Below are 57,671 nucleotides of genomic sequence, written 5' to 3'. Positions count from 1 at the left end.
TCCAGCGCTCGGCGTCCTGGGCATCTTCGTTCGGCTCGAGCCGGAACACCGGCATTGAAACCTCCATGTGCTGGAACGTCAGGAGCGGCCCTCGATGACAACGTTGGAAAGCGCATCCGGCGGGGTCACCCGCTCATCCCCCCGCGCGAACTGCCGCGCCCTCGATCCACCGCAGGTCGAGAGGGGCGCAGCAATGGACCCGAGAACCTGCTTGCGGCGGGCTGCACACTGCCCGGCGGACCATATGGGGAGAGGCATTCTGCGCATTCGATCGATCTCATTCTCAGGGCGCCATCGTGGCTCGGATAACCGAGATCCGACGGATCCGTTCCCGTTTGTCCCCGCAGCAGCCCCGGCGCCGGAACGAGAGCGACACGCCAGAGTCGTCAAAGCCCTGGTAACCTATCACCACCGCGTAAGGTTCTACCCAGGTCGACACGCAGCGGCTCCTCGTCGAACCTCGGGCTCGTGTCGAGGGCGGCGATCCGTTTACCCTCGAAGGCGAGCAGCACTCGGGGACGGCGCCCTTAGCCGAAGCCTCCGCTTCCGCTCGCATTCCGGTCCAGCGTAGCATCCGCCCGCCCGGCTCGGTCGCCTTGAAGCGCAGCATCCGGGCCCAGGCGAATTCTCCGTCCTTCGCGGTGTCGCGGAGTTCCGTTATGGTAGAGTGCGGGGCTCCTACCGCCTCCATCAGCGCCAAGCCGAACGCACCCCGCGCCGGAGGATTCGCGGCGAGATCGTTGAGATTGGAGTATGATTTCTCCCGGGTCGGGATGGCGTTGGATCTTATACTAACGCTGTGACTGCCGAGGTTATCCGACATCACGGCATCGCCCGTGCGAACTGGCGGAACCAGCACCTGTTGAAAAGAATTTGCGAGGAAGCTCCAGTCCGAAGGCCGCTATCGCCGCCCATGAAACTGAACCGGCAAATGGCACTATCTCCAAGGGCGGGATCGTCAGCGCGGCGAGCGTGCAGGAAGCCGCTAAATCTCGGCCGGCGCCGCCTTCGGTCAGCCAAGGTCAGACGCGGTTTCACCACCTTGTCCACCGCTCGCGCCACAGGACGTACATAGCTCATCGTCTTGTCGAGCATTTCCGAGGCGATGCTCCTGCGGCGGACGATCGCGGGTAGCCAGAACCGCTTCTTGCCGACGAGCAGCTGGCCCACAAGCAGGACCACCATCACCGCAAGTACCGTGGGTAAACCCGGGACACCTCCGAGCGGCGTGAACGCGATCAGAGCGAGGACGATCAGGAACGGCCCCAGCGACCGTTGTCCGACGGCATCCAGTGGTCTCCTACCGAGACGGAATTGCCCTTGCCAGCTGCCTCGCCGACTTCGGCCAGCACATCCTCGATGTTCTTGGTGTCTGCTTCATTCGCCATGTGCGGCTCCCGGACGTTTGGCTGGAGAGCAAGCGAGGCGTTTTCGGGGGCAGGCAGATGCATCGAAGGAGGAGGAAGGATAACTGCGGCAGGGCGGTTCCCATGTCTCCGGCTCGCTCACTCCGGCAAGCGCTATTCCGATCGGGCGGCCCCCTCCACCGCTTCGATCGCGAGCCTGAAGCTGCGCAACAGGTCGTCCCTGTCTGCGGGCTCCTGGAGAGTCCGCTCGCCGGCCGCGCAAATCAGCCGAGCATGACGGGCCAAGGCCGCTCGCTGCTCGTCCAGGCGAGTGTGGTCGGCGATCCGGGCGATGGCTTCGAGCATATGGATCAACACGGCAGGCTTCTCAGAAGCGGCCTGTCTGATCTGATGGAATGCGGCATCGAGGATACCGGTATAGGTGGTGGTGCGTCTCCAGAGACGGACCCTGCCCGCTCGGTCGCGGACCGTCTCCGCCGGCAGGCGGCATGCCATCACCCTAGACAGGCAGCCCCGGAGACGGTCGACCACAGCGACGGCCGTATAGGGGTCGTTTATGCCGGGAGAGAGCGCACGAAGCGCCACTTCGACGAGGTGGCGGATGGCAAATTCCAGATCCTGTGTCGGCGTGCGTTCCGCACCGACCACCAGAAATCGCTCGATGTCCTTGCGCGCCCGGACCGGATCGGCCGGCTTCGGATACACGAGGATGGGCCGGTCGCCCTGGACGAGGAAATCTCCCGCACGAACTCCAGTCGCACGATGGAATCGTGTCGTTCAGCCCACTCTAGAAAGCCGTCATGATCAATTGCCTGCACATATCCCTCCCACGGCAGGGAGAGGCGCAGCGCCATCGCCTCGAAGTCGCCGGGCAGGTCTGTGGGGCCGTGTTCGGGACCGTCTCCTCCGTTGAGTCGGTCAAACTCCTCGATGGTGCCGTCGATGTCGTCGCGGACGCGTCTTATGACCTCGTCGGCGACCATCAGACGGGCGACGCCTTGGATGAACACCAGGAGCGCCAAGACCGAGAACAGCGCCATTCCGGTTCCGACGGTCACGGACGCGTGCGGCACGTCCGGGATCGGCGCCTTGCCATGAACGGAACGCAAGACGATCAGGCAGTAGACGATCGTCAGCGCGAAGACTCGGAGCACCAACTGCGTACGCAGATCCGCCCTGAAATTCCGGATCAGTCGTGACCCGTAGACATTGGCGGCGAGGGTAAGTGCGACGACGGTGACGGAGAAGGCCATGCTGGCCATCGTAGTGATGGCCGTCAGCAACGTAGAGAGCAGGTTGCGCGCGTCCTCCCCGTCGCCGCCGTTGATCCACCAGGCATGGACGCCGTTCTCGGCCCGATCGCCAGCGTCGATGTGCAGCATCGCCACCGACAGCGCCGCCCCCGCCACAATCATGATCGCCGGGATCAACCACAGGCTCGTGCGGAGCGCATCCCAGAGCGTGCGTATCCGGTTCGACAATGCGCCATTCCCACCAGAGAAACGGATGCTGCAGATCAAGCGCGCGAGGCGGCTATCGTTCCGCCTCGACATGCCGTCAGGGAAGCGGGCGGCCCCGTCATCGGGTCGAAGCGCGGCTCTAACCATCGCCTACGCGAACATCACCGGATCCGGTTCGAGCGCGATCAGGCACTGTGCGGCATGGTCATCCGCGCGACAGGCGTCGTCGGCTTCGCCATCGCTGGGCCCTGTCCATGGCGGGGCGTGATGTCAGGCGGGATGTCGACATCTGAAATAGAACGGCCGGCGAACCGGCGGCACTTCCGGTTGTTATGAGCCTAGCGAAACGCGGCAGGTGCAAAACCGTCCCGACACCGGCCGCGGTGCATGACGCGGCGCTGATCGCGGCAGCGTGCCGCCAAAGCACCATCTTCGGCACTGAGTGAAATTGAAGGAGGATCCTCATGAGCAAGAGCGACATGCCGTCCGTGCCCCCGGCCAATCGCAGTACGGGGGGCCCGGGAAACCCCGCGACCCGCAACGTCGATGACCACAAATCGGAGACGGTCCCCCGGAACACCCGCGAACAGGGTCGCCAGGGCGATATTCACCAGAACACGCATCACCAGGGCTACCAGCAGGACCGGTGACGCCGGCGGCCCGGGCCGCGGAGGAGCGAATGAGAGACGACCCTGCCGGCAAGCGTGCCAATGAGGGCTCGGGCGAACCCAATGTCACACAGCTGCGCTCGCACATCGACGCGGGGCGGTCCGGGGACAAGGTTTCCGCGCCGGACCCTGCGGCCGCTCCGCTCGACACCGACGCCGAAGCTGGCGATGTTGCGCCGACGCCCGGAGAGGTCGGTGCCGAGCAACGGCGGCACCGGGAGGGTTCGGCGCAGACCTCGCCCTCGCACCGTTATCCGGCGCGTCCTTCCCGTCCCACCTGATCGCCGTCCTGCTGCTGTTCGTGGTCCTGGGGTTGGCAGCGGGGGTATGGCAGGTCGGGGGTGACGCAATCGGCGGGGCCGGCGCCGGGCAGTCCTTTCGGGCTGCACACGGGCAACCTCGCCTCACCCTCGGTCGGCGGATGCCCTTCCCTGGCCGCTCCCGTAAGCGAGAGACGCTTATTGTGCATCTGGAACATTTCGTTCCGGACGTCACGGCTCGCGCTGACCCGATGCAGGCTCCAGATCGGACGACGTTAGGCGCGCATGCCTCTGCACCAGAACGGGCGGCCTACCCATGGGCGCCACGCCGCAGAAGGGCGCGCTTGAGGCCGAACACGACGAGGCAGGCCACCAGCACGGCGGCGGCGTCGACGCCCCATCGCGCGAGGCCCCGCAGGGCCAGCGCGAATTCTCCCGCGGCAATGCCCGCCCCAAAGATCGCCATGCCCGGAATGAGGGCGAGCGCAATCATGACCCCGGTCGCGAATACGGTCTGGTGGGAATTCACAACGATCGATCCGGCGAGGCCGGCTGCAACCGCCACGATGACCGACGTAAGGTTGAAACTCGTCCAGTATTGAACCCAGGTGCCATCGAACATAGCGTTCAAGTCGAGGGCGGGGTCGGCCCATGCTGCCGCTGCCGCCCCGGCCGAACCGCCGACGGCGACGGCGAAATATCCCGCCAGAACGCCCGCGGCGCCCCGCCTCGCGGTGTCCGGAAGCCCGCTCGCCAAGCCGAGGCAAACCCGTACCAGCGGTTCGAAACCCGGAGCGATCAGCATTGCACCCGCCACAATGTGCAGCGTGTCTACGAAGAGGCCGGCCCCCGCGACCATCCCCGCCAGGAACATGAGAGCCAGGAAGTTGTGCGAAGGATTGGCATCCCGCCGCAGCAGCGTGTCCATCTCTTCCCAGCTCGCTTCGCTGGTGTCGCCGTCGAGCTTGCTTCGCCGGACGCCCGAAACCAATCCCACCGGCTCGTCGATCGCGATGGCGCCATCCTCGGCGAGCCCCATATCGGCAACGATCCGCACCACCGAACAAGACGCATCGTTCGTGCCGCGGACCGTGACGAGATCACCCGGCGGCATTCGAGATGCTTCAAGGTGAAGCAGGATACCGACCACTCCCTCGACCTCCCGCAGGCGATCCAGAAGCACCTCGCGGCGGCCCGACGGAACGGTGATATGGATCGTGCGCGGCATCGCAGCCCCTCGACCTAGCCTGAAAGCTCTAACAATCGCGCCGTCTGCGCCCGACGGGCGCCTGACACGCGCGTTCGCCGACAGGGTCCGCCCGCGGAGCCATCGGAACGCCGCGACATTGCCGGCCTCTCCCGACAAGAGACGCCCCCGGAGGTGAAGCGACTGCGCTCTACCAGCCCCCGAAACCGGGATGGCCAACACCAGCCCCCAGCAATCGCTATCGTCTCACGTCCCGAACCGAGCCAACGCAGAAAGGGTTCCGTCGGATGCGCCAATCCGCGCCGGACGACACAGTCGCTGCCGTAATTGCCGTGCGAATGGCGAGCGATGGAGGGCCAAAGGAGCAGCACGATGCAGCCGACCTTCCCGCAGCGGCGGAAGGCCTCGCTCGCTCAAAGGCGTTCGGAAGACGCCAGATCGGCTTCCATCTGGGCGGTCAAGGCCTGATAGAGCGCCGGCGATGTGCTGAACACGCCGCTTTCCAGATTCAGCTTCGCGCTGAACAGATCCAGATTGAAGCTGCTGATCGATGACCAGTCGTCGTCGACGAGCGCGACTTTGGCGTGAAGCATGCCGCGCATGTAGCCACGCATCTCCACGCCCCGGCGCTGGAGCGCATGAGCGAAGCGCCGTCCCACGACATCGAGGACCCTGTGATCGCTCCGCGCGGGCATCAGGATCTGCACCTTCACGCCGCGCTCGGCAGCCGCGGTCATCGCGCGCCAGAGACGGCCGTCGGGGATGAGGTAAGGCGTCGTCAGCGAGACCGAGCGCTCGGCCCGCGCGATCTTCTCCGGCAACATCTTGCTGAGACCGCGCTGCGACCCTGCCGAGGGTCCGCTGACAGCAAACGACCAGCCCCTCCCGGGCGACGCGCCCTCGTCGAGAGCCGGCAGGGCTTCGGCCGCTTGATGAGTCGCATGCCGCCAAGCCCCGTTGAACGCCGACGCTATCGCCGGTGGGAGCGGTCCGCCGACCAGGATCATCGTGTCGCGCCAGTTCGACATCCGGTCTTCGTAACAGGATCCGCCCACCATGACGTGGGAGCCATCGCATATCAGGGTCTTCCGGTGCATCCGGTGCGCCCTCGCCACCGGCCTGCAGAGAATCTCGGAGACGCCGTTGAACATCGCGATGCCGCCCCCGCTGCGGGTGAGCGCGCGCCCGCCGTCGCTCCGAGGCAGGCCGCGACTTCCGAGCCCGTCGGCAAGGAGCCTGACCGCGACCCCCTCGCGCGCCTTGCGGGCGAGCAGATCGAGGAGCTGACGGCCCACCCCCCGCGTTCCGAAAATGTACTGCTCCAGATCGATGCTGTGCTTCGCCGCGTCGCATTGCTCAAAGACGGCTCGCCAAATGGCTTCGTTGTCCTGGAACAGCGCCCACGAGGGCTCCGCACATTGCCACTGCGACCGATCCGCTCCGGTGTCTGCACTCTGGGACATCCGGAGCGAACGCGCCAACGGCGGCAAAGTTCAGGCGCGAAAGCCGGCTCGGAAGCCGTTTCAGAGTGAGCGCTGCGTGAGCCGGAACCCTGCTGACCGGGAACAGCAACTGCCGAGCTTTGTTGAGAAGCAAATCACGCACGGGAGAACCGCATGGCCGGCAGGAGAGCGTTCGGGAACGGCGAGTCAGCGATCCGCGAGAGCCGCGACAGCATCAGCGACGTTTGGGGCCTCCGGACCGGCTTCCAAGGGGACGGTAACTGGCCGGTCAGGGTCGACGAGGCTCTGACCGCCGAGCCGGAGCATTGGGTGCAGTCGGCCTGCGTGCTCTGCTCGAACGGCTGCGCCCTCGACATCGGCGTGCGGAACGGGCGGATCGTGGGAGTGCGGGGGCGAGAAGTCGACCGGGTCAACCGCGGACGGCTGGGCCCCAAGGGTCTGCATGGCTGGCGCGCCATGGAGCATCCCAACCGCCTGACCAAGCCGCTCATCCGGAACGGAACGGGCTTCCGGGAGGCGGAATGGGACGAGGCGATGAACCTGATCGTCCGGAAGTCGCGCGATCTCCTCGACCGATACTCTGGCTCTTCCATCGGCTTCTACACCTCCGGCCAGCTTATGCTCGAGGAGTATTACACGCTTGGAGTCATCGTAAAGGCCGGCCTCGGCACGCCGCACATGGACGGCAATACCCGGCTCTGCACCGCTACAGCGGCAGCGGCACTCAAGGAAACCTTCGGGTCGGACGGGCAGCCCGGCAGCTACGAGGACATCGATACGACAGCCTGCCTCCTTCACGTCGGGCACAATGTGGCCGAGACGGACACTGTCCTCTGGATGAAGATCCTGGACCGGCGCAGCGGGCCGGAGCCGCCGCGGATGATCGTGATCGACACCCGCCGCACCCCCACTGCCGCCGAAGCCGACATCCACCTCGCCCCACAGCCGGGCACGAACGTCGCCGTCCTGAACGGCCTGCTGAACCTGATCATCGAAGGCGGAGGCGTCGACGAGGGATTTGTCGCCGCGCACACGGTCGACTTCGGGAAGCTGTGCGAGACGGTTTCGAGGTATCCGCCCGAGCGTGTCGAGGAACTGTCGGGAGTGCCCGCCGTCCGGCTGCGCGACGCCGGCAGGCTGCTGAGCGAAGCGAAGAGTTTGGTATCGACGGTGCTCCAGGGCGTGTATCAGTCGATGCAGGCGACTGCAGCCGCGGTTCAGGTGAACAACATCAACCTGATCCGGGGCATGATCGGCCGGGCGGGTTGCGGCATCCTCCAGATGAACGGGCAGCCGACAGCGCAGAATACGCGCGAGTGCGGCGCCGACGGCGACCTGCCGGCCTTCCGCAACTGGGACAACCCCGAGCACGTCGAAGAACTCGCGCAGCTCTGGAACGTGGAGGTGGATTCGATCCCGCACTGGGCGCCGCCGACTCACGCGGCCGAGATCTTCCACCTCGCGGAGCAGGGTTCCATCAGGATGCTCTGGATCCAGGCCACGAACCCGGCGGTCTCGTTTCCCGACCTGGGGCGCGTTCGTTCGATCCTGTCGAGTCCAAACGTGTTCGTGATCGTGCAGGACATCTTCCCGACCGAGACCACCGAACTCGCCGACATCGTCCTGCCCGCTGCCGGCTGGGGCGAGAAAACCGGCACTTTCACCAACGTCGACCGCACGGTTCATATAAGCCACAAGGCCGTAGAACCGCCGGGCGAGGCGCGCTCAGATCTCGACATCTTCCTCGACTACGCGCGGCGCATGGACTTCCGCGACAAGGACGGCGCGCAGCTCGTCAAATGGCACGACCCCGAAGGCGCATTCGAAGCGTGGAAGGACTGCACGCGCGGGCGTCTGTGCGACTACACCGGCCTCTCCTACGCGAAGCTCACCGGCTGCTCCGGCATCCCATGGCCGTGTAATGAGCAAAACCCGGAAGGCACGAAGCGCCTCTACGAGCACCACCAGTTCGAAACGGCGTTCGAGGCGTGTGAGAGCTTCGGGCACGACCTCGCAACCGGCGGTCTCACGGAGCCCACGGCATACAAGGCGGCAGATCCGAAGGGGAGGGCTTTCCTGAAGGCCGCGGACTACCAGCCGCCGCACGAGGCGCCGGACGATACATATCCCTTCTGGGTCTCGACGGGCCGTCTGGTCTATCACTTCCATACCCGGACCAAGACAGGCCGGTCGGAACGTCTGAACGCTGCGGCTCCCGACCTCGCGATCCAGATGAACGCCGAGGACGCGGCGGCCCTCGGTATCGAAGACGGTGGCTGGGCCGAGTTGCGGTCCCGCCGCGGCCGGCTGGAGGGCAAGGTCCGCTGCGGCGACATCGAGCGCGGGCGGATCTTCCTGCCCTTCCACTACGGCTACTGGGATGAACCAGAGCGGATGCGCGCCGCGAACGAGCTGACGCTGTTCGAGTGGGACCCGGTGAGCAAGCAGCCGCACTTCAAATACGCGGCGGTCCAGATGACGGCGATCGGCGCGCCCGGCACTCGTCAGCCGGACGAGACGCCGACGACGCTTTCGGAGGCCGCTCACCGGGCGCGGCAAGTCGCCAGTGCGGCGGCAAACATGATCCGCCCCGCCCGCCGCCACGTCAGCGATTATCTCGGCCTGCTCGAAGGCAGTGAGAGAGCGCTCGCCGACGCGCTCGAGAAGGTTGCTCGAGCGCACGCCCGTGAACCCGACATCCGCAACGAGTGCCACCTGCTGGCGCAGTGGTCGCGTAAGGAGATCGAGGAACTGAGGACGATCATCCATCGCTACGGCGATGCGCGGGAGGCAGAGCCGAAGCGGCTCGGCAAGGCGCTCGATCCGCAGCAGCAGAAGGGCGGCTTCGGCCTTGTGCGCGACCTGCACGACTGCTGGCTGATCGCGAACGAGACGCACATGTCGCTCGTTGTTCTGGATCAGGCGGCGAAGGGCCTGCGCGATGAGCAGATGCGCGCGCTCGTGGAACGGATAGATGCACAGAACCAGCGCCAGCGAAACTGGCTGCTGACCCGGATAAAGCGGGCGGCTCCGCAGGCGCTGACGGTCCCATCGTGACTCGCATGCCGGAGTGGCTCTGGGCCCCTGTCACGGCGGCAGTCCTGACGGCGACGGTGGGCGTAACGGGCGCTTGGGTGGGACTCCCGTGGCTGTTCCCGAGCCTCGGGCCGACGGTCTTCCTCCAGGTGCACACCCCCCAACTCGCCTCGGCGCGGCCATGGAACGTCGTCGCCGGCCACTTCGCCGGGATCGCAGGCGCCGCGGCCGGCGTCCTTCTGACCGGAGCCGGCTCGGCGTCCTCCGTCCTGTCCGACGACATCCTGACTTGGCCGCGCGTCTGGGCTTCGGTCATCGCCATGGCGCTGACCATCGCGATCCAGGTGCCGCTCAAGGCTGCTCATCCGCCAGCCGCGGCGACCGCCCTGCTGATCGCCTTGGGAGGTTTCCGCCTGGCCCCCCGCGACATGACGATCCTCCTCCTGGGCGTCCTTCTCACCGCAGCCCTCGGCGAGGCGGCCAGGCGATTCCGCGTGAGACCGTGACCTGGTCGCCCGCGTCCAGCATGCGCCGCCAGCGGTGCACCCGTGCCAGCGCCTGTCGGGTTGACTGCATCTGGCTCTTGCGGCGACCTAGATCGGTCCGGAGTCAAAAGGGTTGTACACGTGCGAAGGAATCATGCGGCCATTTCCGATCCCGGCTTGGTCGCCGAGAGGCGGACGACCTCCATGCCGACCGGACAGATGGTCTGGCGGATCTGGGAACGCGGAGACCCGCTCGTCCTGCTCCATGGCGACTTCGGGTCGTGGACGCATTGGATCCGGAACATTGGACCGCTGTCGGAGCGTTTTCGGGTGTTTGCACCCGACATGCGCGGCTATGGCGATTCCGATCTCCCACCGGAACCGTGGTCGCCCGACAGCCTTGCGGCGCTGCTGGCCGGCGGACTGGCGTCGCTGCTACCGGCGGGCCAGACCTATCACGTTGCCGGCTTCTCGTTCGGCGGGATCATCGCTGCGCATCTGGCGGCTCAGGAGGGAGGCAGGATCCCGAAGCTGGTCCTGCTCGGCCCCGGCGGATTCTGGTGCCGTCCGGGAGCACTGCCGGATCTTCGGCGCCCCGCTAAAGACATGACCCCGCAAGAGCTGGCGGAAGTGCATCGGCATAACCTCGCAGCGCTGATGATCGCCGATCCGACCAAGGCAGATGATCTGGCGGTCGAACTTCAAATGAGCAACGCGCGGAAAGCCCGCATCACGGCTGGCGCCATTCCGTCGACGGATATACTCGTGCGGGCACTTCCTCGCGTACGGAGCCGCCTCTACGGCATCTGGGGCGGGCGCGATGCGATGACCGGTGATGTCCGCGAACGCGAGCGGCGTCTTCGGCAGTTCCAACGGGACATCGAATTCCGCGTAATTCCCGAGGCCGGTCACTGGAGCCCGTATGAGGCGGCCGACACCGTCAACGCTGCACTCCTCGAAATGCTCAGCCAGCCCTAGACGTCGACGTCCGTGACGCTGAGCAGCCTCCACCCGTGCCACCCCGCCCTGTAGGGCGCAAAGATGAATGCGGACGAAGTCGCCAACGGCTCAGCGCGTCCCTTTGCAACGCCGCCTGCATCGCCTACTGGATTGGCGGCGGCCCCCACTCCGACTGTCGCCTGAGGCGCTCAGAAGGCGCTCTACTGCTTGCAGTAGATCCGATGCGGCAAACGGCTTCGTCAGGTACGGCGCCTTGCGGTAGCGCGGTTGCAACGACAAGCCGACGTGGCCGCTCGTGATAACGAATACAATCCCACGTCGCAGCAGTTCGTCCGCAACCGGCAAGCTGCTTCTGCCGGACAGCGTAAGATCGAGCACCACCGCATCATAGGGGGTCCGGTCCAACGCCTCGAACGCCGCGCAAACGCTCGATGCGACCGAGGTCTTGCATCCGGAAAAAGATAAGACATCGGAGGCGAAGCGCGCTAGGAGCTCGTTGTCTTCGACGATCAGTATCGAAGACTGGAGAAGCGACGGCGCCTGCAAACGATCCCGCCCTACGGACTTGTCCGCTCGCGCCATTTTCTGTCTCTAGGATTGCACCGCCATAACTAGGCGGAAGAGGATGACTGAGTGAAGAATGCGCTCTTTTTCGCGGAATAGTCTGGATAAGTTGGGCGCGCTTTGGGGGTTAAATGCGACGGCCGTCACACGATGGTCGGTTATCCCGCGCGGCGTAGCGAGACGGCAGCGCGGCTTCCGGCATGAACGACCTTCGGGTGGTGAAGCAGGAGAGACGGACGCACGAGCAGGGCGTACGGGCGCACGAAGCCCAATAACCCCTGTCCCTCTGGTCAGCCTAGCAGCGGCGGCAGGATGCTCCTCCGGTCGTCACAAGACGATTCTGCGCAACGCGGCAGTGCTCGCCCGGCACGCGACCAATTATGCCGCAAGATCGGCCTCAGCTGAGGTGATCGCTCGCGGTAGCGGCTTCCTGCAACAGGGCCCATGGGGCGGGGTGGGCGTATTTGGTGCTGCTGGCGTAGCATGGCCTTATCCGCTCCGCCGCAGCGATCTCGCCGATGGTCGCGTGCACACCCGTCTCCAGCATGCGCCGCCAGCGGTGCGCCGTTGACGTTGCGCCATGAACAGGCGCAGCATTCTCCAATGGAGCGGCAGTTAGGCAACGGTGTCGCCATGTCCTACGCAGCAGGCAGTGCGTTGGTCCCGGCCCGGCCCGAGCGTCTGGCGAGCAGGCAAACGACCAGCAAGACCAGCCACCCGGTAACCGCATCTGAAACAGGCAACCACGCCAACGGCGAGGGGAGCCTCGCTCGGCCAGCGCCGCGTTCCACCGGGAATCAGGCAGTGCTCGCCTCGCTCACTGAGCCTGCCGGAACGGTTAAAAGATCGCTCTCTCCCGGCCCGAGATCACCCCGTCCCTGCGCATGCGGCGGACGGTGTTCCTCGTGTAGTCCAGGGACGGCGCATTCGCATAGGCAGGCGGTGCAGGAGGTCTTCGCACATTCGGCGCAGCCATTGCCGTATTTGGAGAGGATCCAAAGTGCGTTCGGGGCGGAGCACGATCTCGGCGATGTTCAAGCTCACCTCGGCCCTACCGCCGGCTTCGCCGCAGAGACGCTGGAAGCGCAGGCCTTCACGTTCGGTCGCCATATTGTCTTCCGTGAATCGCCGAGCCTGCATCTCGCCGCGCACGAGGCCGCGCACGTCGTGCAGCAACGTGGGGGCGTCGACAGCATCGGGAGCGAGGCCGCACAGGAGCGACATGCCGACGCCGTAGCCACCAGGGTGGTTCATGGTCGATCTGCCGTGGATCTGCTGCATGGTCCGAGGGCGGGCGCCGGCCCCGGGCACGGTGTGCTGCAATTCAAGAAGACGTCCGGCACAGATAAGCCGAAGGGCTTCGATCTTGACGAACTGGCCAAGTGGCCGGATCAGGCGCTACGGGCTTGGCCGATGCTCGACGGCACAGAGCGAACGCTGATCGTGCTGGCAATCGCGGCGCGGTACGGCACCGAGTTCGCCGGCACCTTCAAGGCGACGACGGAGCAGAAGAAGCGTGCCGAGCCTGTGAACTACTACTATGGACCTGGAATAGACTGGGTGACGCCACGGAAGCTGATCAGCCGCGGCTACCGTCTGGCACAACGTGACTCGGTGCATGAGTGGTGGGTGCACCCGAAGGGCGATGTGGTCACGCGCCGTTGGGACACGGACGCTGCCGGATCTGAGGGAGAGGATCAGCAGCCGGTCCAGGAGCGGGTTCCCGAGACGCCAGCTCCGACACCACAAGTTCAGCCTCCGGAGCCAATGCCGCCGTCCGCTGAGGTGTGTGTCGAAATCCAGACACTGACCGATGCCATTTGCGACAATGCAGGCCAGATCTGCCGGATCGCTGACGAACTCGGTGACGATGAAGCAGCGCAGGCGACCTGTGAACGGGCTCGACGAAGCTGTGAGGAAGCCGCGAAGCGCTCCGCCGCCTGCGGCCCACCCGCCGTCTCGTGAATAGCATGATGCTCCGACGCAGGAGCACGACATCAAACACACCGCGGCAGACGCATGACCTTCAAGCATCTGCGCGGGCCGCCTCGCCTATAGCCCCACGCTACTGGTTGATTTCGGGCTCCACGAGCTTCGCCAGCTTCCGCAGGCTTTCCTGCCAGCCGAGGTAGCAGGCCTCGGGCGGTATCAGATCCGGGATGCCCTCCTGGACGACGGTCATCTCCGTGCCAACCGATACGGCCTTCAACGTCACGGTCACCTTCATCTCGCCGGGCAGGTTGGCGTCGTCGAACCTGTCGGTGTAGATGAGCCGCTCGCCCGGCACGAGTTCCAGGTACTCGCCGCCGAAGGAATGGCTGTCGCCGGTGGTGAAATTCCGGAACGACATTCTGTGCCGCCCGCCCACCCTGGCCTCCAGTTCGTGAACCGTGCAGGTGAAGCCGAACGGCGGAAGCCAGCTGGCAACAGCATCCGGTTCGAGAAACGCCCGATAGACCTTCTCCGGCTTGGCGGCGATAACGCGGTGCAGGCGGACGGTGTTCGGCATGATGTACCCTTTCGTCTGGGGTCAGTGCGACCGCTCGGTTGCCTCCGGGTTGAGCAGCGGCTTCGCTCGCCGCCCTTGCTGCTCCGTATCGATGACGTCTCATCGAACGACAGTCCGACATGCCCCTATGACTTTTTTGCAGCACACCTTCCGACTGATCCGGTGGACGAACCACTGCGGCCCGAACGAACCCAGCTGCCAGCTTCGTGCGCTCCGCGAAGGGGCTTGAACTTCGCCGAGAGCATACCCTCGACCGCCAACGCCCTCGACCTCCGGGAAAGACACGGCGGAACCCGCAGCCTATTTCAAATGCTGGGCGACGTACTTGTTCATCTCGAACATCGTGACCTTGTCCTTCCCGAACACGCCCCGCAGCTTCTCGTCGCTCCTGATCTCCCGGCGGTTCTCCGGATTCTGGAGATCGTGCTTCTTGATGTACTCCCAGAGCTTCTTGACGACCTGCGGGCGTGGCAGGGGATCGGAACCGACGACGGCAGCAAGTTCCTTCGACGGCTGAAGCGGCTTCATCAGCGCCGGGTTCACCTTCTTCTCGGTCGAACCCGCCTCACCTGCCTTCGCGGCCGTCTGCTTCTTCGCCATGGTTCCTCCGATATCCTGCGTTTCGTGGCGCCGCCACACTATGCGCGGTAGCCAGAAGGGCAAGTGTGACCGCTCAGTTCCCAACGCTGCCTCTCCCACTCCACCGGGAACGGCCTGAGCAACCGGTCAAGCGTGACCTCCGGCCCCTGCCGCCCGTCCAGGATCGCTTCGACGATCTCCGGCGCCAGCAGCGTCAGCCGCAGCACCCGGCTGGCGTAGGAGGGGTTGATCCGCTCCGCCGCCGCGATCTCGCCGATCGTCGCATTCACCCCCGTCTCCAGCATGCGCCGCCAGCGGTGCGCGCGCGCCTTCACCAGCGCACTGTCCACTTGCGGCCGCTCCGGCGCCCACTCGGCACCCTCGGGCGCCACCACCAGCTTGCGCCCACCGCGCTTCCGGATCGTCATCGGCACCCGCACGGTGAGCGTGCGCCCGTCGGCGGAGAGGGTGGCGTTCATGCCGCTTTCCGTGTCTGGCGCGCCGCCAGCTCACCGACCAGATGCTCCAACCCCTCCAACCTGAGCCGGATGTCGATCCCGTCGAGGCTCACGTCCACGCGGTCGACCAGCAGATGCACGATGCGCGCCTGCTCCGCCGGGAACAGCGCGTCCAAAGCGGATCCAGCCGCTGCAGTGCGAGCCGCACCTCCGCTTCAGGGAGGGTGGCCTCCTGCGTCCGGGCTTGATGCCACGCGCCGACGACGATCTCCGGCTGGCGGAACACCGCGCTCAGCTGGTCGACCACCGCCGCCTCGATCTGACCTGCCGGCACCCGCCGTACCGGACACGCCTCAGCCCCCTGCTTCAGCACCGTCTGGCTGACATAGTAGCGGTACAGCCGCCCGCGCCTGCGGGTGTGCGACGCCTCGACGGTCCGCCAGATATTCGCAGCGTTCGCAAAGCCGTTCTCGGCGTCCGCAAACACCGGAACACCGACCGCCGCCGCCACAGTCGCAGCCCTCCGGACCAGATCGTCACGCGTCAGAATGCCCACGTCCGGAAGGCCGAGTTCGCTGGCTGCGGTGGCGTAGCTGCCGATGTAGGCGACGGGGAAGCCCGCCCGCTCGATCAGCTTGGCGCTGACGGCGTCATAGGCGCCGGGGGCGACAAGGGTATCGCCGGTATCGAGCGCGGCTCGAAGCGTGCGGCGGTGCTGTTGCGCGTTCATCGGATCTCTCGTTTGGCAGGGCGAGGTGGCGACAGACGCCGATTATGCCTTCCATGCCCCCTGCGCACGAGATGCCTCTCCTCGCTGCCGCGTGCGCACCGAAGCGCTCCTTGCGCAGCGGCCCAGACGATGTGCGCGAGCTTGGCCGCCAACGCGACCACGACGCCATTCTTTTGCGCTCGCGCTGCAGACGACGCGCCCATCGCCCTAAGGGGGCATCCTGGGCCAGGATGTGCGGCAGCGCCGCACGAGCGCCATGGATCATGGTTCGCCCGCGGATGCCGGTTGCCGCGTTTGGATATGCCGAGCAATCGTCGGCCGCGTCGCCCCTTCCGCGATCGCCTGGGCATCACGGTCGTCGTTCCTGTTCGCCTTCACATAGGGCCGCACATATTCCGGCGACATCAGCCGGATCCCGTGACCGGCGGTGCCGAATTCCGGCCCAGGTGATGCGCGCCAGCAGGCCTCCATCGCCACGATGCAGGCCGGCAGGCCTCCGACGACGGCTCGCCGCGTTGGCGGCAACGTGCCAAACCGTACGGGAAGCTGACCCCGGCCCAGCGCCGCGCCTTTGCCGAGACGGTGACGGTCGCAGAAATTGAGGCTATCGTTTGCGGGGTGGCCGCACGAATGCGAGTTGGTCCGGATATGCCCTGCCCCACGCGACGCTCGTCACGTCGCCACATGATCGCCCGCGGCGCGGCGCAGATGCTCGCCTGCGTGCTCGTGTTGCCCGGGGTCGTCCTTGCCGCGTCGGGCTCGGGTCCCTTTTCGCCGATGTTCGACACGGACCGGGCCGTGAAGTCCGAGGTCATCGCGGCGCTGCGCTGCGGCACGCCGCCGGCACCACCGGCGGACCTGACCGAGCGGATAGAGGCCGAGACGCAGATCATCAACGCCTTCGGCAATATGGTTTCCGACATGGCCGACCGGGCCGCGCTGGCGGCGTTCGGCGGCGGCGAGGCCGCACATTGCGCGCTCACCTGGCTGCGCAGCTGGGCGGAGGCGGACGCACTGGCGGGAGTGGTCAGCAAGCACGCGACGCACATCCGGAAGTGGGAGCTGTCGGGCTATGCGGGATCCTACGCGAAGATCCGCCAGTGGGCCCCGGAAACGGACAGGGCGGTCGTGGAAGGGTGGCTGCGGCGGCTGGCGCGTCTGGTCGTCGCGGACTTTCCGCGGGACTCCGACCTGCCGTCGCGGCACAACAACCATCTCTACTGGGCGATCTGGGGCGTGGCCAACGCGGCGGTCGCGACGGACGACGCGGCGCTGTGGACCTGGGCGCGCGACCGCCACGCAGAGACGCTGGCCTCGATTCCCGCGGACGGCTACCTGCCGCTCGAACTGGAGCGGGGCAAGTCGGCTCTCGGCTATCATACCTACGCGACGGCGGCGCTGGTGCTGACGGCGGAACTGCTGACGCGGAACGGCGTGCCCGCCTATGCCATGTCCGGCGGTATCCTGCACCGGCTGGTGGAGCGCAGCCTGGAAGGCCTGAAAGACCCGCAACCCTTCGCCGAACGGTCGGGGCAGCCGCAGGAGGTCGAACCCATCCTGCGCGGGACGCGGCTGTCGTGGCTCGAAGTGTACAACGCCCGCTTCCCGAAAGCGGAGACGGAAGCCCTGCTCCGCCAGTACCGGCCGCTCGGCCACCGCACCTACGGCGGCAACGTATCGGCGCTGCTGGCGCCCTGAAACGCCCCGACGGTCAGAACCGCGCGCCGACCCTGGCCGACGCCTCGAAGCCGTCGTTGCGGACGGTCGGGTCGTTGCTGTCCCGATCGACATAATCGAGGCCCAGCCCGACGAACCCGACCTTCGTCAGCCGATAGGTGACGTCGGCGCCGACCCGGATGATCTCGTCGGTCCGGTCGTCGGGGCGAATGCGGCTGTTCACCACGAATTCGCGATTGTCGAACTCGGCCGCCGCGCGCACGTCCAGCTTCTCGGTGACCGCATAGCTGTAGCTGACGCGTCCCCGCGTCGAGATCGTGCCCGAGGCGCCGGCCAGCGTGGTCTCGCCGATGTCGCGCTCCACCTCGAGCCGGAGGGCCTGCTGCGGGAGGAACCGCCAGTCGAACACCCCGAGAAAGCCCAGGGTGGTGATCGTCTTCAAACGGTCGTCCTGATAGTCCTGGACCGCCAGACCGATCGTCGAGACGGCGGCGAACTCGCTGGTGTCGGTGCCGTAGCGCGCCCCGACACGCGGCCGGAGGCCGTATGAATCCCGGTCGAAACCGCGTGCGCCGCTGAAATCCTCGTCGTAGAGCCGCCAGTTGACGCCCGGATCGACGAGCAGGAACAGATCCGGCTGGATGCCCCATCCGAGACGGGGGACCGCGTCGATCTCCGTCCGGCTCTTGCCCTGATTGTCGATGCGGGTGCCGTCGAGGCGGCGGGAGTCGCGATAGTCGAAGTTCCGCGCGCGCGCCTCCGGCGCGAAGAGGAACGCACCCGCACGGTAGGCGGCGTCGAACAGGAGTTCGCCGCGCCAGAACTCCGTAACTTCCGCCGCCTCGCGGTCGGGCGTGTCGATGTCCGCGCCGATGGACTGATGGCTTCGGCCGTAGGACCCGCGCAGGCGCATGAAATCGCTCGCCAAGTCGCCGCGAACGAGACCGGCGGTCAGCACGAAATCCTCGTAATCGTTCCGGGTCTCGTCGAAATACCGGCCGATCTCGGCTTCGACCGCGATCTCGGCGTCTACCTCCGGCCCGTCATGGATCAGCCGCGCGCGCGGCGCGCCGATCCAGAGCAGGTCGGACTTCCGGTCCGACGGCGCGCGGTAGACGTTGTCCTGGAAGACCACGCCCGTGTAGCCCTCGAGGACGATACGAAGAAGCGCCTCAGGTTCCGCCGGCTCGCGACGGTCGAAATCCGCCGGAAGCTGAGGGAACCCGCGTTCGATCTCCGACGGCGTCTCGAGCGATTCGCCGGACGGAAGCGCCGCGTTCGACTGCGCCGCCGCCGCCCCCGGAAGCACCGAGGAGGATGCGAGGACCGTTCCCGCAAAGATGGCTGCGCGCGCCGCATACGCGGTGTGCAGCAACTGCGTCTTTTTCATCGGCGAAACTACAGTCCCCCCAAGAAGATACGACCGTGATGCAATAGCAACTACGTGTTGTCAACGCCCCACAGCCGGGTCTCCGTATACCGCCGATGTTTAGCGCGCTAGTGTTGCCAAAGCCTGAAGGCCGGCATCGGCCATGCCGATCTGGTTGCGCCGCGCGGCGAGCAGCCAGGTCTTCGCGCGCTCGGGGTCGCGCTCCACGCCCAGGCCCTGGAGATACATCATCCCCACCTGGTACTGCGCCTCGCCGTCGCCGGCCCGCGCCGCAGCCTCGTACCAGCGCAGCGCTTGGCGAGGGTCGATTTCGTCGGATATCCCGACCGCCAGCGCATGCGCCAGCGACCGCATCGCCGGGACGTCGCCGCCCGCCGCCGCGCGACGCCAGAGGGTCACCGCGCGATTCCCCGCCCCCTCCTCGCCCGCGGCGACGATCCGGTCGCCGAGCCGGCGCATCGCGACGACGTCGCCCGCATCCGCCGCGCGCGCATACCACGCACCGGCGGCACGGGCGTCGGCGCCAACGCCGCGCCCCTCGTCATAGGCCTCGGCGAGTGCACGCATGGACCGTGCATCGCCGCGTTTGGCCGCGCGCCGATACCAGGCGACCGCGGCCGTCTGGTCGCGCACGCCGATCAGCCCGTCCGCATAGGCGCGCGCGATCGACGCGGCGGAGTCCGGGTCGGTCGCATGGAGGCGCCCCAGCAGCGCTTCCGCCCGGGCCGGATCGCGGGGCACGCCGTCGCCCGTGCCATAGGCCTTCGCGAGGTCGAACATCGCGGAGCCGGACCCGGCATCCGCCGCGGCCGTCAGCCAGTGAACCGCGCGTGACCGGTCCGCGACCCCGGACCGCGCATCGCCGTAGATCGCGATCAGCCTGCCCATGGCGCCGACCGACCCGCGCTCCGCCGCCATCTCGTACCACCGAACCGCCCGGGGGATGTCGGGTGTGCCGTCGACGCCCCGCTCGTACAGCGCCGCCAGACTCGTCGACGCGCCGACCGAGCCCTCGCGAGCGGCAACCTCGTACCATTTCGCCGCCGCCGGATTGTCCGGCGGGCCGTCGACGCCTCGCTCGTGGAGCTGCGCCAGCAGCAGCGCGGCCGATATCGACCCGCCCTCCGCCGCGACGGTCAGGTATTCGCGCGCCCGGACGGGGTCGGGGGCGACGCCGGTTCCCGTCGCATAGGCTTCGCCGAGGTCCTTGTAGACGCCGGTGGCGCCCAGGCTCAGCGCCTCCTGCCAGTAGCCCACGGCACGGGCGGGATCAGCAGGCACGCCGGTGCCCTGGGCATAGAGGCGCCCCAGTTCGACGGGTGCATCCGGCAGACGAGCGGCCCTGGCGCGTTCGAACATTCGGATCGCCTCGGGACCGTCGACCGGTCCGCCGGTTCCCGACGCGTGCAGGCGGCCGCGGATCAGCGCCGCATGGGGGTCTCCGCCGGCGACCGCCCCGTCTATCAGGCCCACCGCTTCGGCCAGTTGCCCGTCCGTCCGGCCGGGCGATGCGAGGAGGACCTGCGCCAGGTCCATTTCCAACCCCGCCTCGCCCGCGGCGGTCGCGCGGCGGAACCAGCCCGCCGAAGCGACGAGGTCGGGCGCCCCGAAGCTGCCGTCCCGATGGAACTTCGCGAGCTCGACCATCGCGCGCCGCGCGCCGCGGTCGGCGGCACTTTCGAGCATGCGCCGCGCGCGCCGCTTCTGCGCCGGTTCCGGCCGCGCCAGCCAGAGCAGCGCCAGGTCGGTGAGCGCCCCGACGTCGCCGAGTTCGACTCCCCGGGTCAGCAGCCGTTCGGCCTTCAGGGGATCGGGCGGCAGCAGGATGCCGTCGGAATTGAGACGCGCGAGTTCCCGGACGGCGCTCACCTGTCCCGACGCAGCCTGCGCTTCGAGCGCGCCGACACCGTTCGACACGAGCCGCGCCAGCGGCACCGACGGCCGGACCTGTCCCTGCTGCGCCAGACGCGCCAGCGCGATGGCGGCACGCGGATCGAAGGCCCGCGCTTCCTCGTACAGGGCGGCCGCGGCCGCGGCGTCGGGTGTGCCGAGCCGGCCGCTCTCGTGCAGTTCCGCCAGGAACATGGTGGCGGGGGCATAGCCGCCGCGGCGGGCGATCTCCAGCTCGCGGAGAATCTCCTGCGGATCGCCGCCGCCCTGCCGGTCGAGCAGCCGCGCGCGATCATAGTGCAGACGCGCGACGATGGCCGGGTCCCGGGCCTTGGCGATCCCAGCCTCGACAGCATCGAGTGCCGCGCGCCGGTCACCGGCCTCCGCCTGCTCGCGCGCCCGAAGCAGTTCGACGCTGCCCGGCTTGTCCTCCAGGCGATAGGAGCAGGCCCCCGGGAGGGCGAACAGACAGATGGCGGCGGCCGATCGCAGCAGGCCGATGCGAGCGCGACGTGTAGTGCCGTTCATGGCATGCCCCTCAGTTCGATCCGTGCATCCGACGCCGTTCGGCGGGAGCGGGGTGTGTCTGGTCGCGGAGCCGGCTGAGTGTGTAGATCGACATCAGGTTGCCCCGCTCGGCAGCCGCCTCGAACAAGCCCTGCGCCGCCGCCTCGTCCGGCGGCCCGAAGCGACCTTCCTGCTGGAGCCTGCCGAGGCGGTAGAGCGCACGGCCGTCGCCCGCCGCCGCCGCCCGGCCGAACCATGCCAGTGCCGCGTCGCCGTCCTTCTGCGACGCATCCGCGAGCGCACGCTCGCCCAGCGTCACCATCGCGGCGACGTCGCCGCCGGCGGCGGCATCGCGACGCCAGCGCTCAGCCTCGGCGGGATCGGCGCGCGTGCCGAATCCGGTCTCCAACGCGTCGGCGACGAGGTGCTTGCTCTCGGCAGAGCCGCGAGCGGCGGCGAGCAGCGCGAAGCGGAAGCCGGCGGTGGCATCGGCGCGACCGAACCAGCCGTCGAAATGAGCCCGCGACAGCCGTTCGATCGCCGGAACGTCGCCGAGCGCAGCGGCGCGCTGCAGCCATTGCAGCCCCGCCGCGCGCGCCTCCGTCTCCGGTTTCGCCAGCTGCAGGTCGGCGACCTCGCGCATCGCGACGCCGCTGCCGAGCGTCGCCGCCCGGGTGAAGATCGCGAGGGCGAGGTCGGCATCCTTGGGCAGGCTGCTACCGTCGCGATAGGCCCGGCCGAGGGCGACGGACTGCTCGATGTCGGCTTGGGCGAGGGCCGAGGCGCGATCGAACCAGCGGACGCCATCGCGAAGCCGTGCGGCGTCGCCGCGGCTGGCGTCCAGAAGGGCGAGCATCGCCGGCAGATGATTGAGTTCGGCGGCTCGGCGGACGCGTTCCCCGGAAGGCGGCCCGGTCATCGTCCCGACGGCGAAGATCGCATCGGCGATCCCCGCCTCCGCGGCTATCCGGCGGCTCCGTTCGGCGACGGCCGCGGGCATCAGGTTCAGATCCGGATGCCTGTCCGACAGCCCGGCCAATGCGGCATGGCACCGTATATCGCCCAACCGGGCACATTTCGCGAACCAGTCAGAGGCGATGTCGGGGTGGGTGCCGAGCGCCGTCTGCCCGTTGTAGGCACGGCCGATGCGCAGCATGCGCTCCGGTGCGCCGTAATCATCGAGCCCTGCCGCACGATGTGCATCCGGTGCGGCCCTCTCGCGCCCGTTCCGGAACAGGTTTCGCGCACGCTCCAGTTCCAGAGCGGCCACGACGCTGCCGTTGCGCGCCGCCTGCTCCAACGCAGTCCGCGCGTCGTCTGCTAGCTCGCCGTCCAGAATCGCCTCACGAAACATCGTCCGGGCCACGGCAGAGGCGGCCGCGTCCGAACCGGTACCCGCGGCTTCAACCAGGAGCGCACGCATCCGGTCGGCGACCTTCGCGGAGACGCTCCCTGCGGCCGCGAGGCCCTGAAGCCGAAGCATGGCACCGATCACGCCCCGCTCGGCCGCCTCCTGAAGCATGCGGACCGCCTCCGGCACGACGCCCTCGGTCATCAGGCGGAGTTCGGCGAGCGCTGCCTGCGCCTCCGCGCTTCCCTGCGACACCGCCCTGGTCAACGCACGCGTCGCCGCCGGTATGTCCACCGTCCCCTGCCAGCCCTCCAGGTAGGCGCGCGCCAGCATGGCGTGGTCGAGGCTCGGCGGGTGTCGTTCCGCTTCGGCGAGCAGGGTGGCGACGCGGCCCTGGTCGATCGGCCCGCCGAACCGGCCGGCCGCGTCCTCCGCCAGCAGGATCGTCACGCCCATCGAGTCCGGGCCGTGGCTCGCGGCGAAGGCCGCGGCGATGCGATCGGCGCGCGCCCGGTCGCGAGCGGGCAGAGGCCCCGCCAGCCGCAGGCGGAGCAGCATCGACTGGGCGCCGCGCGTTCCACGACCGCTCTCCCGCTCGAGCAGGGCGATGGCACGATCGAGGTCGTAGGCGACGCCGTCGCCGCTCAGCAGCAGGTCCGCCAGCGCGACGGCGGCCGCGGCCACGTGCCGCTCCGCGGCCGCCGCCAGGAGTTCCTCGGCCTGCGCGGGATCGCGCTCTCCATCGACCGGGTCGAGATGGAGCCGGGCGAGGGTCGTCAGGGCCCCGCACTCGCCCCCCGTCACGCGGCCCCACAGCAGGCTGCGCGCCTGCGCGAGCAGCGCCGGCACGGACGCGGCGCCGGCGCCGGCGCCGGATGCACGATGCCGCGCGAGGGCCAGCATGGCCTCGGCGCTTCCGGCGACGGCGGCCGAGGCGAGCGCCCGGTCGGCGCTCGGCACGGCCGGAAGCGCGGGCCAGCGCGCCGCCAGCTCGCCATACGCCAGGGCGGCCCGCGCCTCGCCGCCCCGCCAGAGGCTCCGGAGAAAATCGAGCACCGGCGCCACGTCGCCCGGCGCCGCGACGGAGGCCGCAGCCGTCCGAGCGACACGCCATTGCGCGTCCCGAAGCGTGACACCCTGCGCCCGCGCCGCCGCGTCGGCCGCGGCGTGCAGTTCGGCGACGCTGCCGAACGTGCGCGTCCCCAGGAGATCCGGTTCCTGCTCCACGAGAGACCGGGTGTCGATGCATGCCTTCGGCACCAGGGGCTCCCACACCGCGGCGGAGGCCAGACCGCACCAGAAGCCCACGGTCAGGACGGCAGCTGCGGCAACTCCGGCGAAGCGGATCATGCACGCCTCCTTGCGGCGAGAGGTCTTCGCGGTGCGGCGGGGGCCGGCCGCTCGCCCCAGAGATGCTCGAATGCGAGCACGGCCATGAGCAGCGCCGCCGCCGGGATCCAAACCAGGACACGGACCATGAACGCCGCATGGATGAGGCTGTGGTTCTTGAAGGCTGCGTACCACAGCAGGACCATGGCCACCGACGCGACCACCAGGGCCACGCGAACGACGCTGGTGGCCGAGCGCGCGTGAATGAGACCCACGACGGCGAAACCGACGATCGCGAATCCGCACGCGACGAACACCAGCTGCGCCAGAACGGGATTGCCGCCCGCCAGGAAGTCGAGCTTCGCCACCAGTGCTTCGGCGACGTCGAGACCGGAGATCTTCGCCTGCCCGCCGTCCACCACTCCGTCCGTCCGGGTGACCGTCGTCGTGCCCATCCGGGTGATCAGGGCACGCGCGAAACGGATCAGCGCGTCGTTGCCGAAATGCCAGAAGTTCAGGGCGAGGTTGAACAGGAAGGCGAGGACGATGCCGCCCAGATAGGCGAACACCCCCAGGACGCTGCGACGGACGTATGGGCCGGGCGCCGTGTGACGCTCGCCCTGCAGCGCCAGCAGGCCGAGAAGCATCGCCAGGCCGATGACGGCGCCGCCGGTGAGATATTCAAAGAAGGCGACGAAGGCGCCGAAGGCGGAAAGTGCGGCGTAGTAGGCGACCCGCCCCATGGCGAGAAGGTCGCGGCCGGTCGCGAAGATCAGAAAGGCGAAGATCGTCCAGGCGAGCGGCGCGTGGGACGGCGACTGGCCGAAATAGGGCAGCCCGTAGAACAGCGCGAACGCGACCGTCAGGGCGACACCGCCGGAAGCGCGAAGCTGCGCCATCTCGTCGGACGGTCCCCGTCCGGGCGCGAGGCGCCGCAGGGCCAGTAGGCAGGAGGTCAGCAGCAGGGCGTAGCAGAGGCCTTTGTAGAGCAGCCGCATGCCAGGTACGTCCAGGACCGACAGAGCGAATACCGTGACCGCCCGATAGCCGTGCAGGTATCGCAAATAATTGCCGTAGTCTTCGGTCCCGAGGCGATCATCTAACAGATGATCCCGCATCACCTCGCAATAGGTCGTGCGGCCGCTCGGGTCGCCGACGAACTGGCCGGCCGACAGATATTCACCGATCTCCTCCGGGCGGATGATGGTCATCCAGAAGACCAGGCAATCGTTGCGCTGGTGGTAGCCCTTGACTGCGTCGTGCGGGAGCGAGTTCGCGAGCTGCAGATCGCCGTCCACGAACGCCTGGCGAAGATGCGCCGCAGCTCGATCGGGCGGTATCCAGTAGGACAGGACCTGCACCGCCACGAAGAACGCGAAGCAGACCGCCGTGGTGGCTATGGTGACGCCTGCGCCGAGCAGCGTCTCTTTCGCGGTCACGGCGATGGTCATCCGCCTGTTCCCTGCACCGGAAGGTCACGCTCGATCTCCGCCAGCAACCGCTCGGCGTCACCGGACCCGAGCGCCATGGCCGAGCGCAGCCACGTACGGGCTTTCGTGATGTCCTTCGTGACCTGATCGCCTTCGAGATACGCACGGCCGATAAGGAACTGCGCGTTCTTGTCGGCGCGCAACGCAGCACGCTCGATCCACACGAAGGCGCGGCGCGGATCGGGTGCGGTTCCGTAGCCGTTCCGGAACGAGAAGGAGAGTTCGAGCATCGCGGCCGTATCATCGGCTGCTGCGGCGGCTTCGTAGAATTCGAGCGCGCGTTCCGGATCGGCCTCGACGCCGAAGCCGATGGCGTAACAGCGGCCCGTCTCGCGCAGTCCGAACACCGAGCCGGCGCGCGCCGCGCGCAGGAACAGCTTGAACGCTTCGACCGGGTCGAGGCGGACGCCGAAGCCGGACGCATAGGCCCGCGCCAGCTGGTCCAGCGCCTTGACCGAACCGCGCTCCGCCGCCCGCGTGTACCAGTAGACCGCCTTCTCCGCGTCCAGCGGCACCCCGCCGCCGTTCGCATAGGCTTCCGCGATTTGAAGCATCGCACTGCTGCTGCCGCGCTCCGCCGCCAGCTCGAACCAGTGGGCCGACTGGACCAGGTCGCGCGGCAGACCGTAGGTGCCGGCGAGATACGCCTCGCCCAGCCGCCGCATCAGCGTGGTGTTCCGGCCGCCATTCTCCAGCGAGCGCCTGATCCAGAACATTTCACGCTCCGGATCCACGTTCGCAATATCGCCGATCCGGTGCGCTTCGATGAGCCGGGACATCGCCTTGCGGCTGCCGCGCTGCGCGGCCAGTTCGTACCAGGAACGGGGATCTCCACCGTCCAGCCGCCCCTGCTCGATCGCCTTGCCGATCAGGAACGCGGCGGACGCGCTTCCCGCGCCGGACGCCGCCCTGACCAGCGCGGTGCCGCGTTCGAACGCCGCCGTCCCCGGCGCCGCCTGCATCAGCGGCTCCGCCAGATGGACCATCGCGGCCGCGGAGCCCATGGCCACGGCCCTCTCCAGCCACTGCCGGCCCGATGTGGCATCCGCGCCCTGCAGGCGCCCCTCCGTATGCAGGAGGCCGAGCCGGAAGGCGGCGTCGGGACTGCCCGCATCCGCGGCCATCGCGAGCAGTTGCGCGCCGCCCTCCGCGTCGCGCACCCCAGGGTCGTCGCCCAGCAGGAGATCGGCCGCCGCAACCATACCCTGAAGCGAACCGGCGGCTGCGGCGCGACGGAACCACGCCAGCGCCAGAGGCAGATCCCGCTGGCCCACATCATCGTCGCGCAGGAAGCGTCCCAGGCTCATCATGTCGCCGATGGCACCATTCCGCGCCCCGCGTGCGAGGAACTGTTTCGCGCGCGCCACGAGATCCGCTTCGACACGCTCGGTCGGTACCGGGACGGCACCGCTCCGGTACAGCCGCGCAAGGGCAATGGCCGCGGCGGGGTCGGACCAGCTGGCGCCCCAGAGAAGCCGCAGCGCCTGGGCACGGATCGGTGGGGCGTCGGATCGCAGGAGCCTGAGCGCGAGCTGCGTGGACGCGCGGCGGTCGCCCATGTCTGACGCGCGCCGGAGCAGCCCCTCGACCTCGGCATCGGGTGCCCCGCGCGCCGTCCGGATTCGCGAGAGTTCGAGCAGCGCCTTGGCCGTGATCTTCCCCGGGCCGCCGCCGGCAGCCGCCGCGAAGGCAGCCTCGGCCGCGGCGGTGTCCGCGTTCGGACGCAGGTCGCCGAGGAGCCCGTCGCGGAAGAAACGGCCCAGCTCGTATGCTTCGCGTGCCGGCGAGATCTCGCCGATACGGCCCAGCATGCGGCGCGCGCCGTCCAGGTCTCCCGTCCGGATCAGCGCGCGCGCCTCGACGACGCGCTCGCCCGCCCATACGTCGAAGGACGGTCCGCGGAAATAGCTCCAGTGCATCGCGAAGCCGGCAGCCGCCGCGCAGATCACCAGCACGCCGCAGGAGAGAAGGACGCGGATGTTCATCGCTTCGCCTCGTCCTGTTCGACCGCAGCATGGGCGCGCGCCCCTCCGGCACCGCACGCCTCGCCGGCCAGCGGCTCGACGAAGTGGCGGACCGGCTTCACGAAGCCCGCTTCTTCGAGCCCGCAGTGAATCGCCGGAATGGATGGTGCGCACTGGTCGGCAATGGTCACGCCGCGACCCGACAGGCCCACCAGATCCCGCTCGACCTTGCGGTCCATGCCCGAAATCAGCCGCGCCCCCAGGAACCGGTTCTTGCCCAGCGTGACCGCGCTGACGGACTTCAGATTCATCAGGCTCTGCCGGCCGGCGAGCAGGTTGTCCGCCACCGTCAGCGAGGTGACGGGGAAGTACGGGTCCAGCGCGTAATCGCGCTGCGGCTGGTCCAGCGCCCCCGTATATGCGGTAACGGCGTTGATGCTGTTGCCGGTCACGCGGTTCCGGAAGAGCGAGATCGACCAGCTGTTACGGACGAGGGCGCCGTTCCGGTCGTTGCCGAATATCTCGTTCCCGACGACGAGGGCGCAGGAACTCTCGAAGAAGGTCAGGCCGTCCTGACGATTGTCGAACAGCAGGTTGCCGAAGATCAGATTGGACACGGAGTCGCGGTCGATCATCAGGCCTGAGCCGGCATTGTCGAAGGAGACGTTGCCGATCCACCAAGCGCTATCGACTTCGCGCGAGCCGATCAGACCATGCGCCACCTTGGTGCCGTAGGCCGTGTTGTACGCGAAGACCAGGCCGTTCGAGCGATCGTGCGGGTCGACGCCGTAGACGACGCTGTTCTCGTACGTGTTGCCGACGACCCGCATGTCGTCCGCTTCGTACGAATAATAGCCGTACAGCATCTGATCGAAGATCGAGTCGGTGATCGTTCCCGTGGGACGCGCGAGCTTCGACCCGAAGCCACGCAGCAGGTCCGCCGGTCCCGCCGAGAAGGACATGCCGTAACTCTTGTCCGACTGGTAGCCGAGGCCGGCAATCCGTGACTGGGTGACCAGGGTTTCCGACCCGGACCAGGCGAGGAAGAAGGGGCGGTAATCCTGCCGCGTTTCGTAGTGCAACGGGGCCTGTTCCCCCGACTTTTCGCTCCAGGACGTCAGTTCGGTGTCGACGATGAACAGTTTCCCGGCATTGACGAGGTACGACGAGCCTTCCTTACTGAGCCGGAACGATTCGACGTCGTTGCCGGAAATCACCAGCGACGCCTCGGGTCCGACGAGTACGGGCATCCGCACCAGATACTTGCGCCCCTCGCGCGTCAGTATCTGGTCCTCGTCGCTGTCGCGGAGACGGTCGTAGATCGCCGGCAGATCGAACACCCCGGTTTCGAGAAAGATGTACCGCGGATGCCGCGATCCCTGCGCATCCCGCGCGAGATCCACCTTGCCGACGTCGGCCATGAACTTCTTGTTGTACTGGCTGTACTGCAGGAAGGTGACGTGCATCCGGCCCGGCGCGATCGCGGGAACCGCTGCGCGGATCGAAGCCGCGTCAGCCCCGCGAAGGTCCGGAAGGTCCGGCAGTCGGAGCTTTTCGCCGGGATCGTCGCTGCCGAAGAAACTGATGCTGCCCCTGGAGTAAAGCGGAGCGCGTTGCTTCGCCACGAGCGCCTCCGGACGGTCCGGCACCGCGGGTCCCGGCGGCATGCCGTCCGCAGACCCCGTCAGCGCGCCGGACGCCAGCACGAGTTCGCCATGCCGCCGCGCGAGCAAACTGAAGCCTTTCGCGCGGTCCGCCCATGTCGGGATCGCGCGGACCAGCGCGGTCGCCTCCCGCACATGGCCCTGCTCCATCAGGACTTCAGCGACGTCGCGGACCACCCTGGCCCTTGAGCCGGACGGCGGAAAGGCCTCGATCCGCTGCAGGGAAGCCATCACGTCGCCGGACCGGGCCGCCGCCACCGCGAGCATCCCCTGGACATCCAGACGCCGCTGCCGCTCCGGGCTGAGCCGCTGCACCGCCTGCAAAGCGAGATCGTATCGTCCGAGAGCGGCCAGTGTATCGACGAGAAGCACGTGCAGCTCCTCGTCGGTGCTGCTGGTCCGCGCGCCGGCAACGAGCGCCGCCTCTGCCCTACGCACCATCGCGTCACGGACGCCCACCTCGGCACGCGGGTCGGCCCACAGTACCCGGTCACGCGCCAGTTCCAGGTTCGCACGGACCCTGGCATCGGCGTCCGCGATACGCTCGATGTATCCGGCCGCCCTCGCATAGGCACGGTCGCGGAGCGCCGCCCGGGCCAGTTCGTACCCGACGAGGGCCGCCTCGTCCGCATCCATCGTTTCATCGGCTAGCCGGTCGAGATCGCGCGATCGCTCCGCCTGCAGCAGAAGCCGCGCGAATTCCCCGATGCGTGCGCGCACCTCGGGAACGGCGGACGCACCGCTGCGCCATAGCTTGACGGCGGCGACCGCGTCCTCACGCTGCAGCAGCAATGCGAAGCGCTGCGCCTCGAGCGCGGGCCGGAGGGCTCTCACCCCGGCGGCCGATGTCTCCCGGTCAACGAGATCCAGCAGCCCTTCGGCCTGCGTCCCGTAGCGCTCGGCGCCGAGCCAGGCGGCGATATCCAGAAGCGCCGCCCACCGCTCCCCGGCCACCTCGATACCGAGCGCCGTCTGCCGCGCCGCCGCGAGTTCCCTGGACGCCAGTTCGTAGGCGACGACACGTCGAGCCACCGCGGCCGCGAGCCGGGAATCGAAGATCAGCCGGTGCGCAAAGAGCCGCGGCGGCTGAACGCGCCACACGATCTCGCGCTCCACGATGCGCGCGAGCATCCGGTCGCGCTCCGTGGGAACGGCCTCCGTAGCGAGCGTCAGGGTGGTCGCGAGATCCGAGAAGCCGACCAGCAGGAAGCGCTCCGCGAGCGCCAACAGGCGCGCGTCGCGCAGTTCCGGGGCATCCCCGGCCTGAAACAGCATCTGCGCTTCGGCGCCGGCCGAACCGTCCGCGACATCCGCCCCGGCGAGTTCCCGCAGCGCCGCGATGCGCTGCGCGATATCTCCGATCGTGGCCGCCCGTTCCCTGGCCTCCGCACGGGCGGCGGGAGACAGGAGAGCGCCCAGCGAAGCGGCTCGCCGCTTGAGCGCATCCTGCACCGCCGGGCTCGATACCTCCAGGACGCTGCGCCAGGACATGCTGTGTGCCTTTTCGGCGCTGGCGACCCGGCCCTTCGACAACTCGATCCGCGCGAGATCCTCGAGCAACGCGACCCGCTCAGCGGGGTCGTCGAGTTGAATGATCGCGTTGCGCGTCTCCACCGCCAGGTCGTCGGCGGCGCCCGCCGATATGGAAGGCACCTTCAGCCCGGCGAACAGCGCGACGATCAGATCGAGCCACAACGGCTGCGCCGCGCGCCTGTCGTACGCCACGCCGTCCTGCCGCGCGGACAGCTGGTGGCTCCGCAGCGCGGCACGCGCCCGGTCGATGGTCTCGGTCGCCGTGGAGAACACCAGCGGGTCCCGCCCACGGTAGAGGCTCCACCGCTCGCTCGCCGTCGCGTCCCGTGCCGGGATTGCGACACATGTGACCAGGGCAGCGATCTGGAGCGCCGCGATCGTTGCCCTCTGAACCGATCGTGGAGCGCGCACGCGTTCGTATCCTTACTTGTCGGCCGGTCCGGCGCGGAACACGAAGCGCCGCGCAGCCAGGAAGTTGACGATCATGCCGGACAATGCGCCCAGCCCCGCCGCCGCGACCGGGTGGCGGTAGAAGACGTCGCTGCCGGCGACCAGGGCGGTATAGGTGCCGAGATTGAGCAGCGCGCCGCCGCTGTTCGAGGCCAGATAGCGGCCCCACTCCAGAACCGGGTGTCCTTCCGCCTCCGGAAAGGTGAATCGGCGGTTCAGCGCCCAGGCCGCCGTCGCTGCGGCGAGGAACGAGATCGCGCGCCCGGTGTAGGGTGACGTACCGGCAGCTTCGATCGCGACGAACAGGGTGGCCGCATCTACACCGAAGGCGGCGACCCCGACGAAGCCGAACCGCACAAACCGCGAAGCCTCCGCCGCAGCCAGCCCGGCGCGGCTCAGGGGATCCGCCACGGAACGGCTCCATGCGAGAGGTAGTGCAGCCGCTTCAGTTCCCGACGGCCCCGCGTGACCGTGTCCAAGATCAGGCCGCACACGAATGACAGCGCAGCGAGCACGATCAGAGCCGACGCCAGCACCGCCGTCGGCAACCTCGGCACCAGCCCGGTCGCCATGAACTCCGTGATCAGTGGTATTCCCATCGTCAGGCTCGCGAGCACGAGCAGGCCGGCAACAATCCCGAAGAAGCTCAGTGGCTTCTCGAGCTTGAACAGGTCCACGATCAGCTTGAGGATGCGCAGTCCGTCGCGAACGGTCGACAGCTTTGACGACGATCCCTCAGGCCGCTCGCCGAACGGCGTGCTCAGTTCGTCGACCGGCAGCCGCAGTTCCAGGGCATGGACCGTGAGTTCCGTCTCGATCTCGAAGCCGGTGGAGAGCGCCGGGAAGGTCTTCACGAAACGACGGGAGAACACCCGGTAGCCAGACAGCATGTCGACGAAGCGGCTGCCGAAGATGAAGCCCACCACACCGGTGAGCATCCTGTTGCCGAACGCGTGGCCCGGTCGGTAGGCCTTGGCGTCCTGGGCGGCGCGCGACCCGACGACCATGTCCAGGCGGTTCGCCAGCAGATACTCGACCAGGAAGGGCGCGGAACGAGCATCGTACGTGCCGTCTCCGTCGGCCATGACGTAGACATCGGCGTCGATGTCCGAGAACATCCGCCGCACCACATTGCCCTTGCCCTGAAGCGGCTCCCGGCGGACCACGGCGCCGGCGGCCTCGGCCGCGGAATAGGTCCCGTCGGTCGATCGATTGTCGTACACGTAGATCGTCGCGTTCGGCAGGCTCTCGCGGAAGCCCGCGATGCATCCGGCGACCGTCAGTTCCTCGTTGTAACAGGGGAGCAGAACCGCGATCGACAGACCACCGAACCGCATCAGAAACTCTTCGCGGCTCAGCACGCGGCGTTCGGCGGTGGAGGGTATCTGCCTCATTGCATCACTCCTTCAGCAGCGCCGTCGCCGCGTTGATCGTGCGGGAGATGGACGAGATGCGCAGGGCGACCGGCTGTCCGATCTCCGACACGGGGAGGTCCTCGCTCAGCGAAACCTCGATGCGGGCCAGTGCCGGGGTGTTGAAACTCCGGCCGCCATAGCTGTTGGGATCGATCGACGCCGCCTTCACGCGCTCGACGGTCCCGGCGACGCTCTGCCGGCCGTCGAGAAAATCGACGAACGCGTCGTCGCCGGGCTTCACGTGGCGGGCGGCCTCCAACGGCAGTTGCGCCACGACCACCTGGGCGGCGGAATCCGGCGTCATGCCCACGAGCGCCTGATTGACGTTCACATACTCGCCGTCGGCGATGTACGTCGTGGCCAGCACGCAGTTGCACGGACTCTGGACGAGCCGAACCGCGCCCAGTTCGCTCTCGATGACCGCCAGCACCGTGTCTTCGGTCACGTCCGTCCCCGGCGCGACGAGGAGGCTGCGCACTAGGCCCGCGAGCGGCGCGCGCACCACCACTGAATGGCGGCTGCTGAGCGTGCCTGCGGCCTCGGTCACGAACGTACGCTCGGCGATGGATGTACCGACGAAAACGAAGCAGGACAGGCCGACGATCGTCAGCAGCGTCAGCCCCACCACCTTCTTGAAGCGGGCCTTCGCGCCGCCGCCCGCCTTCGCGGCTCCGTCCGGCCGGCTCGGGACGAAGGCATCGCGCGCGGCCACGTCGAAAACGTCCCCCGCCCGGATCATCTGCCCGCTGAGATAGCCGTTCACGACGTATTGCAGAAAGCTCTGCTGCCGCCGGGTGACGTCGGTGAAGCAGAGCCCGGGACCGAGTGTCTCTCCGCCGCCGTGCTTCACTTCTGCCTTTATCGGCAACGACATCTCGAAGTCGTTGAACGGGATGCGCAGGACCAGGTCGTGGCGCGCCCCCCTGACCAGCGGACCCGCCTCGGGCGGCAGGCCCAGACCGCTGACCGAGATGTTCGACGCCTCGTAGCGCTCGCCCTTGAGCTCGACGGAGACGGGGATTCGAAGCCGCGGATGCTGCCGCTGCACTTCGGCTTCGTGGATCAGTTGCATAGTCTTCACTTGAAGACACTCCCCAATATCATTCCGACGGTCGCGGTATTCGGCACGTGAAGGAGACCGATCATTGCGCCAACGAAGGTGCCCAACATCGATACGCAGACCACATGCGCCAGCCGATTGTTGTATTTCGCCGCCAGCGTGGACCACGCGGACCGATCACTCTTCAGGGATGTTTTCTGCCTCGTCCATTTTTGCTTATCGAGTCTGAACAAAATATATGTCTTTATAATCGCACCGTAGACTTGGTTGAAATACATCAAGAAAGGATACCAGCCGGAGACACGATCCCTGGCCGTGAGTAGCGCAGTCGTCTGGACGAGACGACTGCAGGCGACCCAGAGCAAATAGAGATATGCAAAACTGTACTGAAAGAAACACGCAATCAATATTGCCGCGATCGGGCCGATCAGGGTTGTCCACATGGTGACCCGCTGATCGACGATGCACCACCAAGTGTAGAGCCCCATCGGCTTCGGCCCGAGCGCGATGGCACGGCCATTGGTGCGCAGCATGTTGCCGAACCAGCGGGTCATCAGGACCGTAGCGCCCGCAATGAAGTTGTCGGACGGCGGATCCTCCACGGTCCGGATACGGGCGTCCGGCACGTAGAGCATTTCGTAGCCGCGGCTCAGGATCCAGAACCAGCTGGACTTGTCGTCCCCCGTCAGGAACTTGATTCGGCCGAAGCGCCAGTGCTCGATCTCGTCGTTCTCGACCTGACGGATGAAGCTCGGATCGGTGACGATCGACGCGCGGAAAGCCGACATGCGGCCGGTCAGGGTGAGGACCCGGCGCGACAGTCCCACGGAGGACATGTAGATCTGACGCTGCGCGAACCGGAGATTGTACCATTCGCGATAGATCGCGCTGCCGCGCACGTCGCAGATCTCGTCCGTGGTCAGGGCGGCGGCGTTCGGGCGGAGCTTGAAGAAGGGCAGCGTGTCGGCGAGCAGGTTCCGTTCGAGCATCGTGTCGCCGTCGATCACGCAGACCACCGCATCCTGCGCCGGGTGGAGCGCCGAAATCGCGCGGAAGCCGTACCCGAGCCCGGCACGCTTTCCCTTGCCGGCGATCCGCACGATGCAGAGCCGAATGTCCGGGGACGGCTCGAAGGACTCGAAGACCGTGCGGACGAGCCTCTCCTCCGCACCCTCGACGATGGACGCGACGATGGTGGTGGGCCGGCCGTAACGGATGGCTTCCGCGATCACGGAGCCGAACACCAGCCGCGATACTTCCGGGTCGATCCGGAAGCTCGTGACGAGGAGAAAGACCTCGGAGGGGTGCCCGCCGTCCGGAAGCCGGGCGACGGCGCGGCGCCACTTCGGAAACACGATCTTCCGGTAGATCAGCGAGCGGACGACGTGCAGGGCGCCCCAACTGTAGCGCCAGATTCCGATCGCGCCGATGACGAACAGGAAATAGGTGCTGTAGGGATTGAAGATCCAGGGCGGCGCGGTGATGAGACCGAAACCGACCAGAAGGACGAAGGCGAAGTAGGAGGTCATCCCCCAGGCCTGATAAGGCTCCCGGCTCAGCGCCTCGTCGACGACGCGGAACGCGCGCGCGCGCATCGCCCAGGGCTCGGGCTCCGGCGGTGGCAGAGGATAGATGCCGGGGTTCGCGTTCATTGCGCGACGGGCTCCTCGACGGTCGGGAGCGGGGCGCTGAAGCGCGCCATCGTCGTCCAGTGCTCCGCCTTCGCCTTGTCTGGCTCCACGCCGACACCGGCGTGATAGGCATAGGCGAGGCGGCGCATGGCATCCGGATCGCCGCGGCCTGCAGCGCGTTCGAGCCAGGCGACCGACTCCCGCGGGTCGATGTCCGCGCCGAAACCGATGGCGTGGGCGTTGGCGAGTTCGCGCATGGCCTCGGCGTCGCCGGCCATCGCCGCCTTGCGCCACCATTCCACGGCGGCAGCCGGATCGACATCGCCGAAGGCGCCGCGACTGTAGAGGGAACCCAACTCGCCGAAGGCTCCGGGAACGCCGGCGGTCGCCGCGGCCTCCAGCCGTTCACGCGCCCCTTCGGGGTCCGGATCGCCGAACCAGCCGGCCGCCAGGCCGCGGGCGAGCGCAATCCGGGCGCCAGCGTCGCCCATGTTCGATGCCTTTTCCAGAAGGCGCCAGCCCTCCGCCGCGTCCCGCTCGGTGCCGTCGCCGACGGCGAGCGCTTCGCCGGTTTCGCGGAGGCCGGACGGATCGTCCCGGTCGGCGGCACGGCGAAACATCGCGAAGCCGGCAGCGGCATCGGGCTGTCCCAGCCAGCCGGAACGGAGCGCACGGCCGACCGCGACGAACCCCCAGGGCTGCGTCTCGGAAGCCGCTAGCGCGCGCTGCATCAGGCGCTCGGGACCGTCGCCGGTCGCCGGGACGGCGCCGCGAAAGCGGAGCGCCGCCAGTTCCACCAGCGCCTCGGGATCCTCCATGTCGGCCGCCATCTGCCAGTAGCGCGCGGCGGCGGCCATATCCAGCCTCGCAGCATGGTGCCGCGCGAGCGCCTTCGCCGATCCGACGTGGCCCTGCGCCGCCGCCTTCCCCAGCCAGTCGACCCCTTCCGCCAACGCATCGGGCGTGAAGGAATGGCTCAGCAGCCACCGGCCCAGCATGGCCGCCGCGGCCAGATCCCGCGCAGCGGCCGCCTTCCGCAACAGCCCCAGGGCGCGCTCGACCTGCGGCGGATCGCTGTTGAACGCCAGGCCGGCGAGTTCACGGATCGCCGCCACGCTGCCCAGGTCGGCGGCCCGCGCGAACGTCCGCTCCGCCGCGGCGGCGTCGGGCGCGCCGCCCAGGCCGTCACGATAGGCTCGCGCGAGTTCCATCAGCGCCGTGGTGTCCGGCGGGACCGCAGCCGCCGCCCTCTCGAACAGCGCGCGTGCGCGCTGCGGATCGGGCGTCGCGCCGTAATCGCCGCGGTACCAGCGGCCCAGTGCCACGATCGACGCCAGGTCGCCACCGTCGGCGGCCGCCTCCAGCAACGCCAGCCCGCGCGCGATGTCCTGGGGCACGCCATCGCCGGACAGAAGCAGTTCGCCGAGGAGGCGCGATGCGCGCGCATCGCCCGCGACCCGCGCGGCCTCCAGCCATTCGGCGGCGATCGTGGGCGAGCGCGGCAGGAGCTTTCCGTCGAGATACAGCGTCGCCATCGCCGAGAGTTGCGAACAGTCGCCGGCCCCGAGGCGCGCGCCCATCATCTGCTGCGCGAGCGCTATCCACTGCCGCGCCTCCTCGGGCCGGCGCTTCTGCGTCGCCAGTGCCGCGAGCTTCAGGGCGCCGCCTTCGAGCCGCGCCTGGACGGCCAGCTTGTAGAACAGCTCCGCCTGGGCGAGATCGACGGCCTGTCCCGCGAGTCCGTTCTCGTATATCGGCCCGAGCAGCATGGCGGCCCGGCGGTACCCAAGGGCGAGCGCCCGCCTCAGCCGCTTGACCGTCTGCTCGGTGGCAGTGTTCGTCCCGGCAAGGTCGGCGGCGGCGAGTTCGTAGAGTGCCGCGGCCCGCTCGGCCGGCACGCTCTTCACCAACGATTCCAGAACTCTCCTGGCGATGTCGTTGTCGTCGTCCGTCGCGCGGGCCGACAGGGTCTCGCGGGCGAATGCCAGCGCTTCCGCCGGAGATGCCCCTTTGGAGTCGGGCGTCCAGCGCGACCAGTCGACCGCGGTCGGGATCGCCAGGCGCGTGGGCGGCACGCATATCTTCGCGTAGTCCGCCTGGGCCGGCCGGAGCACGGGGATGTCCTGGGCCTCCACGGCCGTGGAGGCGTAGGAGGCCGTGGCGGCGCCCAGAACCAGCAAGCACGAGGCGCCGGCCATGCGAACATGCGGCGCGATCCGGATGCGTGTCGTCACCGTCCCACTCCCTGCAGGTTGGTTGCCGTGCTCGCCCAGAAGCAGGTGGCGTTGCCGGCCGAGAACTCGTCGATCAGCGGCCGCTCCGGGAGCACCTCCCGTTCGGCGAGCAGACGCATGCGGGCCGCGCCGGCCGCTTCGGGAAAGGTCCCGGCCGCACGCTCGACCCAGGCCATGTAATGGCGCCCGTGGCCGCGGCGATCGAGGTAGCCGGCGTCCTGCACGAAGTAGTCCTGCGACGGACCGGCGATGTAGTTCTCGGCGACGTAGGGCAGCAGGTGCGTCGGGTAGCGCGCACCGTCGACGATGAAGGACATGACCGGGAGGAGCAGAGCCTCCTCGTACATCCTCGCCAGTTCGGCGAATCCCTGCGCGCGCAGCGCTGCCGACATCACCGTAAAGCTCGATGCCGACTGCCGCATGTACCAGAGCGCGCGAGCCCCGCGCCGAACCTCCAGCGGAAGGCTCCCGTCCGGCCGGATGTCGCGCCGCGCCATATCCAGCGCCGCGATACCGCGATTGAAGAGTTCCGCGTCGCCGATCCAGCTGCCCCAGACCATTTGCACGCTGTCGGCGAGATAGCGATGATTGTTGCGGTCGACCTCGCCGTCGAACCGGTGGTCGATGCGCCGGACCAGCCCGTCGAGCCAACGCCCGACCTTCGCGGCGTCGTCCGCCGCCATCCGGCCGTCGAGAAGTGTGAAGGCGACGATCGTTGGCAGGAGGAGCCGCTTCAGGGCGTAATACGCATCATGCGACACTTCCGTCGCTTCCAGCGCGCGCGCTTCGGCCCACCGGACCATCAGCTTCGCCAGGGCGTCGCCGGAGGCCGCGTGACCCGCAAGGTGGCGACCGGCCAGCACCATGACGGTCCAGGAGAAACTCTCCGCCCGCTGATCGGATCCGTAGCCGGACGTGCCGCGAAGGCCGTCCAGCACCTCCATGTCCGGATCAATCTCGACATCCGCCGCATCGCAGAAAGCGGCGCCGGCGGCGTCCCCTGCCCGCCGCAAGGCCGCACGGCGTGCCGACGCATCGACGATGCCGCGCCGCGGCGAGACGGTGCGGACGGACGGCACGGGCGCGGCCGGGGCGACAGCGCAGTCGGCCAGCGACAGAGCGTCGGCCCCGCGATATCCGCCCGGCGATTTCGCGCGCTTCTCGGCCGCCTCGACGACGCGGTCGCGCTGCGCGTCGCTGCCGATGCAGGAAATCCTGGACAGCGCGGCGTCGTACCAACCTCTTTCGGCGGCCCGCTTCAGCACGTCGGCAGTGTAGTCGTCCCGCGAAAGTGCTTCCGGAACACGGCGGGCATGATCGTACGCCCACTCCAGCCGCTCCCGGCGATCGGCCTCCGGCATGTCTGGCTCGGCCAGCGCGAGCCAGATCGCGCTCGCACTCTTCGGCTCGCGAACGCCGCGGGCGATCCGGACCGCGTCATCCGAGCGCCCCGCGGCGAGAAGATCCTTCACCATGTCCCGGACCGCGAGGCCGTGCATGCGCGGCGCGTAGATCGCCTCGGCGGCCCTCAGGGCCGTCGGGAGGTCGCCCAAGTCCAGCACCTCCGTCGCGAGATCGCGGAGCAGCCCGTCCCGCCTCTTGTGTGCCTCGCGGGCATCCGCGGCAATCGCGAGGTCGACAGCCGCGCGCAGGTCGCCCCCCTCGGCCAGTCTCTCGACCTCTTCCGCCCAATCCGCAAAGGCGGCTGGATCGATCCCGCGCGCCCGGGCCAGCCGCGAGGCGACCGAAGCGCGGACCTGTCCCGGCGCGAGGTTCGCCATGGCCGCTTCCGCCATCGCCCGATCGCCGAGGGAAAGCGCGGCGTCGGCCACGGCGGCCGTCATGTTCTGCCCGGCCGGCGTCGCGCCGGCCTCCCCCGCGAGGGCATCGAGAGCGGCGTGCAGCCACTCCGTCGTGCCCGTGTCGCGCGCCAGGGCGACGAACCCCGCCGCACGCAGTTCCGGCACCGGGATCGCCCGCACGGTCTCCGCCAGATCGACGGTCCCGCGGTCGGTCCCGGCAAGGACCACGTCGAGCAGCCTCAGCGCGACCTCGCCGGCCTCCCGGCCGCCCGGCACGGCGGACACGCCCGTCGCCGAAGGCTTCGTCACGTCCTGGAGAAGGCGGCTGTAGGCTGGAATCCACATCGACCGATCCGTGGTTTCGATTGCCAGAATTCGCGATTCGACCTCAGCTGCACCCGCCGCATTCACGGCAGCCGACGTCGCAGCCGCCACCGCGGCGAGCATCGGGAAGAGCAAAGCGGTAGTGCGCATGCCTTCTGCTCCGGCGGCCTTGCGCGACCCGCGACCTACCAGCAGATGCCCTCGTACCGACCGTTCGTCCGCATCTGCGGGTTGTATCGGACGAGGTCGATGACGTGCTGCTCCGGGCGCGGTCGAATCAACGCCTTGCGGACTTCCGGATCGCTCTTGCCCACCACAATCGTCTTGCCGTGGTTCAGCGCGTCGTCGAGCTCCGGGGCGACGAGTTCCGAGAGGTGATGCAGCCTGGACGTCACGTACTCCAGGTTGCTTCCGATCAGCATCCCCGTCTTCAGGTCCTGGTCGTAGATCTTGAGTTCGTAGCCCTTGCCCAGTAGGCGTTCCGCCAGCTCGACCAGCGGGCTCTCGCGGAGATCGTCGGTGCCTGTCTTGAACGTCAGGCCGAGCATCGAGACCTGCCGGTTGCCGGTCCGCTCGACCATGTCGAACGCCGCCCGGATCTGGCTTTCGTTCGCGCGCATCGTGGCGTCGAACAGCGGAGTCGCGACGTCGAGTGACATTGCCTTGCGGCGCAGCGCCCGGAGATCCTTGGGCAGGCAGGAGCCACCGAAGGCGAAGCCCGGCCGAAGATAGGCCGGCGAAATGTTCAGCCGGGTATCCTTGCAGACCACCTGCATCACTTCGTGGCCGTCGATGTCGGCCGCCTTGCAGATGTTGCCGATCTCGTTCGCGAAGGTGATCTTGACGGCGTGCCAGGCATTGTTAGCGTACTTGATTGCCTCGGCGGTCTGGACGGCGACCACCACCTCCTCGGACGCGATACCGTGGGTCAGCTGGCGCAGGACCGACACGATCTCCGGACCGTCCGCACCGAACACGGTGATCGCGGGATTGAAGAAGTCGTCGATCGCCGAACTCTCCCGCAGGAATTCGGGATAGATCCCGATCACGAAGTGCCTGCCCGCCTCGAGGCCCGAACTCTTCTCCAGCGTCGGAACGACGACGCCGCGCACGGAACCCGGCAGCATGGTACTCCGCACGACGACGGCGTGACGCGATCCGCCGGTCTCGGGCTTGCGGGCGATGGCCTCACCAATCTGCTGGCAGACCCGCCGGACATAGGAAAGATCCAGATCGCCATTCGCCATGCTCGGCGTGCCGACGCAGATGATGCTTACGTCGCTGCCGCGCACCGCCGCGTCGGCATCGGTCGTGGCCGTCAGCCGGCCGGACGACACGCCTTCGGCGATCATCTCGGGCAGGCCGCTCTCCACGATCGGCGCCTTGCCGCGGTGAATCATGCCGACCTTGTGCGGATCGACGTCGACCAACGTCACACCATGGCCGAGTTTGGCCAGACACGCGCCCGACACGGAGCCGACATACCCCGCTCCGAAAATGCTTACCTGCATGTTTCCGATTCCTATCGTACGGGCGTCAGTTGAGAGGATGCAGTCCGCGCGTAGATATCCTCGTAGCGAATGATATCGTCTTCTCCGAGGTACGACCCGGACTGCACTTCGATGATCATCAAGTCGATCTTCCCGGGATTTTCCAACCTATGAACAGCCCCGAGAGGAATATAGGTCGACTCGTTTTCTCCAAATATTTGGCGGTTTCCATCGATGGTCACGATCGCGGTGCCGCTGACGCAGGTCCAGTGTTCGGCCCGGTGATTGTGACTTTGGAGACTCAGCTTGCCGCCGGGTTTCACACAGAGCTTCTTCACTTGGTAGCGGCTGCCGGACGAGATCGACTCGTAGTAGCCCCACGGCCGATAGACCCGCTTGTGCTCGAACGCTTCCTGCCGGCCTTCCGCCTTCAGCCGGACGACGAGATCCTCGACCTCGCTCATCCGATCCCGGTCCGCGACCAGCAGCGCGTCTCCTGTCGCGATGACGACCAGATTGCGCACGCCGAGTGCGGCAACCAGCATGTCGTCGGAATGGAGATAGCTGCGCTCCACGTCGGCACAGACGATGTCGCCGCTGGTGACGTTGCCGCGATCGTCGCGCTGCTGCCGGCGCCACAGCGCACCCCAGGAGCCGAAGTCGCTCCATTCCAGGTCGGCTTTGACGAGCGCATTGCGCGCGCAACTCTGAAAGACGGCCGTCTGGAACGAAACCGCGGGCGCCCGTACCGACGCCGCCTGGTCGAGACGGAAGAAGTCCAGATCCTCGACGCCCCCCTCGTAAGCGTCCCGTGCGGCATCGAGCGCTTCCGGCGCGTAGACGCCGAGTTGGTCCAGCACCGTGGATGCCGTCGCGATCAGGATGCCCGTGTTCCAGAGATAGCGCCCGTCGCCCAGGAACTTGGCGGCACACTCGCCATCCGGCTTCTCGACGAAGCAGGCGATCGCGTCGGCGCCTTCGACGCCCGGAATGGCTTCACCGGACAGGACGTAGCCATAGTCCCTCTCCGGCCAGATCGGCGGGACCCCGAGCGTGACCATCCAACCCGCGCGGGCAGCACGAGTTGCGGTCTCGACCGCTTTCGCGAATGCCGGCTTTCCGGCGATCTGGTGGTTGGCTGAGAGCACCAGAAGGACCCCTTCGGGGTCGGTGGCCGCAACGTGCAGCGCCGCGACCCCGATCGGAAGCGCCGTGTCCCGTGTGACGGCCTCGAGGATTATCCGCGCCCCCCGACCACGCAGATGGTCGGCGACGAAGAAGCGCTGGTCGTCGCCGCAGACGACCACCGGCTTGCGGTAGAGTGCCGGATCGGCGACGAGGCCTGCGACGTGCTGAATGTTGGAGCCCTCCCGAGACAGGGACATGAACTGACTCGGGTAGGACTGACGCGCCAACGGCCAGAGCCGTGAGCTGCTGTCGCTGGACAGCAGCACGGGCGTGATCCGGGAATCGCCAAATCGATCGATCGTATCCGGCATTTATAGAGCCTCCGAAGGCGAGGTCGGTTCAGCCGAAAGCAGCCTGACAGAACTCAACACCAGAACATCAGGCAGTGTGGGACGGTCAAATCGATGTAACGAAGCGGCCATACCGCGATTTACTTCGATACACCGAACTCGACCGCCGTGTTCACCTATATCCCGAGGAGATCATTTGCTTGGTAGTGCAGCAAGAATCCATCGGAGCTAGGCCCTAGGTGCTGGATTCCATCGAACAGCGCATCCGGATCCCGCTCCGCCGCGAAGATGTAGTTCCAACCCGTTTGTGTACCCGCGGCGCCGTCCGCATCGCTCAGCAGCACATCGACCGCACCCGTGCCGTTCGTGCCGATGGCGACGTCGTATTGCCGGACGTCCAGGAAGGTGTTCGCCCCCTCGGGGGCGGGACCGCCCGGCGGCACCCCGTCCAGGTAGAGGCCGCCTTCGGCGACCACCACGCGCACGGTGGTGCCCGGCGTTCCATCGACGAACACGGTGTGGGCCGCGGTCGATACGGTGTCCCCCCACTCGAAACCGTCGACGTCGACGACGGGTGCCGGCGGCAGATCGCTGCGGACCACGGCGCTGCCGCCGGCGAGCTTCGCGGGGTCCTTGAACAGCCGCGTGGTGGCTTCCGTGCCGTCGGCGAACGTCATCGTCACGGTGGATCCTGCCAGTTCGAGCCCCGAAACGGCGCCCGTGTCCGCGGGTCCGGGGGGCGCGACGCCCTTGATGTTCGAGGGATCGGCGTCGATCGAGAAGTTCAGCCGCTCACCTGCGCCGAACTCGTCCAGGTTGATCCGGAGGGTCTGGAATCCGCCGTCGAGCGGGTCCTCGTAACTAGCCGTTGCCGCGAAGGAGCCGTATTTGGTGTCGATCGTGAAGGGCTTCGGGGTCGCGGCGTCGCCGGCAGTCCCCAGGGGGTCGAACACCATCTGCGGCAGAATTGCCGTGCTGGTGTCGATCGTGACGCTCAGAAGGTCGGGGCCGCTGTCCGGCAGGTTCACCAACTCGAAAGAGTTGCTCGTGAAGGAAGAGGTGCCGAGCACATTCTTTAGGGTTATCCCCAGAAAGGCCGACGGTGTCGGTGCGGGTGGCGCGTCGGCGAGCGCGGTGACCGTGATGTCCGCCCAGGAAGCGGTGAATTCCTCGGCAGGCCCTACGGACGAGCCGATGATCCCCACCGCGAGGCCGGACGCGACGTTGCCGGTCGTGCCCGGCAGGTTGCGGGCCTGCGTGTAGGACCCCTGGATGGCGTCCAGCGTATCGCCGATCGCGAGGAACTGCTCGCCCGCGCCCGAGAAGGTCTCGCCGTTCAGGGTGTAGCTCCAGCGCGGCCGGACCGCGCCGGTGTCGGTATTCACCTCGAAGTCGAGCTGGATCTCGGTCGTTTCGAAGAGCTCGGGGATATTGTAGAGCTTGCGATAGACGACGACGTCGTCGACCTCCTGCTTCACCTCGATCGACCCGCCCTGGTGCTGGGAGGCGGCGACGCTGATGTAGTCGAACTGGCTGCCGGTCCCGATGAAGATACCCTGGGACTGGTACTGCGCCGGAGTCGTCGAATCGAACGGGTTGTCGATGACCGACGAGATCAGCGCGCCGTGAACGCTGTCGTCGAAGCTGACGCCGAACTGGAAGGCGTTCTCCTGGTTGTTGGCGCCGCCGTTGGCCTCCCCCTCGCTGACGAAGTTGACCTGGAAGACCGGATTGGCGCCGGAGGGCAGGATGTTGTCGGGATTGTACAGCTCGGTGGGCTTGTTGGAGCCGTTGTACATTATCCCCGTGAAGCCCAGTCCGAAGATGCTGATCGGCCCGAGCGGCGGCGGATTGCTCGCGTCGCGCGCGAAATCCCACACGACGGTCTCGCCGGCCGAAAAGGTCGTCCCCATGCCGTTGTTCGGATCGCGCCAGAAGGCGTCGCTGATGTTGGCGACGCCGTCCTGGTCGACGTCGGCGGCGATCGACGGATCGATTATGACGGAGCCCGGTTCCGTCGGCTCCATGATGACGATCTGGCTGCTGCCGATGTTGGCGACCCACATGGTGCCGGCGAACGGATCCGTATCGCCCTGGGCGGCGACGTCGAGCGGCACCGTGTTGCCCAGCAGCACCTGCAGATAGTCGACGTCCTCGGCGAAGGTGCCCGTCGGATCCAGCTTGATGAGCGCGAGCCGGCCGTCGTAGCTGGCGGAGACGAGGTAGCCCTGCATCGCGCCGTCGAATTCGGACGCGGTGTACTCGGTGAGGCCGTTGGTCGAGGCGGAGAACGCCCAGAGCGAGCCGTCGTTCTCGGTGCCGGGGATCGGCCTGCCTTCGCTGTCGACGATGGCCTTGCGGGAAATGTTGTCGTTCTCGAACGACAGACCGCCCGTCACCGACGACCAGTCGATCGGCAGGCCCGACGGATCGGTCACCCAGCCGGTAACGCCGTCCGCCCCCAGATAGAGGCCGGCCCCTTCGGGATTGCCACGCGTCGGATTTGCGTGCCCACCATGACTGCCCTCCGCCACGAGATGCAGGCTGTCCTGGGAGACGGAGTTCTCGTTGGGGTTGGGCTGATTGGTCGCCCGGCCATTGCCGTCGTAGAGCGGAACGCCACCCCAGGTCGCGTTTCCGCCGTTGTCGACCACATAGATCTTGCCGGATTCCGTCCTCACGATGTCGTACGGGTTGCGGTAGCCGGTGGCGAAGATCTGAACCGGGCCGCCGGGCACGATCTTCGCCATGTTCAGGCCGTCATTGCCGCCGAACACGCCGTTCGGGTCGTCGTCGGGAATGCCGTCGTTGTTCGTGTCGATATTGGCGATGGTGGGATCGTCGACCGTCGGCAGGTCGTAGATCCAGGGGTTGGCCGTACCCGCGCCCTTCACTTCCATCGCGTCGATGGCGGCGAGGTCGACCTTCAGCACCGCCGCCGAATAGGCGTACTCGCTCAGGAAGGCGAACTTGCTGGAGGGCGAGCCCTGGTTGGTGTTGCCGCCGACGGTGACGTAGAGCGTGTCGCCGTCGAGCACCATCCCGTTGACGGAGTGGTTCTCCTCCGACCGCGGCAGGCCGCGAACGATGTCGACCTTCTCCCACGCCGAACCGTTCCAGGTGAGCCGGCTGACCACGCCGGAGTTCGTGTCGATGTTCTTGTCCAGCCCCGCCGGACCGCCGCCGACGACCGGATTGCTGGACGAGACGTAGAGGATCGGGTTCTCCGCCGTGCCGGCCACGAGAAGACCCGTCGTCTGGCGTCCGACCACGCTGGCGAGATTGCCCGAATCGTCGTGGTTGGGCATGTTCTTGACGAGGTCGATATACTGGGCGTCGATCACGTTGTAGCCGTCGCCGATCTTCTCCACCTCATACGACCAGACGCCGCCGAACCGCTCCGCGACGTAGAGCCGGCCGTCCGGGCCGAATTCCAGCGAGGTGGGATTGGCGAGCCCGTCGGTGCCCGTCAGGAGCAACTGCGAGAAGGCGTAGGGCGGAACGATCGGCTCGGAATATTCGACGTCCAGGCTCTTCCAGGTCGCCTCGAACGGGACGGTCGCCGCGGACGTGGCATAAAGGCCCGCCGCCAGCCCGCTGGCGACGCCGTCGATCGTATAGGTACCGGCGATCGCCTCGGCGACCTTGCCGGTTACCGCGAAGGGGACGACCGCATCGTCGATGTTGCTGTCGATCAGACCGCCCGTCTCGCCGAGGAGACGCCATTCCGGGGTGACGATGGTCTCGCCGGTGCTGGTGTCGACGTGAAGGGTCAGTTCGATGTCGGCGACGTCCGCGAGAGAGAAGCCAAGCGGCATGTCGAGCGTGAAGGACTGACGGAACGCGACGGCCCCGTCCTCTTCCCACAGAACCTCGATGCCGCCCGGCCCGGCCTTGGCGATGAAGGCCAGCTTCACATACGCGTTCTGATCGCCGGAGCCGATCTGCAGGCCGACCGCCTGATGGTTCGTCGGTGCGGTATCGCGGAAGGGGTTTTCCACGACGGTGCGCACCTCGAAGGCCTGCACGCCCGTCACGTCGACGCCGACCTGATAGCCGTGCGCCAGGGAGTTCTTGCCCTGATGGAGATCCCCGGTCGGCACCGCCGCCACGGTCAGCCCCTGGGCGGTCACGGTCGCGCCGCTCGGATTCTGCTGAAAGATGTTGTTGATCGTGCCCGGCACGGTCATGAGCCCGGACAGCCCCGCCTCGTAGGGCGTCATGGCGCCCCCCGCGGCCGCGGCGATCGCGCCGAAGTCGAGCCTGAAGGCGTCGTCCTGGGTCACGACGTTCGCGAACCCGTTCGCCCCATCGAGGGCGAAGGAATCCTCGCCGTTCAGCAGCCCGTCGCTGTCGAGGTCGAACCGCCCGAAGCCTTCGCTGACGTCGAGCGACAGCGTCTTCCACGTGGCTTCGAAACGCGTGGCACCAGCCGACGTGGCGTAGAGGCCCACGGCCAGGCCGCTGTCGACTCCACCGATACTGTAGGTTCCTGCGATGGCGTCGGCGACCGCGCCGGTCACCGCGAACGGCGCGGTCGCGTCGCTGGTATCATCGTCGAGCAACGTGCCGCCGGCATCGAACAGCCGCCAGTTGGGGAGGACGAGCGGCGTGCCGGTACTCGTATCGACTTCCAGGCCCAAATCGACGGTCGCCACGTCGGCTAGGGTCAGGCCAGGGGGCAGCGTGATCGCGTAGATCTGGCGCACTTCGACTACGCCCGCGTTCTCCCAGAGCACTTCGACGCCGCCGATGCCGCCCTGGGGAATAAAGGCGATCTTCACGTAGCTGTCCTGATCACCCGTGCCGATCTGGAGCCCCTGGGCCTGATAGCTCTGCGGCACCACCCCGGTGAAGGGATTGGCGATGGTCGTACGGGCCACGAATGCGGCCGTGCCGCTGACGTCCACGCCGACCTGATAGCCGTGGACCAAGCTGTTGTTCGCCAGATACGAATCGCCGCTCGGAACGGCCGCGACGGTCAGGCCGGCCGCATCGACTACCACACCGTTGGGCGCCGAATCGAAACCGTTCAGCGCGGAGCCCGGAACGGCCATCAGGCCGGTCAGGCCGGCCTGGTATGGCGTCGCGGCGCCGGAAGCGCCGAGGGCCGCGAAGTTCAGCGAAAGACCGTGGCCCGGCGCGATCACGAAGTCGGCACCGTTCGACGCATCCTGCACGAATGCGTCGGCGCCGTTCAGGATCCCGTCATCGTCGACATCAAGGCTGCCGAATCCGTCCGTAGCCGACACACCGAGTGTCTTCCAGGTCGCCGCGAACGGGGTGGTTCCCGCCGACGTCGCATAGAGACCGACGGCGAGGCCGCTCGCGGCGCCACCCACCGCATAGCTCCCCTCGATGGCGGCCGCCACGGCACCCGTTACCGCGAACGGCAGGACCACATTGTCGCTCTGGTCGTCGAGGACACTGCCGCTGGTGCTCAGCAGCTGCCAAGTCGGCGCGACGATCGCCACCCCCGAGGCGGTATCGACCTCCAGGCCGAGTTGGACCTCCGCGACGTCGGCGAACGTCTTGCCCGCACCGAGGTTCAGCGAATAGACGTTGCGGTAGGCGACCGATCCCTCGTTTTCCCAGAGGACCTCGATCGCACCGGAGCCGCCGTTGGCGATCAGCGCGACCTTGACGTAGGCGTTCTGGTCGCCGGTTCCGATCTGCAGCCCCTGCGCCTGGTAGTTCTGTGGAACGATCGCCTGGAAGGGATTGGCCATCAGGGTGCGCGCCTGAAATGCGGCCACGCCGCTGACGTCGACGCCGAACTGATAGCCGTGGCCGAGCGAGTTCTTCGCCTGATAGGAGTCGCCTGTCGGAACCGCCGCGATCCGTAGACCGCCGGCCGTAACGGCGACGCCCGACGGACCGTCGTCGAAGGCGTGCGCACTCGAGCCGGGTACCGTCGCCAGACCCGTGAATCCGGCTTCGTACGGGGTCAACGCCACCACGCTGGCGGCGCCGATCTCGACGAAATCGAGCGACAGGCCGGTATTCTCGTCGATCACGACAACTAGGCCGTTGCTCGCGTCCTGTGCGAAAGGATCAACGGCATTGAGGATGCCGTCCCCGTCGAGGTCGAAGCTGTCGGCACCGACTTGCGCGTCCACGGCCAGCGTCTTCCACGTCGCCGCGAACGGCGATGCGCCAGAGGACGTCGCATACAGCCCGACGGCGAGACCGCTTGCCTCGCCGCCGATGGTGTAGGTTCCGTTCACGGCCGCAGCGACCGCACCCGTCACGGCGATCGGCGTGACGCCGTTGTCGGTGCTGTCGTCCAACACGCTTCCGCCGACACCCAACAACCGCCAAACGGGCGCAGCAAGTACCGAGCCGGTGTTCGTGTCGACGTCCAGCCCGACCTCCACCTCGATCACGTTCGCGAGGGACGTGCCGGGCGGAAGGTCGAGAGTGAAGACCTTGCGGAACGCGACGGTGCCGCCGTTCTCCCAGAGGAACTCGATGCCCCCTACGCCGCCGTTCGCGATCAGCGCCACTTTCAGGTAGCTGTTCTGATCGCCGGTGCCGATCTGGAGGCCCTGAGCCTGATAGTTCTGCGGCGCCGTCGCCTGGAACGGATTGGCCATCACGGTACGCGCGTTGAACGCCGGGACGCCGCTGACGTCGACACCCACCTGATAGCCGTGCGCGAGCGAGTTCTTCGCCTGATAGGCGTCGCCGCCGGCGACCGCCGCGATGGTGAGACCGTTCGCGTCGATGGTGACCCCCGGCGGGGTGCTGTTGAACCCGTTGGCCGTCGCGGCGGGCACTGTCATCAGGCCGGTGAAGCCAGCCTCATACGGCGTTGGCGCGCCGCCTCCCCCGCTTGCCAGAGCGGCGAAGTCGAACGACAGGCCGGCATCCGAATCGATCACCAGGCCGCCGCCGTTGCTCGCATCGACCGCGAAGGCGTCGATCCCGTTCAGTATACCATCCCCGTCGAGGTCCAGCGGGTCGACACCGGAGGCGGCGCGAACTTCGATGGTCTCCCACGTCGCCGCGAAGGGCGTGGCGCCGGCCGACGTCGCGAAGAGGCCGACGGCCGCTCCGCTGGCCACGCCGCCGACGCTGTGCGTGCCGGCGAGCGCATCGGCTACCGCGCCGGTCACGGCGAAAGATGCTGGTGCGTCGTCGATCTGGTCGTCGAGAAGGCCGCCGTTCGCGTCGAAGAGACGCCAGCGGGGCGTAACCAGGGTCGTTCCACTCTGTCGGTCGACGCTCAGCTCGAGTTCGATGTTTGCCACCGCAGACAGCGTAACGCCCGGCGGCAGGTCGAGCGTGAAGGTCTGCTTGAACGCGACGACGCCATCGTTCTCCCACGCGACCTCGACGCCGCCGGCGCCGCCTTTGGCGATGAAGGCCAGCTTGACGTAGTTGTCCTGGCTGCCGGTCCCGATCTGGAGACCCTGGGCCTGGTAGTTCTGCGGCGCGACGAACTGAAACGGATTGGCGATCCGCGTGCCGGCCACGAACGCGGCGAGGCCGCTGACGTCGATGCCGGACTGATAGCCGTGCGCGAGGGAGTTCTTGTTCTGATAGGCGTCGCCCGCCGGTACCGCGGCGACCGTAAGCCCCGCAGGCCCCAGTGCCACCCCTGAGGGCGCCGGGTTCACGGGTCCGTTGGCTCCGCCGGGGACGGTCATGAGGCCGGTGAACCCGGCCTCGTAGACGGTTGCAGGGGGCGTGGCCAGCTGCCCGAGAGAGACGAAGTCGAGGCGCCAAGGGCTGTCCGCCTCAATCACTACATCGAGCCCGTTTTCAGGGTCCAGGGCGAAAGGGTCGTCGGCATTGAGGATGCCGTCGCCGTCCAGGTCGATATCCGAGGCCACGTCGCGCTCCCGAGCAGGGTCCGAAGGCGCCTATCGTGACGAATCTCGGTTGCACCGACCTAGATGCCGGACGGATCACATCCTTTAGAGGAGGCGCGCGCTATAATCGCCTGATTTCAACTGTTTTCGCAGAAATATCTAACTACGTAGTACACAAGAAAAACTATTGAGGGGTTTTGAGTACAATAGTAAGCTTTCCCACAGACGAGTGTGGCAGGCAGCTGCTATCGCCGACAAGAAACTTTGCTCGATCACTTCTCTTCACGAACCCGTGTAGAGGAGACAGAAGCGAAGAGGGACGGATACGCATCAAGATTCCGCGAATGGCTTGGGGGCCGAGCATGCGCTTCTTGATCATCGAGGACCATCCGCTCACGCGGCTGGGCGCGAAGCTTATGCTGCAGCAGGTGGCCGAGGACGTGACCATCGACGAAGCGGTCTATCTGTCTCAGGCACTTCAGTATGTCGCCGCCTATCATTACGATCTTGTGCTGATGGATCCGGGACTGCCGGACAACAACTCGATGGAGGGCGTGCGGCGCATCGCGCAGCATTGCGCCGGGGCGACGCTGATCGTGGTGTCGGGATCGGACGTCCCGGGCGCGATGGCGGACGCACTGGCCGCCGGCGCCCGCGGCTTTATCTCCAAGGGTCTATCGATACAGGAACATCGGGAAGCCGTCTCGGCGCTGATGGGCATGCTTCATCAGAAGCGGTCGTTGGAATCCCCCGGCCGAAAGGCCGAACCGACCGACGACGGGCCGATCCAAGTTCAGCCGGCGGGGATCGACGCGGGGATGGCACGGAACGAATTACATTCTTCGAGATGCGCCTTCTCGCCGCGGCAACGGGCGGTGCTGCAATTGCTCGTGGCAGGGCGGAGCAACAAGGAGATCGGACGCTCGCTCGGCCTTCAGGAGAATACGGTCAAGCAGCACGTCCGCGAGATCCTGCGCCGCCTGAAGGTACGCAACCGGACGGAAGCGGCGATCGCCGCGGCACCTCAGGTCGCCGAATGGCGGAACGCCGAACGGGGAGAGCAGCCTCCCGCCTCGGACTAGCCGTCGCGCACGCTCAAACCAGGAATAGTTCCATCCGTTTCGAGCGGACTGCGGCCTCGCTTTTCGCCCTGCTCTTAGAGCGCGCCGCGCTCGGAAGTTCCAGGGTGACGGCTAGGCCCGCGCCCTTACGGCAGGCAACTCTGATCACCCCCTCGTGCCGGGCGGCGATCACGGTGGCGACCGTCAGGCCCAGGCCCACGCCGTACTCGGTCGCCTCTACCTGCCGACGCCCGCGATAGAAGGGGTTCAGGACGAGTTCCTCCTCACCCGCCTCCAGCCCGATCGCCTCGTCGAGAACGACTAGACGCGACGACTCGCGGTCGGCCTCGACCCGCACCTCGATGCTGCCACCCCGAGCGCTGTACTGGATCGCGTTGTCGAGCAGACGGCGGACGGCCGTGATCAGCAGGTCCCGGCTACCGAAGCAGGACGGCTCCTCACCGGGCAAAGCCCGGATCGTCACGTCGACGGCACGGCTTTCCGCGGCCTGACGCACCGCGACGACCGCCTCAAGCGCAATGTCCTGCAACGACAGAAGCCGCATCGGAAGCTCAGCGTCGCGCCCGGCGAAACCGATCTCGCTGACCGACTTGGACAAACTGGAGATACGGTCCAGTCCACGCTCGAGATTGGGCCCGGCCGCACCTCGGCGGCTGTCTGCAGGCCCCCCGGGTCGTCCGACGCCACCGTTCACGACGATGGCGACGTAGCACGCGATATTCGCCAGTTCGTGACCTACCCCGGCGACAAGTTCCGGCCAGTCCAGAGGGTTACCCCTGGCCTTTTGCCTTGAGCTCATACCTCCCCCCGGAAACCCGTGCGGCAAATTCGCCCTCTGCCAAGATCGCACGAATTAGCCCATTCGGGCAAGGAATCGATGCCTTCGGCCGCGGATGCGGTGGCCCGCCCGCACAGGTGCTCAAATCGGGCCGTACATGCCGCGGCAACCCTCCACGCGATCAGATCCAGTCCACATCGCTCGGAGAGAGAACCTTGCTCGTGATGCCCGAGAGCAGGATGGACTGATCGTCGGACAGCGAAAGGAGCAATCCGCCGCTCACGAGCTTGCTCGTGAACGTGGCGCCCGCCCCGTACCCTTCGAATATGACATCGTCGACGGCATTCCAGTCCTTGATCACGTCGTGGCCACCGCCGGGCGCGAAGACGAACCTGTCGGCGCCGGAGCCGCCGACCATGGTGTCGTTGCCGCGCCCGCCGACGATCGTATCGTTGCCCGCCCCGAGTTCGATGCGGTCGCCGCCGTCGCCGGCCCGGACGATGTCGTTACCCTTGTCGCCGACGACGTAATGCCTCCCCGTCTGGGACAGCTCGATTTCCGCTCCGGCGGGGCCCAGATCGACCCGCCCCGGCCCTTCGACAACCACCTTCAACCCGCTCGGCATCTCCGCAGTCTCCAGTCGCTCCAAGCCCTGCGACCCGACCCGCAGGACCAGCTGGTCGCCGTCCGCGGCATCGACCATTTGGGTGCCGACATAGAGCTTCGGGGTAGTCGTCCCGGTCAGGTCGATCGTCTCGATACCCTGAAAACCCTTATAGTTGCGGGTATCGAAGGTGAAGGATCCGCTCTTGAAGAAGAGCGTATCGTCACCGTCGCCGCCGATGATCCGGGTGTCCGTCGCCACGTTGGTCAGGTAGATGCTGAACGTATCATCGGCATCGGAGCCCATCATCATGGTCGTTCCGGGCGACGAGGCGAGCGAGAGCCCCGTCTCCGCGCTGGCTTCGATAGCGACGGGCAGATCTCCGACACTCGTGCCGGCGAGCCCTTTCAGGACGATCCCGTTCGAGCCGCCCAGGTCGAGGATCAGATCGGAACCGCTGATGCGGTAGCCGGCATCCTGGATCCGGTCGATCGCGAAGTTGCGCAGTTCCAGAACATCGCCTCCGGACGCATCGAAGTCCAGGATCGTGTCGTAGCCGTCGCCGTTCGTGAAGACGAACCGGTCCGCACCGGCGCCCCCGGCCAGGAGGTCGTTTCCGAGGTCGCCGGAGATCACGTCGCGGCCACCGCCGCCGGTGATCGTATCGTTCCCGCCGCCGCCCGAGAGCCGCGACCCGTCGTCATGGCCGCGCATGAAGTCGTTGAGGCCGCCGGCATGCGCTTCGCGGAAATACACCGCATTCTCGGTCAGATCGGTCGGCGGATGGATCAGCTCGCCGCCGCGGCTCACGATCGTCCAGCTCTTGTTGGTGTAGTCGGCGAGCGACCTGTCCACGACGACGGTGTTCCCGTGGTCCGGACCGCCGTGGAAATTGATGTCGCGATCGGTCAGCGCGACATGGATGTCGTTCCGCAACTCGGAATTCCAGGCGCCGAACAGGACGGCATGCCGCATATCGAGCGACGTGACGTTGCCGATGCTGCTGTCGGTCACTTCATCGAGAATGACCCCGTAGCCGTTGCCCTCGCCGCCCTTGTTGTGCGCGCCTTCGGTTCGTAGGGCGTTCGCCTCCAGTTCGAGTGCGCGGGTGAACCAGATCGCATTGCTGGGCGCCTGCACCACGTCGATGTCCGAGACCTCGGCGCGGAAGGTGTTCTGGACCTTCAGTGCGCCCGCGCTCTCGAATGCGGCCTCGGTATTGTTGAAATCGTAGGCGTCGGCGTCCCCCAGCGTGAAGGCGATCTGAAACCCTTCGATCTTGATGCCTTCGAGAAGGCCGATCGGCGTGACCGTCGCCTTGCCGGACGCCAGGTCGAACCCCAGAGGCCGGTCAAGGGTTACCGTGCTGCCGGAAATGCTTTCGATCCGCGCCAGACCCTCACGCAGCGGGTCGGTGCCGGCGGGGCTCAGCTTGTCGTAGCCCTCCTGGTCGAAAAACGCCTGATCGTTCGCCTGGCTGTAATAGACGAAGTCGCCTGCCTTCAGGCCGCCCGCATCGTTCACCGAAACGGTGGAGGCGCCGGCCTTTGCATTGGCCTTCAGCGTCACCGACGTCGCCGCCTTGGCATAGACTTGGTCGCCGACCACGATGCCGTGCTTTTCGACACCGCCGTCCAGGTCGAAGACGATCTTCGTCTGTGCCGATCCGGCGCCGCGAAGTTCGATGTCGGGCCGGTCGATATAGAGAGTCGTGTCGAAGCGGAACTCGCCGGCACCGAGTTCGATGACGGTACCGGGTGCCGCGTGCCGGATGGTCGCCTGGATCTCGGCCACCGAGGCGCCCGCTTCGAACCGGATCACGCTCGGATTCCTGTCGGCCTCGCCGAACACGAAGTCGCTCTCGGCGACGGCGTCGGCCTGCACGCCGGCGAGCCGGATCTGTACGCCGCCGCCCGAGACGGTGGCGCCCCCGCTGTCGTTGATGATCGTGAGATCCTGCATGCCCGAAAGGTTCAGCGAACTGAGATCGATACGCTCCACCGAACTGTTGGTGTCGAAGTCCTCGATGAGCAGCGCCGTGGCGCCCGCTTCGACCACGAACAGGTCCGCACCGGTACCGCCGCGCATCGTGTCGCCGCCGCGGCCGCCGACCAGCACGTCGCCGCCGTCGCCGCCGACCATCATGTCCCCACCGGAGCCGCCGACGATCGTGTCGTCGCCGGAACCGCCATAGACCTTGCCGCCGCCGTCGCCGATGGTGACCCGATTGTCCGCGCCGTCCGCGAGGGTCACGCCGTTGCCGCCGACGAGGACCACGTCGGCAGCGTCGCCCACCCCGGACGTGTTCAGGTACGGCGTTCCCTTGTGCAGGATCGTCAGCACGCCGTGGTCCGACTGGTCCACGAAGCTCTGATCGATCGTGAGCTTCGGCGTCGTCGCTGCGGTGACGTCCAGCACGTCGATGCCGGTGATGTCGGGCAGCTTCGCCGTATCGAGGGTATAGGTGCCGCTGAGGATCTTCAGAGAGTCGATGCCGGCTCCGGCCTTGACTACGTCGTCGGCGCCGATCGCGGAGGTGTAGGCGGAGAAGACGTCGTTTCCGGAACCGCCGGCGAGATTGTCCGTCCCGCCGCCGAGCTTCGCAAACACCGCCGGATCCTGCGGCACGGGATCGCGTTCCGGCTCGGGCTCGGGCTCGGGCTCGGGCTCGGGCTCGGGCTCGGGCTCGGGCTCGGGCGCAGGTTCGGGTTCGGGCGCAGGTTCGGCAGGACCGGAGCCGGCCGCCCCGAACACGAAATCGTCGCTCCGTAGCGCACCCGCGGCAGTACCGGCGAGCCGGATCTCCGCGCCGGCCGCCCCGATCGTGACACCGCCGCTGTCGCCTGCGATCGCCAGATCATCCATCCCGGAGACGCCCAGGGCGGACAGGTCGATGCGCTCGCCGGTGTCGTTGGCGTCGAAGTCCTCGATGAGCAGCGACGTGGCGCCCGCTTCGACCACGAACAGGTCCGCACCGGTACCGCCGCGCATCGTGTCGCCGCCGCGGCCGCCGACCAGCACGTCGCCGCCGCCGCCGCCGACCATCATGTCCCCACCGGGGCCGCCGACGATCGTATCGTTGCCGGAACCGCCATAGACCTTGCCGCCGCCGTCGCCGATGGTGACCCGATTGTCCACGCCGTCCGCGAGGGTCACGCCGTTGCCGCCGACGAGAACCACGTCCGAAGCGTCGCTCACCCCGGACGTGTTCAGGTACGGCGTGCCCTTGTGCAGGATCGTCAGCACGCCGTGGTCGGATTGGTCCACGAAGCTCTGATCGATCGTGAGCTTCGGCGTCGTCGCCGCGGTGACGTCCAGCACGTCGATGCCGAGGATGGTCGGAAGCTTCGCGGTATCGAAGGTGTAGACACCGCTGAGGATCTTCAGGGTGTCGACCCCGGTACCGGCCTTGACCACGTCACCGGCGCCGATGGCCGAGGTATAGGCGGAGAAGACGTCGTCGCCGCTTCCGCCACTGAGAATATCGGCGTCGCCCGTCAGCTTGGCAGCGACGGGAGCGTCGGACGGACCGTCGATCTGGACGGCGCTGCGGACCTCCGACGCCGTGCGACCGACCAGTTCGACCGAACCGACCCCGCCCAGGTTCAGCAGGACTCCCGTCGCCGTCTGCGTCGTCGCGATGTCGGCGAAGGACCTGATCGTGGTGAAGCCCTGCAGCACGAGGCGATCGCCCTGGGCGGCATCGAAATCCTCGATGCGGTCTTGGCCATCGGCGAAGCTGATCACGAACCGCTCGGCGCCGACACCGCCGACCATGACGTCGTCCCCGGCACCGCCGGTCAGCGTGTCGTCACCGTCCCCACCTTCCAGCCGATCGCCGCCGGCCTCGCCTTCCAGGATGTCGCGCCCCCGACTCCCGTAGAGCGCATCGCCGCCCTCGCCGCCGCGGATCGTGTCGTCACCGACGCCGCCGACCACGCGATCGCGGCCCGTACCACCTTGGACGAACCCACCGGCTTCGCCGAGGCTCATGCGATTGTCCCGACCGTCGATCAGCGTGATCGGCCCCGTTCCGTCGAGGATCAGCCCGGCCGGGTCGGTGACCCCGGAGCTGTCGAGCCTGTCGACCCGAGCGGACCCTAGCCGGACCCGCAGCACGCCGGCGTCGCTCTGGCCCACCATCGCATCGTCGACGGTGAGCACGATCTTGCTGATGGCATTCGACAGATCGAGTTCGTCTATTCCGGTGACATTGACGAAATAGGCGGGTCCGAACGTGGCGCTGCCGTTCAGAATGCGCAGGACGTCGTATCCATCCCCTGCGCGAACGGTATCGCTGCCGCTGAACTTGCTCATCCAGGCAGTGACCAGGTCGTCATCCGCCGTACCCGCCACGAAGTCGGTCTTGTCTGTGAGATCGATCGTCACGCCGGCCATCTGCCGCTCCGTCAAACGCACGCCGCCGTAGATCGCCAGCATCTAGCCCGACAACATTGACGATTCCTTAATGCGTAAAGTTTGAAACATCCAACCAGCTTGTCGCGATATGACACCAAGAACAGATCCGCCCATGCATCTGACAACATCGCGATTTGCAATAGTTTGGCATTTAAAAAAATCAAAGGCCGGTGAGCAACAATGTCTTCTTCAAAGATATTATCTTTGCTTCAGACACAAGGCTTGCCGGTCGATTCGGCGCCGTCGGCGCACATGCACATCGGGCTACCGGCCTCCTGCTCCCGCAGCACGCCAAGGACGGATCTGTGTTTGGGTGAGACGAAGTGCGGTTTTCCCCGCGAGGCGCAGGAGATGGTGTTCGACGAAGTAGTTCGCGCACTCCACGGGCGTGAAGGCCCGGATGGCGCCAGCGACAGCGTTCCAGAGCGCGTCGCGGGTTCGTGCGACGACGTTGCGGAGGAGTTCCTTGAGCTTGGCGAAGGCGTTCTCAATCGGGTTGAAGTCGGGGCTGTAGGGCGGGAGGAAGCGCAGCTCGGCGCCCGCCGC

General features: G+C 67.4%; 36 protein-coding genes and 3 pseudogenes (1 of these 39 running past the window's edge). 8 read left to right on the top strand and 31 right to left on the bottom strand.

Going from position 1 to position 57,671, the window contains the following annotated elements; genetic code table 11:
- The 5 genes and pseudogenes from ABIE65_RS23345 to ABIE65_RS23325 all read right to left on the bottom strand — a co-directional run.
- Window positions 1-55, bottom strand: partial view of a hypothetical protein gene (locus tag ABIE65_RS23345; protein WP_354081122.1) — the start only. Its footprint begins 275 nt before the window's first position; only the first 55 of its 330 coding nucleotides appear in the window; its start codon is at window positions 53-55; its stop codon lies off the left edge, out of view.
- Window positions 56-822: 767 nt separating this feature from the next.
- Entirely contained in the window at window positions 823-1,239 is a 417-nt protein-coding gene (locus tag ABIE65_RS23340) for an exopolysaccharide biosynthesis protein (RefSeq protein WP_354081179.1), read from the bottom strand.
- A 14-nt stretch (window positions 1,240-1,253) separates the two neighbouring features.
- Window positions 1,254-1,388 (bottom strand): hypothetical protein, encoded by a 135-nt coding sequence (locus ABIE65_RS23335; protein WP_354081120.1) that lies wholly within the window; start codon window positions 1,386-1,388, stop codon window positions 1,254-1,256.
- Between the two features lie 132 nt (window positions 1,389-1,520).
- Entirely contained in the window at window positions 1,521-1,712 is a 192-nt protein-coding gene (locus tag ABIE65_RS23330; protein ID WP_354081181.1) for a hypothetical protein, read from the bottom strand.
- A 42-nt stretch (window positions 1,713-1,754) separates the two neighbouring features.
- Window positions 1,755-2,782 (bottom strand): annotated as a pseudogene (locus ABIE65_RS23325) (DUF2254 domain-containing protein); the annotation flags it as partial.
- Window positions 2,783-3,291: 509 nt separating this feature from the next.
- Here ABIE65_RS23325 and ABIE65_RS23320 point away from each other — a divergent pair.
- Complete coding sequence (locus ABIE65_RS23320; RefSeq protein ID WP_354081118.1) at window positions 3,292-3,477, top strand: hypothetical protein; 186 nt, start codon at window positions 3,292-3,294, stop codon at window positions 3,475-3,477.
- A 29-nt stretch (window positions 3,478-3,506) separates the two neighbouring features.
- Complete coding sequence (locus ABIE65_RS23315; RefSeq protein WP_354081116.1) at window positions 3,507-3,776, top strand: hypothetical protein; 270 nt, start codon at window positions 3,507-3,509, stop codon at window positions 3,774-3,776.
- A gap of 289 nt (window positions 3,777-4,065) precedes the next feature.
- On the opposite strand, the gene ABIE65_RS23310 is transcribed toward ABIE65_RS23315, so the two are convergent.
- Both ABIE65_RS23310 and ABIE65_RS23305 read right to left on the bottom strand, forming a co-directional pair.
- On the bottom strand, window positions 4,066-4,983 hold the full coding sequence (locus ABIE65_RS23310) for a DUF389 domain-containing protein (protein ID WP_354081114.1): 918 nt from the start codon (window positions 4,981-4,983) through the stop codon (window positions 4,066-4,068).
- A 392-nt stretch (window positions 4,984-5,375) separates the two neighbouring features.
- Window positions 5,376-6,425 carry a phospholipase D-like domain-containing protein gene (locus ABIE65_RS23305; RefSeq protein WP_354081112.1) on the bottom strand — a complete coding sequence of 350 codons (1,050 nt, stop codon included), beginning with the start codon at window positions 6,423-6,425 and terminating at the stop codon, window positions 5,376-5,378.
- A 153-nt stretch (window positions 6,426-6,578) separates the two neighbouring features.
- Between ABIE65_RS23305 and ABIE65_RS23300 the strand changes: the two genes are divergently transcribed.
- From ABIE65_RS23300 to ABIE65_RS23290, 3 genes are all read left to right on the top strand, one after another.
- Window positions 6,579-9,482 carry a molybdopterin oxidoreductase family protein gene (locus ABIE65_RS23300; RefSeq protein ID WP_354081110.1) on the top strand — a complete coding sequence of 968 codons (2,904 nt, stop codon included), beginning with the start codon at window positions 6,579-6,581 and terminating at the stop codon, window positions 9,480-9,482.
- Between the two features lie 5 nt (window positions 9,483-9,487).
- The gene (locus ABIE65_RS23295) at window positions 9,488-9,967 is read left to right on the top strand and encodes an HPP family protein (RefSeq protein ID WP_354081108.1); all 480 of its coding nucleotides are present in this window, start codon (window positions 9,488-9,490) and stop codon (window positions 9,965-9,967) included.
- 198 nt (window positions 9,968-10,165) lie between these two features.
- On the top strand, window positions 10,166-10,924 hold the full coding sequence (locus ABIE65_RS23290; protein WP_354081106.1) for an alpha/beta fold hydrolase: 759 nt from the start codon (window positions 10,166-10,168) through the stop codon (window positions 10,922-10,924).
- A gap of 90 nt (window positions 10,925-11,014) precedes the next feature.
- Here the strand turns inward: ABIE65_RS23290 and ABIE65_RS23285 are convergent, their stop codons facing one another.
- The gene (locus ABIE65_RS23285) at window positions 11,015-11,488 is read right to left on the bottom strand and encodes a response regulator (RefSeq protein ID WP_354081104.1); all 474 of its coding nucleotides are present in this window, start codon (window positions 11,486-11,488) and stop codon (window positions 11,015-11,017) included.
- A gap of 924 nt (window positions 11,489-12,412) precedes the next feature.
- On the opposite strand from ABIE65_RS23285, the gene ABIE65_RS23280 reads away from it, so the two are divergent.
- Entirely contained in the window at window positions 12,413-13,435 is a 1,023-nt protein-coding gene (locus ABIE65_RS23280) for an eCIS core domain-containing protein (RefSeq protein WP_354081102.1), read from the top strand.
- A gap of 100 nt (window positions 13,436-13,535) precedes the next feature.
- Here ABIE65_RS23280 and ABIE65_RS23275 read toward each other — a convergent pair whose 3' ends face one another.
- The 5 genes and pseudogenes from ABIE65_RS23275 to ABIE65_RS23255 form a co-directional block, all read right to left on the bottom strand.
- A complete protein-coding gene (locus tag ABIE65_RS23275; protein ID WP_354081100.1) occupies window positions 13,536-13,979 on the bottom strand; it encodes an SRPBCC family protein in 444 nt (147 codons plus the stop codon).
- 300 nt (window positions 13,980-14,279) lie between these two features.
- Window positions 14,280-14,579, bottom strand: a complete 300-nt coding sequence (locus tag ABIE65_RS23270) for an SWIB/MDM2 domain-containing protein (RefSeq protein ID WP_354081099.1) — start codon at window positions 14,577-14,579, stop codon at window positions 14,280-14,282.
- 38 nt (window positions 14,580-14,617) lie between these two features.
- Complete coding sequence (locus ABIE65_RS23265; RefSeq protein ID WP_354081097.1) at window positions 14,618-15,037, bottom strand: hypothetical protein; 420 nt, start codon at window positions 15,035-15,037, stop codon at window positions 14,618-14,620.
- A gap of 88 nt (window positions 15,038-15,125) precedes the next feature.
- Window positions 15,126-15,746, bottom strand: a complete 621-nt coding sequence (locus tag ABIE65_RS23260; RefSeq protein ID WP_354081095.1) for an isocitrate lyase/phosphoenolpyruvate mutase family protein — start codon at window positions 15,744-15,746, stop codon at window positions 15,126-15,128.
- A 309-nt stretch (window positions 15,747-16,055) separates the two neighbouring features.
- Window positions 16,056-16,307, bottom strand: a pseudogene (locus ABIE65_RS23255) (IS110-like element ISMmg1 family transposase); the annotation flags it as partial.
- A gap of 123 nt (window positions 16,308-16,430) precedes the next feature.
- Here ABIE65_RS23255 and ABIE65_RS23250 point away from each other — a divergent pair.
- Window positions 16,431-17,444: an alginate lyase family protein gene (locus ABIE65_RS23250; protein ID WP_354081093.1), complete on the top strand. Its 1,014-nt coding sequence runs from the start codon at window positions 16,431-16,433 to the stop codon at window positions 17,442-17,444.
- A gap of 13 nt (window positions 17,445-17,457) precedes the next feature.
- Here the strand turns inward: ABIE65_RS23250 and ABIE65_RS23245 are convergent, their stop codons facing one another.
- The 15 genes from ABIE65_RS23245 to ABIE65_RS23175 all read right to left on the bottom strand — a co-directional run bounded on the left by ABIE65_RS23245 (window position 17,458) and on the right by ABIE65_RS23175 (window position 50,263).
- Window positions 17,458-18,813: an outer membrane beta-barrel protein gene (locus tag ABIE65_RS23245; protein WP_354081091.1), complete on the bottom strand. Its 1,356-nt coding sequence runs from the start codon at window positions 18,811-18,813 to the stop codon at window positions 17,458-17,460.
- A gap of 99 nt (window positions 18,814-18,912) precedes the next feature.
- Window positions 18,913-21,231, bottom strand: coding sequence for a tetratricopeptide repeat protein (locus ABIE65_RS23240; RefSeq protein WP_354081089.1), 2,319 nt, complete (start codon window positions 21,229-21,231; stop codon window positions 18,913-18,915).
- A gap of 10 nt (window positions 21,232-21,241) precedes the next feature.
- The gene (locus ABIE65_RS23235) at window positions 21,242-23,911 is read right to left on the bottom strand and encodes a tetratricopeptide repeat protein (protein WP_354081087.1); all 2,670 of its coding nucleotides are present in this window, start codon (window positions 23,909-23,911) and stop codon (window positions 21,242-21,244) included.
- Window positions 23,908-25,341, bottom strand: coding sequence for a hypothetical protein (locus ABIE65_RS23230; RefSeq protein WP_354081086.1), 1,434 nt, complete (start codon window positions 25,339-25,341; stop codon window positions 23,908-23,910). The genes ABIE65_RS23235 and ABIE65_RS23230 overlap by 4 nt, the downstream gene beginning before the upstream one ends.
- On the bottom strand, window positions 25,338-27,365 hold the full coding sequence (locus ABIE65_RS23225) for a tetratricopeptide repeat protein (protein WP_354081084.1): 2,028 nt from the start codon (window positions 27,363-27,365) through the stop codon (window positions 25,338-25,340). The genes ABIE65_RS23230 and ABIE65_RS23225 overlap by 4 nt, the downstream gene beginning before the upstream one ends.
- Window positions 27,362-30,952: a right-handed parallel beta-helix repeat-containing protein gene (locus ABIE65_RS23220; RefSeq protein WP_354081082.1), complete on the bottom strand. Its 3,591-nt coding sequence runs from the start codon at window positions 30,950-30,952 to the stop codon at window positions 27,362-27,364. Before ABIE65_RS23220 ends, ABIE65_RS23225 begins: the two co-directional genes overlap by 4 nt.
- A gap of 12 nt (window positions 30,953-30,964) precedes the next feature.
- Window positions 30,965-31,402: a GtrA family protein gene (locus ABIE65_RS23215; RefSeq protein ID WP_354081080.1), complete on the bottom strand. Its 438-nt coding sequence runs from the start codon at window positions 31,400-31,402 to the stop codon at window positions 30,965-30,967.
- A complete protein-coding gene (locus ABIE65_RS23210; RefSeq protein WP_502918562.1) occupies window positions 31,387-32,385 on the bottom strand; it encodes a glycosyltransferase in 999 nt (332 codons plus the stop codon). Before ABIE65_RS23210 ends, ABIE65_RS23215 begins: the two co-directional genes overlap by 16 nt.
- Before the next feature lie 4 nt (window positions 32,386-32,389).
- A complete protein-coding gene (locus ABIE65_RS23205) occupies window positions 32,390-33,478 on the bottom strand; it encodes a PilZ domain-containing protein (protein ID WP_354081176.1) in 1,089 nt (362 codons plus the stop codon).
- 5 nt (window positions 33,479-33,483) lie between these two features.
- Window positions 33,484-35,118 (bottom strand): glycosyltransferase, encoded by a 1,635-nt coding sequence (locus ABIE65_RS23200; protein WP_354081078.1) that lies wholly within the window; start codon window positions 35,116-35,118, stop codon window positions 33,484-33,486.
- Window positions 35,115-37,331, bottom strand: a complete 2,217-nt coding sequence (locus ABIE65_RS23195) for a tetratricopeptide repeat protein (protein ID WP_354081076.1) — start codon at window positions 37,329-37,331, stop codon at window positions 35,115-35,117. Before ABIE65_RS23195 ends, ABIE65_RS23200 begins: the two co-directional genes overlap by 4 nt.
- A complete protein-coding gene (locus ABIE65_RS23190) occupies window positions 37,328-39,607 on the bottom strand; it encodes an alginate lyase family protein (RefSeq protein WP_354081075.1) in 2,280 nt (759 codons plus the stop codon). Before ABIE65_RS23190 ends, ABIE65_RS23195 begins: the two co-directional genes overlap by 4 nt.
- A gap of 35 nt (window positions 39,608-39,642) precedes the next feature.
- Window positions 39,643-40,968, bottom strand: a complete 1,326-nt coding sequence (locus ABIE65_RS23185) for a nucleotide sugar dehydrogenase (RefSeq protein ID WP_354081073.1) — start codon at window positions 40,966-40,968, stop codon at window positions 39,643-39,645.
- 11 nt (window positions 40,969-40,979) lie between these two features.
- Window positions 40,980-42,446: a mannose-1-phosphate guanylyltransferase/mannose-6-phosphate isomerase gene (locus ABIE65_RS23180; protein WP_354081071.1), complete on the bottom strand. Its 1,467-nt coding sequence runs from the start codon at window positions 42,444-42,446 to the stop codon at window positions 40,980-40,982.
- A gap of 155 nt (window positions 42,447-42,601) precedes the next feature.
- Complete coding sequence (locus tag ABIE65_RS23175; RefSeq protein ID WP_354081070.1) at window positions 42,602-50,263, bottom strand: hypothetical protein; 7,662 nt, start codon at window positions 50,261-50,263, stop codon at window positions 42,602-42,604.
- Between the two features lie 341 nt (window positions 50,264-50,604).
- Between ABIE65_RS23175 and ABIE65_RS23170 the strand changes: the two genes are divergently transcribed.
- Window positions 50,605-51,324, top strand: a complete 720-nt coding sequence (locus ABIE65_RS23170; protein ID WP_354081068.1) for a LuxR C-terminal-related transcriptional regulator — start codon at window positions 50,605-50,607, stop codon at window positions 51,322-51,324.
- Window positions 51,325-51,337: 13 nt separating this feature from the next.
- Here ABIE65_RS23170 and ABIE65_RS23165 read toward each other — a convergent pair whose 3' ends face one another.
- From ABIE65_RS23165 to ABIE65_RS23155, 3 genes and pseudogenes are all read right to left on the bottom strand, one after another.
- Entirely contained in the window at window positions 51,338-52,123 is a 786-nt protein-coding gene (locus ABIE65_RS23165; protein ID WP_354081066.1) for a sensor histidine kinase, read from the bottom strand.
- Window positions 52,124-52,283: 160 nt separating this feature from the next.
- On the bottom strand, window positions 52,284-57,146 hold the full coding sequence (locus ABIE65_RS23160) for a calcium-binding protein (RefSeq protein ID WP_354081065.1): 4,863 nt from the start codon (window positions 57,144-57,146) through the stop codon (window positions 52,284-52,286).
- A 342-nt stretch (window positions 57,147-57,488) separates the two neighbouring features.
- Window positions 57,489-57,671: pseudogene (locus ABIE65_RS23155) on the bottom strand (transposase); the annotation flags it as partial.

This window comes from Constrictibacter sp. MBR-5 (assembly GCF_040549485.1).
Taxonomy (GTDB): Bacteria; Pseudomonadota; Alphaproteobacteria; order JAJUGE01; family JAJUGE01; genus Constrictibacter.
Note: the sequence above shows the minus strand (reverse complement) of the source record. Positions and strands in the feature narration are given on the sequence as shown.

Coding starts and splice junctions, on each gene's coding strand:
- ABIE65_RS23335 (WP_354081120.1), bottom strand. CDS start 1,388: ATGGCGAATGAAGCAGACACCAAGAACATCGAGGATGTGCTGGCCGAA.
- ABIE65_RS23330 (WP_354081181.1), bottom strand. CDS start 1,712: ATGCTCGAAGCCATCGCCCGGATCGCCGACCACACTCGCCTGGACGAG.
- ABIE65_RS23320 (WP_354081118.1), top strand. CDS start 3,292: ATGAGCAAGAGCGACATGCCGTCCGTGCCCCCGGCCAATCGCAGTACG.
- ABIE65_RS23315 (WP_354081116.1), top strand. CDS start 3,507: ATGAGAGACGACCCTGCCGGCAAGCGTGCCAATGAGGGCTCGGGCGAA.
- ABIE65_RS23310 (WP_354081114.1), bottom strand. CDS start 4,983: ATGCCGCGCACGATCCATATCACCGTTCCGTCGGGCCGCCGCGAGGTG.
- ABIE65_RS23305 (WP_354081112.1), bottom strand. CDS start 6,425: ATGTCCCAGAGTGCAGACACCGGAGCGGATCGGTCGCAGTGGCAATGT.
- ABIE65_RS23300 (WP_354081110.1), top strand. CDS start 6,579: ATGGCCGGCAGGAGAGCGTTCGGGAACGGCGAGTCAGCGATCCGCGAG.
- ABIE65_RS23295 (WP_354081108.1), top strand. CDS start 9,488: ATGCCGGAGTGGCTCTGGGCCCCTGTCACGGCGGCAGTCCTGACGGCG.
- ABIE65_RS23290 (WP_354081106.1), top strand. CDS start 10,166: ATGGTCTGGCGGATCTGGGAACGCGGAGACCCGCTCGTCCTGCTCCAT.
- ABIE65_RS23285 (WP_354081104.1), bottom strand. CDS start 11,488: ATGGCGCGAGCGGACAAGTCCGTAGGGCGGGATCGTTTGCAGGCGCCG.
- ABIE65_RS23275 (WP_354081100.1), bottom strand. CDS start 13,979: ATGCCGAACACCGTCCGCCTGCACCGCGTTATCGCCGCCAAGCCGGAG.
- ABIE65_RS23270 (WP_354081099.1), bottom strand. CDS start 14,579: ATGGCGAAGAAGCAGACGGCCGCGAAGGCAGGTGAGGCGGGTTCGACC.
- ABIE65_RS23265 (WP_354081097.1), bottom strand. CDS start 15,037: ATGAACGCCACCCTCTCCGCCGACGGGCGCACGCTCACCGTGCGGGTG.
- ABIE65_RS23260 (WP_354081095.1), bottom strand. CDS start 15,746: ATGAACGCGCAACAGCACCGCCGCACGCTTCGAGCCGCGCTCGATACC.
- ABIE65_RS23250 (WP_354081093.1), top strand. CDS start 16,431: ATGATCGCCCGCGGCGCGGCGCAGATGCTCGCCTGCGTGCTCGTGTTG.
- ABIE65_RS23245 (WP_354081091.1), bottom strand. CDS start 18,813: ATGAAAAAGACGCAGTTGCTGCACACCGCGTATGCGGCGCGCGCAGCC.
- ABIE65_RS23240 (WP_354081089.1), bottom strand. CDS start 21,231: ATGAACGGCACTACACGTCGCGCTCGCATCGGCCTGCTGCGATCGGCC.
- ABIE65_RS23235 (WP_354081087.1), bottom strand. CDS start 23,911: ATGATCCGCTTCGCCGGAGTTGCCGCAGCTGCCGTCCTGACCGTGGGC.
- ABIE65_RS23230 (WP_354081086.1), bottom strand. CDS start 25,341: ATGACCATCGCCGTGACCGCGAAAGAGACGCTGCTCGGCGCAGGCGTC.
- ABIE65_RS23225 (WP_354081084.1), bottom strand. CDS start 27,365: ATGAACATCCGCGTCCTTCTCTCCTGCGGCGTGCTGGTGATCTGCGCG.
- ABIE65_RS23210 (WP_502918562.1), bottom strand. CDS start 32,385: ATGAGGCAGATACCCTCCACCGCCGAACGCCGCGTGCTGAGCCGCGAA.
- ABIE65_RS23205 (WP_354081176.1), bottom strand. CDS start 33,478: ATGCAACTGATCCACGAAGCCGAAGTGCAGCGGCAGCATCCGCGGCTT.
- ABIE65_RS23200 (WP_354081078.1), bottom strand. CDS start 35,118: ATGAACGCGAACCCCGGCATCTATCCTCTGCCACCGCCGGAGCCCGAG.
- ABIE65_RS23190 (WP_354081075.1), bottom strand. CDS start 39,607: ATGCGCACTACCGCTTTGCTCTTCCCGATGCTCGCCGCGGTGGCGGCT.
- ABIE65_RS23185 (WP_354081073.1), bottom strand. CDS start 40,968: ATGCAGGTAAGCATTTTCGGAGCGGGGTATGTCGGCTCCGTGTCGGGC.
- ABIE65_RS23180 (WP_354081071.1), bottom strand. CDS start 42,446: ATGCCGGATACGATCGATCGATTTGGCGATTCCCGGATCACGCCCGTG.
- ABIE65_RS23170 (WP_354081068.1), top strand. CDS start 50,605: ATGCGCTTCTTGATCATCGAGGACCATCCGCTCACGCGGCTGGGCGCG.
- ABIE65_RS23165 (WP_354081066.1), bottom strand. CDS start 52,123: ATGAGCTCAAGGCAAAAGGCCAGGGGTAACCCTCTGGACTGGCCGGAA.
- ABIE65_RS23160 (WP_354081065.1), bottom strand. CDS start 57,146: ATGCTGGCGATCTACGGCGGCGTGCGTTTGACGGAGCGGCAGATGGCC.